Genomic DNA, 55,457 nt, shown 5'->3' on the forward strand with positions numbered 1-55,457 from the left:
GCGGATGCGCCAAGGCCTTGGCAATCCGAGCCTCCGAGGTCTCCCCCGAAGGACGATGTCCATTAGTAGATGAGGTTGGTGAAATGGTGGGCATGGTCAGCACCCAGACTAATTCACAAACATAAGGAGTTGCATGGACGATCTGTTGAAGCTTTAGCCGCTGACGCCATTGATACTCGATCAATCGTTCAAATCGATCATCTCCGAGCTCGAGGCGGTGGAGATCTCTCTTGGCGCACGAGAGGGCACCGCGCCTGAGCGGGCGCGTCTGGCCGCCGTTCATCGACGCGCTCCTGCCACATGTCGTCCCCCCCGCTCTCCGCAGCGGGGCATTCCCACCGAACGGCCGAAGCTCGGCTGAAGTTCATGAGCGAACATGGCGCGTGGCCAGGCTCCGAAGTTGCCGATCGAGCCGGTTCGCACGCCATCAACCGCTCGGCTCTAGCCTCCTCGTGGCGCGCGGCCGGCCGCGTGCTCGCCGTCGAATGGAACGGGAGCACGGTCTTTCCGGCGTTCCAGTTCGACGCCGACGTACAGCCGCGACCCGCGATCGCGACCGTCCTGGCCCACCTTCGCGCGGCCGGCCTCAGCGAGTGGCAGCAGGCGCTCTGGTTCAACGCCGTGACCGGGTGGCTGGGCGATCGCCGCCCCGTCGACCTGCTCGACATCGAGCCCGCGGCGGTGATCGCGGCGGCGGCCGCGTTCCACGACCGGCCGACGTGATCTACGAACCGATCGCCGCGGGCACGGAGTTGGTCCGCGTGCACCATCGCCGCTTCGCCCCGGACGAGTTCAGCACGCCGCGCCGGCTCCCGTTCGGCCCGCCGGTCATCCCCACGCTCGACGCCGCCCGCGACGATGCCACGGCGATCGCCGAGGCCCAGTTCCACGACGTCCCGCCCGGCGGTGATGTGCCGCGCGCGGCGCTGGAGGGACGCGTCCTCACCCGCCTGCGCGCCACCCGCGCTCTCCAGCTCATCATGCTCAGCGACCCCTCACTCCTCGAGGCTCCTGCGTCCGACTACGCACACACCGCGGAGGTCGCCAAGCGTCTCCACGACGACGCGCCCGCGGCCGACGGCATCGCCTGGGCCTCGCGGCACTTCCCCGCTCAGCGGGCGCTCGTGCTCTTCGGCGACCGGATCGCCGACCTGATCGCGCTCTCCCGCCCGCTGCCCCTCGATCGCGGTGCCGGGCTGCTCCTCGCCGAGGAGGTCGCGATGCGTGCTGACGTCGGCCTCCTCCTATGAGAGGATCGTGATGGTGATCGGGCGAGAACGTGAACTGGCCCGGTTGCGCCAAGCGCTTGACGCGTTGCAGGCCGGCGCGCCCGGCGTGGTCGCCGTCGTGGGCGAGCCGGGGATCGGCAAGTCGCGGCTCCTGCGCGCCCTGCGCGAGGACGCGGACGCCCGCGGCCTCGTCGTGCTCAAGGGCAGAGCGGCGGAGTTCGAGCGCGATCTGCCCTACGGCGCGCTCGTCGACGCGCTCGACGAGCACCTGCGCACGCTCGACCCTCCCCGCCTGCGCGGCCTGGAGCTCCAGCAGCTCGCCGGGATCTTCCCCGCCCTGGAGGACGAGGCGCCCGCCGCCCCGACGCTCGCCGCCGAGCGCTACCGCACGCACCGCGCCGTGCTCGAGCTGGTCGGCCGGCTCGCCGCCACCCGTCCGCTGGTGCTCACGCTCGACGACATGCAGGACGCCGATCCGGCGCTGCTCGAGCTGCTGGTCACGCTGCTGCGCCGGACCCCGCAGGCGCGGGTGCTGGTGGCGATGGCGATGCGCAGCGCGCAGATCCCGCTGCTGCTCGCCGAAGCCCTCCACCACGCCCAGCGCGACGGAACGATCACGCGCCTGGACCTCGGCCCGCTCGACCCCGGCGACGCGCTCGCGCTGATCGGCTCCGGCGTGCCGCCCGCGCACCGCGACGCGGTCCTGCGCGAGAGCGGCGGCAACCCGTTCTACCTCCAGCAGCTCGTGCGCGCCCGTGCGGGAAGCGCCCAGCTCCCGACAACCGTGACGGAGGCGATCCGAGGCGAGCTGCGGGCCCTCGACGCGCCGGCGCGGCGCCTGCTGGAGGGCGCGACGGTCGCCGGCGACCCGTTCGAGCCCGACCTCGCGGCGGCGGCCGCCCAGATCGACCCCGACGAAGCGCTGGACCAGCTCGACGGGCTGCTGGCGGCGGGCCTCGTGCGCGAGACGAGCGTGCCGCGCCAGTTCACGTTCCGCCATCCGCTGGTGCGCCGCGCGGTGTATGAGAGCGCGGGTGGCGGCTGGCGGCTCGCCGCGCACGCCCGCGTGGCCGCGGCACTGGAGCGCCGCGGCGCCGCGCCCGTCCAGCTCGCCCACCACGTCCAGTTCTCCGCCGCACACGGGGACGAGGCCGCGATCGCCCTGCTGCGCGCCGCGGGCGACGCCGTCCGCCCGCAGACGCCCGCGAGCGCTGCCCGCTGGTACGAGGCCGCGCTCCGGCTGCTCCCCGGACCCAACGCCGAGCGCCGCCGCTGCCTGCTGGAGGACCTCGCGGGCGCGGAGTCGGCGGCCGGGCGCCTCGAGGAGAGCCGGCGCGCGCTGCTGGAGGCGCTCGCGCTCGCCCCGGACCGCGGCAGCCCCGAGCACACCCGCCTGGTCGCGGGCTGCGCGGCCACGGAGCACTGGCTCGGCCGCCACGACGAGGCCCGGCGCCGGCTGCTGGCGGCTTTGAGCGAGGTCGGGGACTCCCCCGTCCTGTGGCTCGAGCTGGCCTTCGACGCCCTCTACGGGCTCGATCTGGAGACGAGCGCGCGGCGCGCCGAGCAGGCGCTCGAGCACGCCGACCGGCTCACGACTGCCTCGGCGGCGGCGCTGCTGTCACTCGTCCGCGCCGCCGGCGGGCAGCGCGAACAGGCCGAGCAGGCGCTCGACGCGGCGCTGGCCGCGACCGCCCAGCTCGCCGACCACGAGCTGGCGGAGCGGCTGGAGACGCTCTGGTACCTCGCCTGGTCGGAGACGTTCCTGGACCGCTACGACGCCGCGCTGGAGCACGCCCGCCGCGGGTTGGAGCTGAGCCGCGCGACCGGGCAGGACCGCCTGATCGTCCCGCTCACGCTCTCGTTCGTCTTCCCGCTGGAGATGCAGGGCCGGATCGGCGAGGCGCGCGACGCCGGCACGGCGGCGGTGGACGCGGCGCGCCTGAGCGGCAACCACCACCACCTCTCGTGGGCGCTGTGGGAGTACGGGCTGACGTGCTGGTACAGCGGGGACACCGCGGGCGCGCGGGTCGCGCTGGAGGAGAGCCGCGAGCTGGCCGACGAGACCGGGCGCAACATCCTTTGGGAGTCCGAGCCGGGCTGGGCGCTGAGCACCGTGCTGGCCGAGGAGGGCGATTTCGCGGCGAGCCGCGCGACGACCCTTCGCTGGTGCGGCGGCGTCGAGTTGCCGCTGGTGGTCCCGGCCGAGCGCAGCATCGGCTGGGACATCCTCACCGACACCGCGATCGGCCTGCTCCAGCTCGACGAGGCCGAGTCCTACGTCGCGCGCATCGAGGCCAACCTCGTGCGCCCGCTGGCCGGCGTGCTGGCGAAGCGCTCGCGGGCGGCCTTGGAGCTCGCGCGCGGCGACGCGGGTGCGGCGGCGGCGACCGCGCGTGAGGCGCAGGCGCTCGGGCAGGCGGCGGGGCTGCGGTTCGAGTGCCGGCGCGCGCAGGTGCTGCTCGGCCGAGCGCTCGCGGCGGGCGGCGACCGCGCGGGTGCGATCCGCGAGCTCCGCGACGCCGAGCTCGCACTCGACGAAGGCGGCGCGCACGCCCACCGCGACGACGCCCGGCGCGAGCTGCGCAAGCTCGGCCACCGCGTCGATCAGGTCCGCCGTCGCGCTGCGCCGACCGACGCGCTCGGCGGCCTCGCGACGCTCTCCGCACGCGAGCGCGAGGTCGTCGCGCTGGTCGCCGCGGGCCGTACCAATCCGGCGATCGCGGAGGAGCTCTTCCTCTCGGTCAAGACCGTCGAGACCCACCTGCGCAACGTCTTCGGCAAGCTCGGCGTGGCCTCACGAGCCGAAGTGGCGGCGACGTTCGCGCGCGGCGCCGAACGCGTCTAACAGCGTCGCTGCGGCGTGTTCGAGCCGAGCGGGATGCACATCGAGCGGCTGCTCGGGTTGACCCCGCGCCGGATCACGTAGCGCGTCACCTTGCTGATCATGTTCGGCGAACTGATCACGACATCGATGGTGATGCCGTGCCGCAGCCGGTGCTTGAAGAGCTTCGTGAGCGAGGTCTCGCCGTTGGCGTCGAGGACCTTGCGCCGCTGCTTGAACGGGCACCCGCGGCCTTTGCACAGCACGTCGACCTGCGCGCCGGCCGGCGCGTCGCGCACCTGCATCAGCTTCACGCGCGGGTCCGTGCGGCGGGTGACCGTCCAATCGCTCTTGACGATCGCCAGCACCTTGCCTGGCTGGTCGCCGCCGGAGCAGTCGTCGTCGATGCCGTTGCCGGGGATCTCCCGCGCGCCGGGGTGGACCGTGTTGTTGACGTCGGAGCAGTCGACCGAGGACGGGTACCCGTCGCCGTCCTGATCGATCGCGGGCGACGGCGGCGCGGGCGTCGGCGTGGGCGTCGGCGAGACACCGGGCTGCGGGGTGGGCGCCGGCGACGCGGGCCGCGCGATCGTGTGCGTCGCGCACCGTCCGTCCGAACGGCACAGGTCGTAGCGCACCGACGCGATCGTGTTCGGGCTGGTGTCGATGCGCCGGTCGATGTTGCGGTAGACCGCGCTCCCGTCGCTGGTGTCGTAGCTGAACAGGCCCTGACCGCTCGTTCCGAGCGCCGTGACCGTCATCTTCACCGCGCAGCAGTCCGGCGTGCCCGCATCCTTGACCTGGCCGCGCGGGAACACCGCCGTCGCGGGCAACAACGCGCCGCTGTCGGGGTCATTGAACGGATTGTCGGCGACCACGCCGTACGCCCACGTGACATCGAACTTGAACGCCTGCGCCGGGGCCGCGAATGCCAATAACGCCCCAACGATCGCTGCCCCGACGACTGCCCGCATCGCGGGCGAGGATGCCAGGTCACCCTCGCCCTTGTCGAGTCCGTCAACTGACTTTCACTCACGGACGCACGCGGACCGTGAGAGAGCGGCTCGCCCCGCGCGCATACGGAAACGCGGAATCTTCGTCGGCGACGACTCGGAACCGGTACGTCGTCGCACTGAACGTGCGACGGAAGCGATAGCGCAGCGAGAACCGTCCGCTCCGCGACGTCCGCACGCGACGTCGAGTCGTCGCGACGGGAACCCAGCGCCCGGGCTCGCGAGCCTCGAGCGAAACGAGGAGCCCGCCTTGAGGGATGGGTCCGGCAACCCGGCCGTCGAAGACGACAGACTTCCCATTCCGTACGCGGGCGTGACGAGCGCGCGCGGTGATCTGAGCGGGAACCACGACATCAACGAGCGCCACCGCCGAGGCGCCTTCGCTCGAGGGCGCGGTGTAACTCACGCGCAACGTTCGAGATGGGCCGCGAGGGACTTGCAGCCGGTACGCACCGCGGGCATCCGTCACGGCCGTACCTACCGTCTCCCAACCGCCGAAGGGCGCATTGCTCTTCGGCAAGTAGCCGCGGCTCTCCACGACCACGAGAGCTCCACCGATCGCATTGGAGTCGGCATCGACGAGGCTGCCTCGCAGCTGAAAGGCCTTCGCAGACCGTTGCCGGCGAGTACCAGGAGCGGTGATCTTCAACTGGGCCGGCCGGGGGTTTGCCCGCGCGGTTCCTTCCGCGTTTGTACCGATCTCGTACGCGTCCGACTGCCAGACCAGAGTTCGATTTCCCGCCGCATCTTCCGCGACCACCCGAAAGTCGTGACTGCCGACCCCGAGGCGGGTGTTATCCATCGACAGCGATGCATCGCCCACCGCGGTGGGACATGGTTGCGGCGACGAGAATTCGTAGAGGTACCCAGTTTCGCCTAGCGGCCGGCATGAGCTACCCCCGAGAATCGACTCCGCGAATTGCAGCCAGGGTCCTTCGTGGTGCGGGCGAACCTCTCCGAGCAACCGAAACACACCGACCCCTTTATCCGTGACAGAGAACCGGATCGTCTCGACTCCTGTGTGGACCTGATCCGACACGACGGGACCGGTTGGCGCTACCGCCGTGGGTGGCGAAGCGTCCGATATGGAGGCAGCGAACGCCCCGAGCTCCATCGTCGCTGCGACCTTCGGCTCGACGTCGCAGATACCGCCGCAGCCAGCAGTCATCTCGAGCCAGGAACTTGCAAATTCGCTCGCCCGAACCAGGTTGGCGGAACTCGACCACCACGGACGGCTTCCTTGGCAGCCCATCGTGTCCGGTGCGCCGTCAGGGCTCTTGTAAACGATCATCGATTTCGGCTCACCCACTGGTGCTTGCCATCGGAAGCGCGCGAGCGCCCAGAACGAGAAAGCACGTCCGCACACCCAGGCCTTGAACTCCGAAATCGTGGTGGCGTCTGCAGATCGAAAGGTCCAGCTCAGCTCTTGCGAACCGTCAACGTGGGCGCCGTCTCGTTCAATTTCGAGTCGAAGTGCGCCGGTTGGCCCGTCGGCGCAGCTATCCCTGACGCCTGCACGAGGCACGGCATTGTCAGCGGACAGAGTCCAGCCGTCCGTGCCGACGGTCCGGCCCGACGGCGTGTGACACGAATACACAACCATCGTCCCGGCGTGCGCAGGCTGGACCGACAGCCCAACGGCGACGACCAGAGTGGCGATGACCTGAATGCAGAGGCGTTTGATGAGCACTCGGAGCTCCTACATGTGGGTCGGGAAATCTATACGCAACCGACCTCTGTAGGCGGGAGCGACAAGAACTCGCCCCCTTCCAGACCTGCCGCGTCACCGCCGCCCTGTCGAGCGGCGGCGACGCGATTTCAGTTAGCGGCCGACGACGCCCGCGTCCGTGACTGCGCGGACGGTGACGCGCTTGGCGCGCGCGGTGGTGCGCAGGATCAGCGAGCGGGTCGTGACCTGCTTGACGATGCGGCGGCCGTCGGAGAGCGCGATCGTGACGACGTAGCGCTCGGCGCCGATCGTGGCCTTCCAACTGACGGCCAGGCGGGTGCCGCGCTTGGCGGCCTTGACGCCCTTCACGAGGCCCGGCCGGAAGACCTTCGGCGCCTGGTAGTGGCCGACGACGAATTGGTCGGAGACCATCCCGTCCTGCTCGACGATCGCGACGATCTCGCGCTTCTCGCCCGCGCCGCCGGCGGGGTGGAAGTTCAGCGCGCCGGTGAGCTTGCTCACGGCGCCGATGGCGCCGGAAGTGCTGGGCCCGCGCTCGATGAACGAGACCGTCTGCCCGGGCTCCTTGGTGACGGAGTAGGTGAGCTTGCGCTGCGCGCCCTTGCCGGTGACCTGCACGTCGACCTTGGGCCGCTCCATCGCGTTGGCGACCTTCAGCGAGGTGACCGGCGCGGAGCCGTCCTCGACGATGACCTTCCACTCACCCGCGCTGGGGCGCATGACCGCGACCTGCGTGAGGTTGGCCTGCGGGTTCTTCATCAGGAAGAACGGCTTGGCCTCGACCGGCATCAGGTCCTCAGGGGTCGAGATGCGCTCGCCCTTGGGGCCGACAAGGGTGATCTTCGGCGGGGCGCCGGCGCCGGTGGCGGCGAAGACGGTCCCCGGCAGGCCCGCGGGGACGGTGATCGTCCGCTCCTCCACTGAGGCGGCCATGGCGCGGTTGAGGTTCTCGCGGTACGGGCCGAGCGAGCAGCCGGAGAAGTACGGCGTCGGCAGCGAGTCGCCCCACTTGTAGCCGAAGCCCGGGCGCCAGTCGTCGACCCAGTAGTCGATGACCATGCAGACCGCGATGCCCTTGGAGGAGACGAGCGCGTTGACGCCGCGGCAGAAGTCGACGAACTCCAGGCAGCCCTTCACTCCGCCCTCGGCGTTGAACTTCTTGCCGAGCACGCCGACGTCGAGGTGCCCTCTGATCGACGCGAACCCGTCCCAGCCGTAGTTGAACTTGCCCGACACCTTCAGGAAGCCGTCGGTGTGGGCTTCGAACGTCGCGTCGGCGAACGGGATCGGCCCGACCTTCATCTTGCCGAACGCGCGCATGACCGACGGGCGGTCGTCATAGGTGGCCAGGCCGAGGCCGGCGTCGAGCGAGACCAGGCTCGCGCCGAGGACGCTCGGACCGCCGGTCAGCCCGACCTCGCCGCAGAGCGCGAACGTCGGGACGCCGTAGTCGTACGTCGTCTTGTAGCCGAGGAACTCGTACGTCTCGACGCCCAGGTGCGGGACGCATTCGCTCTTCTTCGGGTCGACCTCGACGCGGAACTTGATGCGCTGCAGGAAGACCGGCCCGAACGGACCCGCGCCCGGCGAGCCGAACTGGAGCTCGGCGCCCGCGAAGTTGAAGTCGCCCTTGTAGATCCCCGCCTTGGCCTCCAGCGAGGCGTCGAGCACCGGCAACCGCAGGTTGGCCTCGATCTCCCACAGGCCGTCACCGTCGTAGCGAACGAGCAGCCCGTTGAGCGCGATCGGGCCGATCGACGCGCTCGGGACGGTGAACTCGAACGCGTCGTCGGCGGACGCGACCGTCCCCAGCGGCGTGCTCGAGCGCTGCGTGAGCACGATCGGCTTCTCCGACGTCGGCGCCCCGAACGCGTCCGGCAGCTTCACGTAGAAGCTCGTCCGGCTCACGCCGGCGGACGGCAGCTCGAAGAAACGCGGCGCGCCGGTGATCCGCAGCCCATTGACGGTCTGCCCGTCATAGGCCGCGACGTTCTGCAGCTTGCCGTCGCGCAGGACCCAGTGCAACGGCCCCGCCTGCACCTGCACGAAGCCCGCCTTGAACGGGAGCGTCGCGATGGCGTCGCCGCCGATGATCTCGAAGCGCTGCAGGAGGCCGGATCCGATCACGTTGAGCATCACGCGCTTGCCGTTGCGCGGGGCGATCGTGATGCCATTAACGGTGACGGGGAACTCCGAGCGGTACTGCCTGCCGTTGTCGAGCGTGTAGCGGCGCAGGCACGGGCCGGTCGCGACGATCTTGGACACCCGCATCCAGGACTGGCACTCCGGCTCGAGCTTCTTGAGCACCATGCCGGTCTCGTCGGTGGCGCCGTCGTCGTCGGTCACCTTGAGCTTGAGGACCGCGGGCGCCTCGTCCTTGTAGGTCGTCGTCAGCGTGGGGCTCGCTCCGGTGTCGACGTCGTAGACGCCGTTGCCGTCGAGGTCCCACTGGTAGCGGACGATCGTGCCGTTGCCGTCGGTGGACTCGCTCGCGTCGAAGGTCTTCGGCTTGTCGAGCGCCACGATCGGCCCGAGACAGACCTGGGTCGGCCCCATCGGCGCGCATTGACGGGCGATCCGGGCTTGAGGCGGGAGGTTGATCTTCGGGCCGTGGATGACCGTCGGCACCGGCTCGGGGGTGTTCGTCGCGGTCGGCGTGGGGGTCGGGGTCGGGGTCGCCGTGCCGCCCGCCTTGACCACGATCGTGCGCGTCGCGACGTCGGTGGCCGTGACGGTGCCGATCCGGCGCACCCGCAGAGCGACGCGGTGCGCACCGGGCGTGGTGAACGTGTGGGTCATCGCCATCGACGTGCCGTCGTCGAACTGGTCGTCGGCGTCGAGGTCCCACGCGAACTCGAGCTTGGCGTTGGTCGGGTTCTTCGTCGTGTCGGTCAGCGTCACGAGCTCGTTGACCGTGGGCTCGGCCGGCGTGACCTCAAACGACGCTTCCAGCGGTGTCTGTGCTCCGGCGGTGGCGGCGCCCAACAGGGCGAGGATGCACACCCAGAAGAGCAGGGTCGGTCTCAGCAGTTTCATGCCCGCAACCATCCGGGCCGGCGGGCGCGCGGGCATCGGGCGACACCCGGATCCGGGTGCTCAGGGTGCGGGCAACCGCCCCCCGGCGCACGCTCGAGGTGTGGTTACCTCGGGGTCGGGGACCGGATCCGGGCGCCCGGCGACCTTGCAGAGCGCGAAGCGACCGGTGGTGAAGTCGAGGCTCGCGCGGTAGAGGTGACCGATCTCACCGCCGGAGGAGGCGGCGCTGCGGCCGATCTCACTGGTGACGGCGACGCAGGAGTAACTGCCGGCGGCCTTCCGGGGGTCGAGCTCGGGCGGCGGCTCGCCGACGGTCTTCGGGAACGGCTCGCAGCGGGCGTGCAGGACCGGGCCGTCGAGCCGGCGTGCCCGGGCGTCGGCGACGATCGCGGACCCGAGGTCGCGCAGCATCGCCGGCCGCTGGGACGCCGTCGAGCGGCCGAAGCGCGGGCGCTGCTCGCGGATCAGCGCCGCGACGCTCGCCGCGTGGCGCGCGGCCTCAGCGTGCCGCTCCGCCGCGGCGTGTGCCCGTTGATCGCGGCGGATGGCCGGTACGAGGATGGCCGTGAACGCGAGCGCCGCCACCAACACCAGCGCGAGCCCGAAGCGCGCGCGGCGGCCGGTCCGGTGCCACAGCCATCCCGGCAGCTGATCGATGCTCGGCATCGGCTGATAGCGCTGTTCGTCCACGACGGCCAGTATCGGGGCGCATTGTCGTCAAGCACAAGCACCGGTTGGTGACGGTCGGCGTAAGCTGTGCTTACGAATGCTCGACTTGCGCCGGCTGCGACTGCTGAGTGAGCTGGCCCGGCGCGGCACGATCGCCGAGGTCGGGCGGGCGGTCGGCTACTCGGCGTCGGCGGTCTCGCAGTCGCTCGCGCAGCTCGAGCGCGAGGTGGGCATGCCGCTGCTGGAACGCGACGGGCGACACGTGCGCCTCACCCCGGCGGCGCGGCGCCTCGTCGCGCGCACCGACCTCGTGCTGGCGGAGCTCGATGCCGCCGAAGCCGAGCTCGCCGCCGAGCATGGCACCGTGCAGGGCGAAGTGATCATCGGCGCGTTCCCCAGCGCAGCGGCCGAACTCGTCGCTCCCGCGGTGCGGGCGCTCGCGGTCGAGCATCCCGCGCTCGCGTGCTCGATCCGGGAGCACGAGCCCGAGGACGGCATCGGGCTGCTGCGCTCCGGGGAGCTCGACATGCTGCTGTCGGAGCGCTACGACGACGTGCCGGGCGCCCCTGCCGGCGGCCTGGAGGAGCACGTGCTGCTCTCCGAGCCGCTGCTGCTGGCGCTGCCGGCGGCGGTGGCCGAGCCGGTCGCGCTCGCGGACATGGCCGGCCGGCCATGGATCAGCGGGATCGCCGGGACCCAGTACGTCGGCGCCGTCGAGCAGGCCTGCCAGGCGGCGGGCTTCACCCCACGGATCGCGCACCGCGCCGACGACGCCGGGCTGATCCTCGCGCTCGTGGCGGCCGGCCTCGGCGCCGCATTCGTGCCGGAGTTGGCCGCTACGCCCACCGCGGGCGTGCACTACGTCCGCGCACTGCCCGCGCCGCCGCGGCGTCACATCAGCGCGCTCGTGCGCCGCGGGGCGGTGCAGCGCCCGGCGCTCGCCGCGACGCTGGCATCCATCGCACGCGTTACCGGCGCATTACCGCGCCGTAGCCGCCACCCCCGAAGCTTCCTCCCATGAACAAGATCAAGCTTCTCGCGGTCAGCACCGCCATCACCGCTTCGCTGCTCCTGCCGACGCTGGCCGAGGCCCGCGCCACCTGGACCTAGCCGGCTCGCACGCCGCCGCGGAACACCGCGGCGACGAGCGGGACGCCTGGACGGTACGCCAGATGGATATGGCTTCCAGCATCGAGCAGGATCGCGTCGGCGCGGGCACCCGGCGCGAGATGACCAACGTCCGAGCGGCGCAGCGCTAGTGCTCCGCCCTTGGTTGCGGCCCAGACCGCTTCGTCGGTGGTCATGCCCATCTCTCGCACCGCGATCGCGATGCAGAACGGAAGGTTCGTCGTGTAGCTCGAGCCGGGGTTGCAGTCGGCGGCGAGCGCGACGGTGACGCCGGCGTCGATCAGGCGCCGCGCGTCGGGATAGCGGGCGCGGGTCGAGAACTCCGCGCCCGGCAGCAGGGTGGCGACGGTGTCGGAGTTCGCGAGGGCGTCGATGTCGTCGTCGGTGACGTGGGTGACGTGGTCCGCGGAGGCCGCGTGCAGTTCGACCGCGAGTTGCACGCCGGGCCCGTGGCCCAGCTGGTTGGCGTGGACTCGCGGCGTGAGGCCCTTCTTGATGCCCGCCTCGAGGATCGCGCGGGTCTGGTCGCCGTCGAAGGCGCCCTTCTCGCAGAAGACGTCGATCCAGCGGGCGTGCGGCGCGCAGGCGTCGAGCATCTCGCCCTTGACGAGGTCGACGTAGGCGTCGGCGTCGTACTCCGGCGGGACGACGTGGGCGCCGAGGAAGGTGGTCTCGGGTGTGCGCGGCGTCGCGATCTCGAGGCTTCGCCGCTCGTCGGGCACGGTCAGGCCGTAGCCGGACTTGGTCTCGACGGTCGTCGTGCCGGAGCGCAGGGCCTCGTTGATCAGCCGGTCGAGGTTGCCGCCGAGCTGCTCGTCGCTGGCTTCTCGTGTGGCCTTGACCGTGGTCTTGATGCCGCCGGCCGTGTACGGGCGGCCTTCCATGCGGGCGGCGAACTCCTCCGCGCGGTCGCCGGCGAAGACCAGGTGGCCGTGGGAGTCGACGAAGCCGGGGATGACGGCCCGTCCGGCAGCGTCGACGCGCTCCCCGTCGACGCCTTCAGGTACCGAGCCTTTAGGTCCCGCATAGGTTACGAACGCGCCGTCGAACACCAGCGCCGCGCCTTGCACTGTGCCGATTTCAGGGTCGTTCGTGACCAGCGTTCCGATGTTGTCGATCAGCATAAAGCGCCCCTAAGGGGTCTGGCCCTTTAGGTGGGGTTTAAGGATCAGCACGGGCGGCCGCCGATGAACGTGTGAGTGACATCGGCGGCGGTCGCGGCGAAGACGATCGATTCGAGCAGCGTGTCGCGTTCGGCCGTCTCCAGGCGCGGCGAGTCGAGGCCGACCGTGACGAGATCGGCGAGCGCGCCGGGCTCGATCCGGCCGGCGTCCTCCCACCCGAGGCTCGCGTGGTTGGTCGCGCCGCGCAGCAGCGCCTGCGCCGTGAAGTGGCCGCGGCGCTCGGTCTTCAGCCGCAGGTTCAGCTCGACCGCCCGGGCTTCCTCGAAGAGGTCGATGATCGCGTGGCTGTCGGATCCGAGGCTGAGGTTGGGGCCGGCGTCGCCGATGCCATCGGCGAGGTCGCGCTCGGTCGTCGGGCACATGCAGATCGTGGTCTCGGCGAGGAGTTGCTTGTCGGCTTCGGTGAGGTGGGTGGCATGGATGGCGGTGGAGTTCGGGCCGAGCGCACCGTGCTCGGCCAGCAGGCGCACCGGCGTGAAGCCGTGCGCGGCGAGGCAGGCTTCATTCTCCGCGCGCTGCTCGGAGACGTGGAAGTGCAGCGGCTTGCCCTCGGCCCACTCGACCACGATGTCCATCTGGCGGGCGGGCACGGCACGGACGGAGTGGATAGCGGCCCCGACCTTCGCGCCTTTGATCTCGTCGACGCGTTCGACCCAGCCGAGCGCGTCGCCGTCGCTGAAGCGCGCCTGAGCGCCGGCGGGCGGCTCGCCGAAGCCGCCTGCGATGTAACAGGCGTCGAGCAGCGTGAGCCGGATGCCGACCTCCTTCGCCGCCGCGATCAGCGCGTCGCTGTGGTGCACGTAGTCGAACTCGCCCACGCAGGTGATCCCGGCCTTGACCATCTCGGTGTAGGTGCCCTTGGCCAGCTCGAACGTGTCGTCAGGCGTGATCCTGCCCGCGAGCGCGTACATGTCCTCGCGCCAGGTCCAGAAGCTGCCGCCGCCCCGTTGCGTGCGCCCGCGCAGCGCTCGCTGGAACGCGTGCGAATGCGCGTTGGCGAGGCCGGGGAGCGTGACGCCGCGCAGTCGCACCTCGCGATCACGTCGGACGCCGGGGGTGACCGCGGCGATGCGCTCACCCTCGACCTCGATCAGGACGTCCGCCGCGACCGAGTCACCGCCCAGCCACGCGAAATCGGCGTGATAGCGCGTCATTCCGCCATCGGCACGCGGACGCCGCGCTCGGCGGCGACCTCGGAGGCGCGGTCGTAGCCCGCGTCGACGTGGCGGATGACGCCCGTGGCGGGATCGTTGGTCAGCACCCGCTGGAGCTTCTTCGCCGCCAACTCCGTGCCATCCGCGACGCTCACCTGACCGGCGTGGATCGAGCGGCCGATGCCCACGCCGCCGCCGTGGTGGATCGAGACCCAGCTGGCGCCGGAGGCGACGTTCACCATCGCGTTCAACAGCGGCCAGTCGGCGATCGCGTCGGAGCCGTCGAGCATCGCCTCGGTCTCGCGGTAGGGCGAGGCGACCGAGCCGGTGTCGAGGTGGTCGCGGCCGATGACGATCGGGGCGGCGACCGCGCCACTCGCCACGAGGTCGTTGAACGCCGCGCCCGCGAGGTTGCGCTCGCCCTGGCCGAGCCAGCAGATCCGCGCCGGCAGGCCCTGGAACTGGACCTTCTCGGCCGCCATCTTCAGCCAGCGCGCGAGCGACTCGTTCTCCGGGAAGAGATCCAGCACGGCCTTGTCGGTGACGGCGATGTCCTTGGGATCGCCGGACAGCGCGGCCCAGCGGAACGGGCCGCGGCCCTCGCAGAAGAGCGGGCGGATGTAAGCGGGAACGAAGCCCGGGTACTCGAAGGCGCGCTCGTAGCCGCCGAGCTTGGCCTCGGCGCGCAGCGAGTTGCCGTAGTCGAAGACCTCGGCGCCCTTGTCCTGGAAGCCGACCATCGCCTCGACGTGGCGGGCCATGGACTCGCGGGCGCGGTCGGTGGCCCCTGGCTTCTGACGCTCGTCGGCCCAGTCCTCGAACGCCACACCCCGCGGGACGTACGCCAGCGGGTCGTGCGCGGAGGTCTGGTCGGTGACGATGTCAATCGGCGCGCCGCGCTGGAGGAGGTCGGGGAAGACCTCGGCGCAGTTGCCGAGCAGGCCGATGCTCAACGGCGTCTTGGCGTCGCGCGCCTCGATCGCGAGCTCGAGCGCGTGGTCGATGTCACGCGCCTCGACGTCGAGGTAGCCGGACTGCAGGCGGCGCACGATGCGTGAGGCATCGACCTCGACCGTGATCGAGACGCCGCCGGCCATTGACACCGCCAGCGGCTGCGCGCCGCCCATGCCACCCAGGCCGCCGGTCAAGGTGATCGTCCCGGCGAGCGAGCCGTTGAAGCGCTTCTCCCCCACCGCGGCGAACGTCTCATACGTCCCCTGGAGGATGCCCTGAGAGCCGATGTAGATCCACGAGCCGGCCGTCATCTGGCCGTACATCGTCAGCCCGAGCGCCTCGAGGCGGCGGAACTCGTCCCACGTCGCCCAGTCACCCACGAGGTTCGAGTTGGCGATCAGCACGCGCGGCGCCCACTCGTGGGTCTGCATGACGCCGACGGGCTTGCCGGACTGGACGAGCAGCGTTTCGTCGTCCTTCAAAGTCTTCAGCGTGCGGACGATGGCATCGAACGACGCCCAGTTGCGCGCCGCCTTCCCGGTGCCACCGTAGACCACGAGCTCCTGCGGGTGCTCCGCCACCTCAGGATCAAGGTTGTTTTGCAGCATCCGCAGCGCGGCTTCCTGCTGCCACCCCAGACACGAGAGGTCGGTTCCGCGCGCCGCGCGGATGGAAGAGACGGTCATGGCACCTCCAGATGGCCGGTCACAGACTCGGCGGCGCGCACGGCGCCGCCGTCACGAACGAAGGCCACGGCGGCCTCGATCTCAGGGGCGAGGAAACGGTCGGCGCCGGCGCCGGCGCACGTCTCGCGCAGCGCGGCGAGCACCGCGCCGGTGGCGGCGGCGGGCGCGAGGGGCGCGCGCAGGTCGATGCCACGCGCGGCGGTCAGCAGCTCGATCGCCAGCACGCGGGTCAGGCCGTCCAGCGCTCGGCGCAGCTTGCGCCCGGCGCTCCAGCCCATCGAGACGTGGTCCTCCTGCATGGCGGAGGACGGGATCGAGTCGACGCTTGCGGGAACCGCGAGGCGCTTGAGCTCGGAGACGATGGCCGCCTGCGTGTACTGGGCGATCATGTAGCCGCTGTCGACGCCCGGATCCTCGGCGAGGAACGGCGGCAGGCCGTGGTTGCGTGAGACATCGAGGAAGCGGTCGGTGCGCCGCTCGGCCATCGATGCCACATCGGCGGCGGCGATGGCCAGGAAGTCGAGCACGTAGCCGACGGGCGCGCCGTGGAAGTTGCCGTTGGACTCGACGCGGCCGTCGATGGTCACGACGGGGTTGTCGATCGCCGACGCGAGTTCCCGCGCCGCCACCATGGCGGCGTGCGCGACGGTGTCGCGCGCCGCTCCCGCCACCTGCGGCGCGCAGCGTAGCGAGTAGGCGTCCTGCACCCGCGTGTCCTCCGGCCCGCGATGGGACGCGACGATCGGGCTGCCGTGGAGGACGGCGCGCATGTTCGCGGCGGCGGCCGACTGGCCGGCCTGCGGGCGCAGCGCGTGCAGGTCGGCGGCGAAGACCCGGTCGGTGCCGAGAAGGCCCTCGACGCTCATGGCGGCGGTGATGTCAGCGACGACGAGGAGATTGCGGAGGTCGGCGATCGCCAGCGCGAGCATCCCGAGCATCCCGTCGGTCCCGTTGATCAGCGCGAGGCCTTCCTTCTCGGCCAGCACGACCGGCTCGATGCCGGCCTCGCGCAGCGCGTCGGCGGCGTCGCGCCGTGCCCCGGTCGCGTCGCGGACCGGACCCTCCCCCATCAGCGCCAGCGCGCAGTGCGAGAGCGGCGCCAGGTCGCCGGAGCAGCCGAGTGAGCCGTACTCGTGCACGACCGGGGTGATCCCCGCGGTCAGCAGCGCGGCGTAGGAGGTGGCCGTCTGGACCCGCACGCCCGTCCGGCCGGTGGCGAGCGTCGAGAGCCGCAGGAGCATCAGCGCGCGCACGACCTCGCGCTCGACCTCGTCGCCCGAGCCCGCGGCATGGCTGCGGATCAGCCCGCGCTGCAGCTCGAGGCGCTTCTCGACGGGGATGTGCAGCGTCGCGAGCGCGCCGAACCCCGTCGACACCCCGTAATGCGGCACGACGTCGGCCGCGAGCGAGTCGATCACCGCGCGGCTGCGCGCGATCTCGGCCAGCGCATCCGCCGACAGCTCGACGGGCGAACCTTCGCGTGCGACGGCGACGACGTCCTCGAGTGACGGCGCACCCACACCGACCATGACCGGCGACATGAACATGGGCCGCATCAGACCATCGCGCCCGCCTGTGGGAAAGCAACTCGCGGCGGTACTGTCTCGGATCTGAGACAAAACGCCCCCGCCGCCGCCCAGGCGCTGCAGCTGCTCAAGCTCCTCGCCCGCCACGCCGCGCCGCTGCCGGCGTCGGCGATCGCGCGCGACCTCGACCTCCCGCGCAGCAGCACCTACCACCTGCTCAACGTGCTGATCGACGAGGGGTTCGTCGTGCACCTGCCGGAGGAGCGGCGGTACGGCCTCGGCGTCGGCGCGTACGAGCTCGGCAGCGCCTACGTGCGTCAGGACCCGCTGCGCTGGATCGCGCGCACCGTCCTCACCCGCCTCGTCACCGCCACCACCCACAACGCGCATCTTGCGCTGCTGCAGGGCCGCGAGGTCCTGTACGTGATCGAAGAGCGCGCGCCCGGGCGCCCGGGCCTGGTGACCGACGTCGGGGTGCGCCTCCCCGCCCACCTCACCGCCTCCGGCCTGGCGATGCTCGCCGCGTTGCCGGCGCAGCAGGTCGACGCGCTGTTCCCCAGCCGCCGGGTGCTCACGCGCCGCCACGACGCGGGTCCTGCCTCGCTGACACAGCTGCGTGCGCTCTTGAGCGCTGCGCGGAAGAGTGGCTATGCGGTCGAGGACGGCTTCGTGACCCCCGGCTTCGCGTCGGTCGCCTGCGCGGTGCGCGATCACACCGGTCATCCGATCGCCGCGGTGGCGGTGACCTACGAGGCGGGTGAGTCGGCCGAGGCGCTCGCCGTGCACGTCGCGCGCGCCGCGGACCAGGTCTCGCGGCGGATTCGTGGTAGCCGTACTTGACGTCGCATTCCGATATGGGAATATGTCTGTCAGATGGCCCGTGCAGCGACGACAGCGGACGCGTTCAACGCGGTGGCAGAGCCCCGGCGGCGTGAGATCCTCGATCTCCTGGCCGGCGGCGAGCGTCCTGTCAACGACCTCGTGCAGCTGCTGGGCATGAGCCAGCCACAGGTGTCCAAGCACCTGCGTGTCCTCCGCGAAGTGGGAGCGGTCGACGTGCGTGATCTAGGCCGTCAGCGGCTCTACCGGCTCAACGGCCACGCGCTCAAGCCCATTCACGACTGGGTGAAGACGTACGAGCGGACGTGGTCGGAGCGGTTCGAGGCGCTGGACGACGTTCTCGAAGACCTCAAACAGGAGCAAGACGATGCCCGCGACCACCGGTAGCGCAATCCTCACCCTTCCGTCCGACACCGAGATCCTCATGGTGCGCGAGTTCGACGCGCCACGCGAGCTGGTGTTCAAGGCGTACACGACCCCCGAGCTGGTCAAGCGCTGGTGGGCGGGCAAGCGCGGCAACGTCACGATCGCCGACATCGACCTGCGAGTCGGCGGCCGATGGCGCTACGTGATGGTCGCCGACGCCGGCTTCGAGGTCGCCTTCCACGGCGAATACCAGGAGATCGTCCCGAACGAGAAGCTGGTCAACACCGAGATCTTCGAAGGCGCGCCCGAGGCGGGCGCGGCCGTCGTCACCTGCACGTTCGAGGACCTCGACGGCGGCCGGACCAAGCTGTCGATGCTCACGAGCGTGGACACCAAGGAGATCCGCGACATGATCATCGGCACGGGCATGGAATCCGGCGCCCAGGAGGGCCTGGACATCCTCGAACAGATCGCGATCGAACTCGCCGCCTAGAAATTAAGCCCCACCTAAGGGGCCAGACCCCTTAGGTGGGATTTAAGTTCGGGCGAGGGGCGAAGGGACGGGCTGCCGAGCTACCAATGGCATGCCCAGACAGCCACGCCTCGAGCTCGCAGGCGGCATCCACCACGTGTGGTCACGAGGAGCCGCGAAGCAGACGATCTTCATCAACGACGACGATCGCAGGCGCTACCTGTGGAGGCTCGGGCGGGTCGTGCAACACATGTCCTGGCACTGCCTGGCCTACTGCTTGATGGGCAACCACATGCATCTCTTGATCGAGACTCCGAAGGCCAACCTCGGAAACGGGATGCAGCGGCTCCATGGGCCGTATGCGCAGGCCTTTAACCGCCGTCACAAGAAAGCAGGCCACGTCTACGGCGCACGATACGACTCGAAACTGATGAACAACGACGCCCACCTGTGGGTGACGACGAACTACATCGTCCACAACCCGGTCAAGGCCGGCCTGTGCCGTGCCCCTGACCAGTGGCCGTGGTCGAGTCACACCCACTTCGTCGCCGGCACGTCGCCCGCCTGGATGTCAACCGGACGGCTGATCTCGTTCTTCGAATCGATGGGCGGAGATCCCCGCGAGCGCTATCTGGACTACATCGCCGCGAGCACGTCGCTTCCCTAAACCCCACCTAAGGGGCCAGACCCCTTAGGTGGGGTTTAAGTCAGGGACCAGAAGCCATCGGCGCCGACGTGGCGCTCTGTCGCGACGCGGCCGAGCGCTTCGCGGGCGTCCGGGACCGACAGCCCGCACAGCTCCGCGACCTCCTTCGAGGCCAGCGGCTCACCCGCCCACGCGAGGGCCTCCACGACGCTCGCCGGGGCTTCGCGGCGGGCGACGTCCGGGAGCAGGTTCGCGAGCAGGACCTCGTAGGTCAGGAAGGGCTGGAAGCCGGGCGCGACCACCTGCAGGCCGTCGCTGACGCGGGTGATCTCGTAGCTCGGGCAGGTGTAGCGCCGCCCGCCCGCCCATCCCGCGAGCTTGGAGTCGAGCACCAGCGCCGCGGGCATCGGCGCGCGGGCCAGGGCCTTGTCCTCCGCGACCGCTGCGAGCACGTCGTCGCGGACCATCCACCCGGCGAGCGCCCGCGGGTCCAGCCCGGCATCCAGCGCCGCGCCCATGATCGTCTCGGGCGCGTCGAGCAGCTCACCCGAGAAGTTGCGCACCCGCAGCGCGCGCAGGAGCGGCCGGGTGTGCTCGGGCGCGTGCAGCCGGGCCGCCACCACGGCGGTGCAGGCCGGCAGCGACACCGCCATCCGCTCGGGCGCCGACGTGACCATCGGCATCCCGTGATCGTGCGCGATCCGCCGGTACGCGCCCGCCAGCTGCTTGACGCCGAACCCGGAGTTTGCGAGCTGCTCGGTGGACTCCGAGAGCACGACCATCCGCACGTGCCACTCGATCGCGTCGCCGTACAGCCAGTTCAGGTGCTGCCGGAACGGCTCGGCGGAATAGGCCCACGGGCACGCGGGATCGGTGAACTCAGTGATCAGGACGTCGGCCATGGCCGCCATCCTATGAACGCACATGAGTCAGCTTTCCAAGGCGATCGAGCTGGTGGGCACGGCGGTGGCGCTGGTCCTGCTCGCGGGGATCGTCCTCGTCCTGCTCAAGGCCAACCGGGCCAACGACATCGTCGAGGCCGTCCGCGACGCTGCCAACTGGCTTGCCGGACCGTTCAACGGGATGTTCGAGCTCAGCTCCGCTCGCCGCTCCCTCGCTGTGAACTGGGGTATCGCGGCGGTCGTGTACTACGGCGCGTCGCGCGTGCTCGCCGGCTTCGTCAGCCGGCGAGCGTGAGCGAGAGCGGCAGGAGCGCGATCGCGCACCCGATGCTGATCGCCAGCCCGGTCGCCGCCGTCCGCGGCGAGTAGCCGTAGACCTGCGAGAAGGAGACGACCGAGGTCGGCACCGGGCCGAACGCGAGCAGCCAGACCGCACCCGGAAGGTCGACCCCGGCCAGCGTCGCGAGGCCCAGCAGCGCCGGGACGAGCGTGAAGTGCAGCGCGAGCGCGCGGACGGTCATCGCCACTTGCGGCACGCCGGTCCAGCGGTTGCGCGGCCACGAGACGCCGAGCAGCATGAAGCCGAAGAACGCCATCACGATGCCGAGCACCGCGACGACGGAGTCGACGAAATCCGGCGCCGGGAAGACGAGGCCGAGCAGCAGCCCGCTCATGGCGGCGATGGTCGGCGCGTAGTCCGCCAGCGCGGTCTTTGCGGACTGGCTCTTCGGCGCGTGGGAGCGCATCGCGCGCACGCCGATCGCGATCCGCGCCTGCGTGAGCATGTCGTAGGCGATCACGAACACCGCCGCTTCGGCCCCGAGCGCGGCCGCGGCCACGGGCGCCGTCCAGAACGTCGGGTTGCCGAACATCCAGAACGAGAACAGCGCGCCGTCCGTGCGCTTGCGGAACACGCGGGAGGCGACGGCGACCGACGTCAGCTGGGCGACGAGCAGGACCCCGATCGCGGCAACATTGCGGACGCTGACGTTGAAGCTCCAGCCGGCGAGGACGGACAGCAGCCCGATCCCGCCCGCGAGCTGGAGCCGGAAGAGGATCGTGACGTGCTGCTGCAGCCACCGGCGCGTGCCGAGACCCGCGAGAAATGCACCGAAAAGCGGGAGGGCAGCGACCACGCCTAATTCGATAGCAGACGAACCACCCCCCGATCGGGGGTTGGCTGTCATCTGGGCACGCTAGCGTGGGTGGAGCACGTGCCGACCGTTCACGGCCTCGAGTTCGCTTACAGCCTGTATCCGCTCCCTCCAGGGCGGATGCCGTTCCGGCGCTGGCGCTGGGAGCTCTGGCACGGATCGCAGCTGATCGCCGCGGGTTGGCGCCTCGGGCGGCCGGATGCGGGTCGAGCGCTGCGCGTGTACGCCGCCGAGCACGGCCACAAGCTCTTCGGGCTGCCGGTCCCGCCGCGCGACCCGCGCACCGGGCGCGGCGACCTTCCCCCGGGCACTACGGAGCGGCTCGCGATCGGGCCGATCACCGCGCTGCTGGTCCCGCGGGCGCTCGAGCGCCCCGCGGTCTCAGCTCCCGTGCCGTAGGTGCTTCTGGGCCTTGCGCTCGGCGCGTGTGAGCTTGCGCCCGCGCTTGACGTCGATGCCGCCCATGATCGAGATCAGACTCAGGCGAATCGTCGGGCCGCCGGGATCGGGGTGATCCTCCCCGATGTCGGTGCTGTTGCCGCCCATGAAGGCGAAGTCACTCAGCTCCACGTTGACGCCGTCGGGCACGCGAATCTCCGCCCCGCCCATGAGCGCGACGACGGTGAGTCGGACGACGTCGTCGGCGAGCTCTGCGTCGCAGAGGTCCAGATCCGAGCCGCCCATGAAGTTGATGACCTTCAGGTGCGGGCCGACGCGCCAGCGCCCCTTGCGCTCGCGGCCGCTCATGATCGAGACGAGCCAGTTCGCCCCGTCCTCCCCGCGCTTGACCGGCATGCGCTTGCCGCGGGTCGCCGGGTGCGCCTGGTCGCCGGGGGCGACGACGTCGGCGATCAGCCGCTGCAGCTCGCTGTGGGTCCGCGACTCATAGACGGTGGTCAGCCGCTCGTCGAGCTCATCCATCGTCAAACGGCCCTCGCCGGCGGCGCGTCTGAGCACCTCGGCGTGGTGTTCGCGGTCTGCGTCGGAGGCCCGGAGCTCGGGGAGCGAGTCGTCGGTCACCGTTCTCAGCGTACATTCCGGGCCATGTTTGGGGCTGTGACTTGAACGGGGCGGAAAGCGTCCTGCGGACGCTGGCGAACTCCGGGGTGTCCGTCTGCTTCGCGAATCCCGGGACCTCGGAGATGCATCTGGTGGCCGCGCTTGACCGCGTGCCGTCGGTGCGCGGTGTACTGACGTTGTTCGAGGGAGTGGCCTCGGGCGCGGCGGACGGCTACGCGCGGATGGCGGGCGATCCCGCCGCGACGCTCCTGCACCTCGGGCCGGGGTTCGGGAACGCGTTCGCCAACGTCCACAACGCGTACAAGGCGCGAACGCCGATGGTCAACGTGGTGGGCGATCATGCGGTCGCGCACAAGCCGCTGGGAGCGCCGCTGGCGAGCGACATCGAGTCCGTCGTCCGGCCCGCTTCCCAGTGGGTGCGGACGGTGCGGGACGCGCGGTCGGCGGCGCTGGACACGGCCGAGGCGGTCGCGGCGGCGCGTGCCTCCGGGGTCGCGACGCTGATCGTTCCCGCCGACGCTGGGTGGGAGCAGAGCCTCGGGGCCGTGCCGGCGCTGGCGGTGCCGGTTCTGTCGCCGGTGCCGGACGAGGCGGTCTCGGCCGCTGCTGTGGCGCTGCGGCGACCGGGCGCGGCGCTGCTGATCGGCGGGGCGGCGACGTCGGCGCGCGGGGTGGACCTCGCGGCGCGGATCGCCGCCGTGACGGGCGCCGCGTTGCTGCGGGACACGTTCGCGCCGCGGCTCGCGCGCGGCGGCGGGCGGCCGCGGCCGGTGGGTGTGCCGTATCTGACCGAGATGGCGGTCGATGCCTTGTCCGGCTTGTCATCGCTGGTGCTCGTGGACACGCGCCGGCCGGTCGGGTTCTTCGCGTACCCGGGGCAGCCGAGCCTGCTGGCGGACCCGTCGACGGATCTCGTCGCTTTGGCTTCGCCGGGTGAGGATGCGCTCGGCGCGTTGGAGGCGCTGGCAGCGGAGGTGGGTGCGCCGGCGTCGGTGGTGGTTCCGGCTTTGGAGCGGGTGGCGTTGCCGACGGGCGGCGCGTTGAACGTCGACAACCTCAGCGCGATCGTGGGTGCGCTCCTGCCCGACGACGCGGTCGTCGTGGACGAGGCGGTGACCGCGTCGGTGCTGTTCGTCGAGCGCACCGCGGGCGCGGGCGAGCACGACTATCTGTTCCTGACCGGCGGGTCGATCGGGTGGGGCATGCCTGCCGCGACCGGTGCTGCGGTGGGGGCTCCGGGCCGGCCTGTGATCTCTTTGGAGGCCGACGGCTCGGCCATGTACACGATCCAATCGCTGTGGACCCAGGCTCGGGAGGGCCTCGACGTGACCACGATCATCATCGCCAATCGCTCCTACGCGATCCTCGAGTTCGAGTTCTCGCGCGTCGGTGCCGAAGGGGACGGACGGGCAGCGCACGAGTTGATGGACATCGGGCGGCCTGAGCTGTCGTTTGCGGGGCTCGCGCAGTCGATGGGGGTGCCGGGGCGGCGGGTCGACGACGTTTCCGGGATGGTGTCGGCGCTGCGCGAGGCGCTGAATGAGCCCGGGCCGCACCTGATCGAGGCGATGGTCTGATGCGGGCGATCGTCACGGGCGGCGCGTCGGGCATCGGCGCCGCCGCGGTCGCTGAGCTGCGCGCGCGGGGAGCGCGGGTGATCGTGTTCGACCGCGATGTGGTCGAGGGCGACGACGCGATCCGCGTGGACGTCACCGACGCCGCGGGTGTGGACGCGGCGGTCGCGGAGGCGATTTCGCGGCTGGGCGGCCTCGACGTGCTCGTCAACAACGCGGGGATCGGCGCGGCGGGGACGATCGCCGACAACTCCGACGAGGAGTGGCACCGGGTCTACGACGTCAACGTCGTCGGCATGGTGCGCGTGTCGCGGGCGGCGCTGGGCGCCTTGCGCGAGTCGTCATCCGCCGCGATCGTCAACACGTGCTCGGTCGCGGCGACCGCGGGAATCCCCCAGCGCGCGCTCTACAGCGCGACGAAGGGCGCCGTGCTCGCGCTGACGATGGCGATGGCCGCCGACCACGTCGGCGAGGGCATCCGCGTCAACTGCGTCTGCCCCGGCACGGCCGACACGCCGTGGGTCGGCCGCCTCCTCGACGCTGCCGACGACCCGGACGCGGAGCGGGTGGCATTGAATGCCCGGCAGCCGATGGGCCGCCTCGTCAGCGCCCAGGAAGTCGCCGACGCGATCGCCTACTTGGCCACCGCCACCGGCGCCACCGGCACGGCCCTGTTCGTCGACGGAGGCATGCAGAACCTCCGCCTCCGAAAATAAACCGAACCTAAGGGGTCAGACCCCTTAGGTTTCCTTTAGGTCACGGTTCACCGCGCAACGCGGCTTCGGGCCTGCGATACAACCTAAACGCGAGATAAGGGGCCAGACCCCTTAGGTGGGGTTTAGAAAGCGTTACGCCGCTTGAGCTCCGCCATGACCTTGCGGCGGCGGAAGAGGCCGGCGCTGGCGAGCTTGGAGAGGGCTTCGCGGCGCTCGTGGGACTCGGCGCGGGCGCGGACGAGCTCGAGGCGCAGCTCCTTCGCGTCCTCGCGCGCGGCCTCGAGGGAGGCGCGGAGCTCGATCGCGTCGGCGCGGGCGGAGTCGATCAGGCGGCGGCTGGCCTCGAGCTCGGTGCGGAGGCCGTCGGCCGTCTCGAGCGCGGCCTTGAGCTGCTTGAGCTCGCCGTCGTCGTGCTCGGTCACGAGTACCGGGTTCCGGCGGGTCTCCCCCTTGGGGGCCAGTGCGGCTCGCAGCTCCTCCCCGGAGACGTGCGGCGGCTCGGTGCTGTGATCCGTCTCGCTCATGGGGTCGTGTTCGCGGCGCGCGAGCCGCTTCCTTCAGGCGACCGCGAGGACGAGCGCGCCGGTCAGCGCAAGCAGCGAGAACGCCGCGCCGGGATGGTTCTGCGTCGTCTGCACGAGGACGGCCACGACGATCCCGCCGGCGTTACCCGCGAGCCAGATCACCGCGGTCGCCGCGCTGCTTCGCGAGCGGCGCTCGGTCAGCTCGAGGATCACCGGCAGGCTCCCGAGCAACACGACGCCGAGCGGGATGACCGCGACCACGGCCGCACCGGGCGCGAGGGCGAGGAACACGCAGCCCGACGCGGTCACCACCGCGGCGACGCGCAGGAACCGCCGCTCCGCGCCGCTCCGGACGAGGAGCTCGGGCAGAAACGCCGAGCCGACGACGCCCGCGAGGACCATCGCGCCGAGCAGCCAGCCGGCGGTCGCGTCGCTGACCCCCGCGGGCTCGAGCAGCGCCTGCAGCCAGGTCGTCAGCGCGACGAACACGCCGAACCCGAGGAACGCGACGCCGGCGAGGCGCCGGATCGCGCGGTCGCCCCACACGGCGCGCAGCTCGGCCCGCCCAGCAAAGGCGGGCGCGGAGAGGTCGGCGTGGGCGGGCGCGGAGAGGTCGCCGTGGGCCGGCGCGCCGAGGCCGGGCCGGGCCGAGGCGGAGAGGTCGGCGTGGGCGGGCGCGGCGCGGTCGGGCCGGGCCGACGCGGAGAGGTCGCGGTGGGCGGGCTCGCCGAGGTCGGGCCGGGCCGCGGCGGAGAGGTCGGCGTGGGCGGAGGCGGTGAGGTCGGCGTGGGTGGGCGCGGCGAGGTCGGGCCGGGCCGAGGCGGAGAGGTCGGCGCGGGCGGGCGCGACTCCCCGCATCGCGAGCGTCAGCCACGTCGCCGCGGCCACGGCCACGATCAGGTCGACGACCAGCAGCGGCGTGAGCGAACCCGCGTCGCCCAGCGCCGGGCCGAGTGGCAGCGCGAGCGCGGTGCCCGCGAAGATGCCGGCGGAGCCGAGCGAGATGCCCTTCGCCAGCGCGTCCGGCACCGACACGAGCGCGATCTTCGTGACCGCGTTGAGGATCAGCGGTTGGGCGACCGCGATCAGGATCTGGCCCGCCAGGGCGGCCGCGAAGGTGTCCGAGCTGAGCCGCACCGCCCCGCCCACCGCAGTCAGCCACGCGCCGAACAGCAGCGCGCTCCGGAACCGCCGGTCCAGCGCCAGCCCGGCCGGCAGCGCCAGCACCACGTAGAGCAGCGGGAAGACCTGGGAGAGCCAGCCGACGGCGCTTTCGGAGACGTCGAAGTGCTGCGCGACGTCGGTGGTGATCGGCGCGTAGGTCAGCCACAGCAACTGGTTGGCCGCCGCGACCGCGGCGTAGGCGGCGACGGTTCCCCAGCGCGCGGGCACGCGGCGGGACGATATCGGTGGTTAGACCTCTGCGCGCGCGCCGCGGGTGGCGCCCGCCGATGCGGCCACGACGCACAGGACGGCGATCCACTGCGACCACTGCAGCGACTCCTGGAGCACGATGAGGCCGATGAGGGCCGCCATCGCCGGCTCGAGACTCATCAGGATGCCGAACACGCGCGGTGGGATCTTGCGGAGGGCTTCCAGATCCAGGGAATACGGGATCACCGACGACAGCAGCGCCACGCCCAGCCCGGCAAGCAGGATCCACGGCGCAAGCAGCGCCGTGCCGGCGTCGACCGCCCCGAAGGGCACCGCCACCACCGCCGCGACGGCCATTCCCAGAGCCAGACCGTTGCCTTCCGTGGTGTGGCGGCCCAGCGCCGCGCCGACCAGGATGTACAGGCCCCAGCACGCGCCGGCGGCGAGGGCGAACAGCACACCGACGAGGTCGAGGTCGCCGTTTCCGTCCATCAGCAGGACGACCCCGCCTGACGCGAGCACCGCCCACAGGGCATCCAGCCAGCGCCGCGACCCGGCCAGGGCCACCGCGAGCGGCCCGAGGAACTCGATGGTCACCGCGATCCCCAGCGGCAGCCGGGCCAGCGCCAGGTAGAAGCAGAGGTTCATCACGCCGAGAACCACGCCGTAAGCGAGCACGACCGTCCACGCGCCACGGCTCATGCGCAGCGACGGCCGCCACAACAGCGTCAGCACGACCGCCGCGAAGAACAGCCGCAACGCGACCGTCCCGAAGCTGCCCACTTCGCCGAACAGGTGCTTGGCCAGCGCCGAGCCCACCTGAACGCTGACGATGCCGAGGAGTACGAGTGCCGGTGCCGGGACCGCGCCGAAGCTACGTCCGGCCAGCGCGGTCAGGGAAGACCACGTCGGCGTGCGCCGCGTAAAGTCCTGTCGACGTTCAGGGTGGCCATGCGTGGATTATCCACGATCGATGACTTTCCCCGTTTGAGCGGGTCACAACCCACATGCTGCTCAAAGGCAAGAACGCGGTGGTCTATGGCGGCGCGGGCTCGATCGGCGGCGCGGCGGCACGTGCCTTCGCCCGCGAGGGCGCGCACGTCTTCCTCGCCGGACGCACACCCGCGCCACTCCAAGCCCTCGCGAAGGAGATCGGGGCCGAGTGGGCGGTCGTGGACGCCCTGGACGCCGCCGCAGTCGACGCCCACGCCGACACGATCGGCCGGATCGACATCTCGTTCAACGTCATCAACCACAACGACGTGCAGGGCACGCCGATGGCCGAGATGGACGTCGAGGACTACCTGGCGCCCGTCCTGACCGCGGTGCGCACCAACCTGATCACCTGGCAGGCCGCGGCGCGCCACGGCGCGGGTGTGATCCTCGTCTTCGGCGGTGAGGGCGACCCGCCGCGCGGCTACCACCTCGGCGGCCTGCAGACCGCCTTCCACGCGCTGGAGGCGATGCGCCGTCAGTTCTCCACCGAGAACCGGGGCGTCCGAGTCATCACGCTGCGCACGGGCGGCGTGCCGGAGTCGATCCCCAAGAACTTCCAAGGCCGCGACGCGATCACCAAGAGCCTCGACGAGTCCACGCTGCTCGGCCGCAGCGCCACGCTCGAGGACGTCGGCAACGTGGCCGCGTTCGTCGCCTCCGATCAGGCCCGCACGATGACGGCCGCCACGGTGAACGTCAGCGCCGGCGCGCTGATTGACTAGGCCGCAACCCCAAGGTCGACGTCTCCCCCAGGTGCCCGAGCTTCTCCGGGTTGAGCATCGAGTAGATCGAGGCGATGCGTCCGTCGACGACGTCGAGCCCCATGACGTTGACGATCCGGCCGTCGGAATCGACCGTCCTGAACCCCGGGTGGCCGTTGACCCAGACGGGTTCGAGCGTGACGCCGAGCGTGTCGACCTGCCCGTAGAAGGCGAGCAGCGCGCGAGCGATGGCGGGCGCGCCGTGCATCGCGTGCGGGATCGAGCGGGCGATGCCGCCGCCGTCGCCGATCAGCACCGCGTCCGGGGCGAGCACGGCGACCAAGCCCTCGAGATCGCCCTCGCGCGCGGCGGCGAGGAACCGCGCCGCGAGCGTGCGTCGCTCCCCGGGGTCCGCGTCGAAGCGCGGGCGCTCGTCGGCCACCCGCTTGCGCGCCCGCGAGAGGATCTGGCGGCAGTTGTCCTCGCTGCGATCGACGGTCCCCGCGATCTGGTCGAACCCCAGGTCGAACGAGTCGCGCAGGACGAACACGGCCCGCTCGACCGGGTTCAGCCGCTCCAGCAACACGAGCATCGCCAGCGACACCGACTCCTCGGTCTCGGCCGCGGCGGGCGCCTCGGGCTCGATCAGCGGCTCGGGCAGCCAGTCGCCCACGTAGGTCTCGCGCCGCACCCGCGCGGAGCGCAACACGTCGATCGCCAGCCGTGACGTGACCGTGGTCATGAACGCGCGCTCGTTCTCGACGACCACATCGCTCGAGGACGCACGCCGCAGGTACGCCTCCTGCACGACGTCCTCGGCCTCGGCGACCGAGCCGAGCATCCGGTAGGCGATCGAGAACAGCAGCGGGCGAAGATCGTCGGTCACGGCTGTCACAGCTTTTCACGCCGTCTCGTCGAAGGGGGCATGCACATCCTCATCGCAGGCGCCACGGGCGCCGCCGGCCGTGCGCTCATCCCACGACTCATCGCGACCGGCTACGCCGTCACCGGCACCACCCGCACCGAAGCCAAGACGGGCGAACTGCGCGCGCTCGGCGCGAACGCCCAGGTCATGGACGGCCTCGACGCCGCCTCCGTGAAGGCCGCCATCGACGCCACCCAGCCCGACGTGATCGTCCACCAGATGACCGCGCTGACCGGCATCGACATGAAGAACATCGACAAGGCGTTCCACCTCACCAACCGGCTGCGCACCGAAGGCACCGAGCATCTCCTCGCCGCCGCCGACGGCCGGCTCCTGATCGCCCAGTCCTTCGCCGGCTGGCCGTACGAACGCCGCGGCGGCCCGGTCAAGACCGAGAACGACCCGCTCGATCCCGCCCCGCCGAAGGGCATCCGCGAGACCCACGCCGCGATCCGCCGGCTGGAGCGGCTGACGACCGAGGCCGGTGGCATCGTGCTGCGCTACGGCGGCTTCTACGGCCCGGGCAGCGGGATGGCGCCCGGGGGCGAGCAGACCGAGATGATCCACAAGCGCCAGTTCCCGCTCGTCGGCAACGGCGAGGGCGTCTGGTCCTTCCTGCACACCGACGACATCGCCACCGCCACCCTCGCGGCGATCGAGCGCGGCCGCCCCGGCGAGATCTACAACATCGTCGACGACGAACCCGCCCCCGCCAAGGAGTGGCTCCCGTACATCGCCGAGCACCTCGGCGCCAAGCCCCCGCGCAAGGTGCCGGCGTGGATCGCCAAGGTCGTCGCGAGCCCCGCGGCGGTGATGATGATGACCTCCTCCCGAGGTGCGTCCAACGCCAAGGCGAAGGCCGAACTGGGCTGGCGCCCGACGCACCCGAGCTGGCGCGACAGCTTCGCCGCCGGCGCCTGAGTGTCGGTCACCTGAACATTCGTCCAGCGGACTCCGCGGTCCGGAAGAATCCGGCCGCCCCGTCGGTTGGTCCAGTGTGATGGTGACGGAGCTGGGCAGATGGGCGGTACGGGTAGGAGTCGTGACGGCGGCGGCCGCGGCGGTGGGTACGTCGCCCGCCGCCGCGAGCGAGCAAGGCCTGGTGGCGCAGTGGAACTTCGACGAGGGCACCGGCCAGGTCGTCCACGACTCCGGCCCGTTCGGGCTGGACGCGACCCTCGGCCTCACCGCCCAGGCGGATGCCGCCGACCCGGTCCGGATCGCGGGCGCGTCCGGCGGCGCGCTGCACTTCGACGGCACGACGTTCGTGCGCCTGCCCGACACACCCAAGCTCGCCGTGCAGCATCTGACCATCGAGGCGACCGCCCGGGCGAATGGGAGCCCGGGCTCGTACCGCTACCTCGTCGCCCGTGGTGGCTCGAAGTGCGTGTCCGCCTCCTATGGGCTCTACACCGCGCCGAACGGCGGCCTTGCGTTCTACGTGTTCGACGGCAGCCGGTACGTGCTGTCGGCGACCGCACGCCGCAAGGACGTCTGGGACGGCAAGTGGCACAACCTCACTGGCTCCTTCGACGGCGCCGCGCTGCGGCTGTTCGTCGACGGCCGCGAGGTCGGGGAGCCGATGGCGGCGCCGCTGCGGATCAGCTACGCGATCCCGTCGAGCAACGCGCTGATCGGCCAGTACGGCGGCGAGTGCGACCTCGGCTTCACCGGGGACATCGACTCCGTCAGCATCCGCTCGGACGCCGGCACCCCGGGCCCGACGCCGGAGTCACCCACGCCGCCCTCGTTGCCCGCCGCCGCTCCCGGCACGACGCTTCCCGCCGCGGAGCCCCCGCCGGTTCCGACCCGGCCGACCGACCCGAAACCGACTGCCTCCACCTGCGCTGTGCGTCTCTCGCGGGCGACGATCGTGGCCGGCCGTCGGACCATCATCCGGGCCCGGCTCGTGCACGCCCCCAAGCACCGCAAGCTGCGCGTCTCCGCCCGCCGCGGCTCGTCCCGCAAGGCCGTCGCCACGGCCCGCTTGAACCGGGCCGGAAGCGCTCGCCTGGTGCTCAGGGCACAGCGCGTCGGGCACCTCACGGTGCACGTCACCGGATGCGCCTCGGCGCAGCTGCGGATCCGCAAGTAAGGCGCAGCGCTAGAGCGGCGAGCAACTAAGGCCCAGAGCCGAAAATGAGGCTCCGTACTCCCCATGTAAGGGGCCTCCCTCAGCTCCAAAATCCCTTACATGCTCGATCAATCAAAGGCCCAGCAACGCAAGTGGTGGGCGCTCGCGCTGCTCGCCACCGCGCAGTTCGTCGTCGTGCTCGACGCGTCCGTGGTCAACGTCGCGCTCCCCTCGATCGGGAAGGATCTGCAGCTCTCCCGCGAGGGCCTGGCGTGGCTGGTGAACGCGTACGTGCTCGCCTTCGGCGGGTTCCTGCTGCTCGGCGGGCGGATGGCGGACCTGCTCGGCCGCCGGCGGGTCTTCATGGCGGGCTTCACGCTGTTCGCGGTCGCGTCCTTCGCGGGCGGGCTGGCGACGAGCGGCGGGACGCTGATCGCCGCTCGCGCGCTGCAGGGCCTCGGCGCCGCGATTCTCTCCCCCGCCGCGCTCAGCCTGGTCACGACGACGTTCGCGGAAGGCGCCGAGCGCAACACGGCGCTGGGCGTGTGGGGCGCCGTGGCCGCCGGCGGCGGCGCGGCCGGCAGCCTCCTGGGCGGCGTGATCACGCAGACGCTCGGGTGGGAGTGGGTGCTGTGGATCAACACGCCGATCGGGATCGCGGCGGCCGCGCTCGCACCCACGGTCCTGCGCGAGTCCAAGGTCGACGCCGCGACTCGCTCCTTCGACGCGCTCGGCGCGTTCACCGTCACCGGCGGGCTCGTCGCCCTCGTCTACGGCGTGATCGACGGCGTCAAGCCGGAGTTCGTGCTGATCGCCGCCGCGTTCCTGGCCGCGTTCGCCCTCGTCGAGACCCGCACCGCCAACCCGCTGGTCCCGTTCCGGATCTTCCGCAGCCGCGGCCTGACCGGCGCGACCGTGACCGGCGTCCTGATGGGCGGCGCGCTGATCGGCCTGTTCTTCTTCGCCACGCTCTACCTGCAGCAGGTCCTCGCCTACGGCCCGCTCGAGGCCGGCCTCGCCTTCCTGCCGCTCGCGCTGACGATCGGCGCCTCCGCCGGCGTCGCGTCGCAGCTCTCGACCACGCTCGGCCCCAAGCCGGTGCTCGTCGCGGGCCTCGCCACGCAGGCCGCCGGCCTCTACTGGTTCAGCCACGTCTCGGCGAACGGCAGCTTCCTCGGCGACGTCCTCTTCCCCAGCCTCGTCGTCGCCCTCGGCATGGGCCTCGCCTTCGTGCCGCTGACGATCGTGGCCATGAGCGGCGTGAGCGAGCACGAGTCCGGCCTGGCGAGCGGCCTGATGGCGACCGCGCAGCAGATCGGCCAGGCGATCGGCCTCGCGCTCCTGACCGGCGTCGCCACCACCACCGCGACCACGCCGCAAGCCCTGACGAACGGGTTCGAGAACGCCTTCCTCCTCGCCGCGGCCTTCGCGCTGATCGCCGCCCTCGCGGCCTTCCTGATCATCCGCCGCACCCGCCTCCCGCAGCCGGGCACCGCCGTCCCGGTGCCGGCCTGAACATAAAGGGGGTCTGACCCCCTTTATCTAAATGGGGTCAGACCCTCTTTAGGTAAGAGCGATGGGGCGGACCGGGGAACCGGTGCCGCCCCGGAGCTTCAGGGGGAGGCAGACGAAGGCGAACTCGCGCACGCCGTCGGCCGCGAGGTCTTCGAGGAAGAGCGATTCGATGATGTGGATGCCCGATTGCACGATCAGGATCGTGTGGCCCGGGAGGGAGCCGAGCTCTGGGTCGCGGTCGTCCGGGACGTCCCAGGCGACGTTGTCCGCACCCACGGCACAAGGCCCGCGAGCGGCGAGCCAGCGGGACGCTTCGGCGGTGATCCCACCCGCCCGCAGGTAGGCGGGGCGGTCTGCCCACAAGGCGCCCGAGCCGAGCCGGACGAGCACGACGTCCCCGGGTCGCAGCGAGAGCCCCGCCGCCGCTGTCTCGAGGTCGGAGGCGCTAACGCGGTAGCCGTCGTCACAGCGCCCGCCCGGCGCCACGTCGAGCAGCACGCCGCGGGTGACGATCGGGGCCACGGTGTCGATCCCCAGCGCCGTGAACCCCACCGGCGTCTGCACCCGCCCGTCGACCTCGACGCCCCCGTGCAGGCGACCCTCGTAGGCCTGATGGCAGAGCGCGTCGATGTGGGTGCCGGAGTGCTCGGTCATCACCAGCAGCGCCGAGGCGCTCGTCCGCGCCTCCGCCGCATCGCGCTCGTGGCGGCGGTGCAGGTTGAGGATCACGCCCGGCTCGTGCGCCGGCCACACCGGCGCACCCGCGAAGCGCGGCTGCTCGAGGTCGTACGCCCGCGCGCCACCCAGCGCGTCGAGGAGGCTCATGTCACACGACGTACCCACCGATCAAGGCGCGCACGCGCCCGCCGATCTACCCGGACAATGCGCCGCCTCCTGCTCCTGCCCATCCTGGCCGCGTGCGCGGCCGTCGGACTGACCGGCTGCGGGAAGGAAGCGAACGCGCTCGATCCGCAGCTGCGCGCGAGGACCTTCACCTTCGACGCGTCGGTCGCGCCCAAGGACCGCGAGTGGATCCTCGCCGCGATCGACAAGGTCCGCCCGGAAGCGCGGCAGCTGATCGACGACGTCGACGGCATGGTCACGATCAGCACCTTCAACCAGCCCAACGGCGCCGCGGTCGGCACCACGCTGCAGGTCGGCGAGCGGCAGTTCGCGGTGCGCTTCAACCTCGGCTACCTCGACGGGGAGCGCAAGTCCGACCGTGACGTCACGGTCGCCCACGAGCTGGGCCACGTCGTCGATTTCGCCCTCATGCCGTCCGACCTGCGCAACCAGCTCGCGGCCCAGCTGCCGACGAGCGGTGCCTGCTTCACCGCCGACTCGGGCGACTGCACCGCGCCGGAGGAACGCTTCGCCGACACGTTCGCCAAGTGGGCGCTGCGCGGCGCCGTCTCGGCCTACGGCGCCGGCTACGGCACGCTCGCCCCAGCATCGCTGGAGAGCTGGGGCGCGCCGCTGGCGTCGCTGGCGATCGCCGTCGAAGTCGCCTCGCGCTAATCCGCGCTCAGCGGACCGTGATCTTCTTCGTCAGCGTGGTCTTCTGCTTGTTCTGCGTGAGCGTGACGGTGGCCGTGTACTTCCCGGCCTTCAGGCTGCTCGCCGTCGCGAGCGCGAGCGAGACGCTCTTGCCGGGCAGGATCCGGGTCGCCTTCAGCGTCCCGTTCTTGGTGCCCAGCGCGCTCTTGAGCGTCACCTTGCCGGTCACCGGAGCGATCGTGTTGCCCGTGTTCTTCACGCTCAGCACGAGCGCGCGGCTCGTGCCGGTCCCGGAGAGCTTCGCCGCGCCCGCCTTGAGCCCGTAGGTCGCGGTCGCCGCGTTGTAGCGCAAGGTGTCGAGCAGCCGGTACCCGGTCACGATCCCCTTGGTCTTGGCGATGTCCGCCGGCACGCCGATGACCTCCAGCGCGCCGTACAGATAGCCGGCGGCCGGCACGCTGCCGAGCGTGACCGTGACGTCCTTGGACGCCCCAGGCGCGAGCGCGAACGACGGCTCGCTGACGCTGACGCCGCCGAGCGTCGCGCGGCGGTTGGGCGAGACGACCCCGCTCGCGGACTGCGTCCACGGGCGCGCCGCGACCGTCACGGTCAGCGCCTTCTTGGAGTTGTTGGCCACCTTGAGCGTGTCGGTCGCTCCGGCCTGCGCCACGCGGTCGACCTTCAGCGTCGAGCCGGTCGAGCCGGTCGAGGTCGAGAGCGCCAGCCCGCCTTCCGCCTGCGCGGCACGCCCACTCGAGTCGTCCGCACGCGCGATCACCGCGCCACCTACGGCCGCCGCCAGCACCCCTGCCGCCGCAACCGTCTTCAGACCCGCACCAGACACCATCAATTGCACTCCAAGACCCTCGCTCTTCGCGTCACGTTGCTCAACAGACCTACCACGTGAGAACCCTCAGACGACGCGATCGGAGCGGCGAGTTTCTCCGTAGCCTGTCGGGCGTGACCCGACTCGAGATCCGCTCGTGGCTGATGGACATGGATGGCGTGCTCGTCCACGAAGAGCAGGCGATCCCCGGCGCCGACCGGTTTCTCGGGAACCTGCGCAGGCGCGGGGCGCCGTTCCTGGTGCTCACCAACAACTCGATCTACACGCGCCGCGACCTCGCGGCGCGCCTGAAGACGAGTGGCTTGGACGTACCCGAGGAGGCGATCTGGACGTCGGCCCTGGCGACGGCGAAATTCCTCGAGGACCAGCGCCCGGGCGGGTCGGCGTTCGTGATCGGCGAGGCAGGGCTGACCACAGCGCTGCACGAGGCGGGCTACACGCTGACCGAGCGCGCGCCCGACTACGTGGTGCTGGGTGAGACGCGGACGTACAGCCTCGAGCGGATCACGCTCGCGATCCGGCTGATCGTCGACGGCTCGCGCTTCATCGCCACCAACCCGGACGCGACCGGGCCCTCACCCGACGGCCCGATGCCCGCGACCGGCTCCGTGGCGGCGCTCATCAGCCGCGCGACCGGCGTCGAGCCCTACTACGTCGGCAAGCCGAATCCGCTGATGATGCGCAGCGCGCTGAACGCCATCGACGCGCATTCCGAGACGACCGCGATGATCGGCGACCGGATGGACACCGACATCGTCGCCGGGCTGGAGGCGGGGCTGGACACGATCCTCGTCCTGACCGGCATCAGCACCCGCGAGTCGGCCGAGCGCTTCCCGTACCGGCCCGCGCGGATCGTCGAGTCCGTCGCGGACCTGGCCGCCGAGCTCGAGTAGGGCTTCCCGCACCCCCGCCGACGTGGTGCCGGGGGTGTGCGGCGCGCTCGGCGCGACCGAGAATCAGCCTCGATGAAGCGGATCGTCCTCCTCGTGGCCATCGCGATCACCGCCACCGCGCTCGTGGTGACCGACACGGTCCAGCTCCCCAACCTCGAGCATGCGTTGACGGACCTGTCGGAGACGCTCGGCACCTGGACCTACGCGCTCGTCGGCGGGCTCGCGTTCCTGGAGACCGGCGCCTTCGTCGGCCTGATCGCGCCGGGCGAGACCGCGATCGTGCTCGGCGGCGTGGTCGCCGCGCAGGGGCAGATCGACCTCGTCACGGTGCTGCTCGTCGCGTGGGTCGCCGCGGCTCTGGGCGACATCGCGTCCTTCATCCTCGGCGCCCGGCTCGGCCGCCGCTTCATCCACACCCACGGCCAGCGGGTCGGGATGACCGCCCCGCGCGTGGACCGCGTCGAGGCCTTCTACGCCCGCCACGGCGCGAAGGCGATCCTCGTCGGCCGCTTCATCGGGATCATCCGCGCGGTCTCGCCGTTCCTCGCCGGCGCGTCCGGGCTCAAACTCCGCGCGTTCCTGCCGTGGAGCATCATCGGCACGGCCGTCTGGGCCAGCGCCTTCACGCTCGTGGGCTACGCGTTCAGCGAGTCCTTCAGCAAGGCCGCAGGTGCACTCACGCACGGCGCGTTCGCGCTCGCCCTGCTCGCCGCGGTGGTCCTTGCGGTGCGCGCGCACCGCAAGGCCGCTCACACGTCCGCCGGTTAGCGCACGCCGATCAGGTCGACGACGAACACCAGGGTCTCGTTCGGGCCGATCACGCCGCCGGCGCCGCGCGGGCCGTAGGCCATGTCCGGCGGGATCGTGATCCGGCGCCGGCCTCCGACCTTCATCCCCGCGACGCCCTCGTCCCAGCCGCGGATGACCTGGCCCTTGCCGAGCCCGAACTTGAACGTGTCGCCACGATCCCACGACGCGTCGAACTGGTTCCCGGTCTTCCAGGACACGCCGACGTAGTGGACTTCGACGATGTGGCCGGCGCTCGCCTCGTCGCCCTCGCCCTCGACGAGGTCCTCGAGCTCGAGCTGGTACGACGGCGCCTGGTCTGGGATCTCGACCTCTGGTTTCTCCATGTCGTAGGACGCTAGCTCAGACCGAGCTCCTTGGACTTCGCCTCGACGTCGATCCCGTGCAGGCGGGCGAGGTTGCCGCCGAGGATCTTGCGCTTGGCCTGGTCGGTGAGCTGCGGATAGCCGCGCTCGGTGACGATGTCCTGCGGCAACTCGAAGTTCCAGAACGCCTCAAGCGCCCACTGCGGGTGCCAGATCGGCGCCTCGCCGCCGTAGAGGATCTTGTCCTCGCCGCACCACCACAGCATCTTCCCCAGCATCTCGGCGAAGACCCGCGGCTGGCGGGAGATGAAGTTGACCGTGGCGGCGATCGACGCGTACAGGTTCGGGAAGCGCACGATCTGCCAGAGCACCTCGTCAAGCCACGGCAGGCCGACGTGGAAGATGACGAAGTTGATGTCCGGGAACGCCGCGGCGGCGCCGTCCATGTCGAACGTGCGGGTGTGCTCGATCGGCTGAGGCCCGAGCGGGACGCCCTTGTGCACGCCGATCAGGTTCACGCCCAGCTCCTGCGCCTTCTCGAACACCGGGAAGGCCACGCGCGGGTCGTCCATGCGCCACGGGAACGGCTGGCCGTAGTCGTAGCGGACGTTGTAGAACTTGAACGCCTTCGCCCCGAACTCCTTGACCTGGATCTCCATCAGGTCCAGGGCCTTCTTGCCCTCGAGCGGGTTCACGGAGCCCCAGAAGACGGCCCGGTCGGGGTGCTTGGACGCCATCTCGGCGCACTTCTTCCAGTCGCTCAGCCCGTCGTGGAAGAGATCGGTCAGCGGCAGCGGCTGCGCGGCGATCATGTCGGTGTCGGAGCCGGCGATGACCATCTCGTAGATCTCGTCGACGCTCCACTCCTTCATGAACTCCTCGCGGCTGAGGATCGTCTCGCCCTCGGCCGTGAGCAGTTGGTGGAACGCGAAGAGGTGCTCGTCGAACATCAACCCCGGGCCGCCGAGCGCGTTCTTGGGGTCGAAGTTGAAGATGTGGCAGACGCAGTCGAAGACGAACGCGTCGACCTTGCGTTTGCGTTCGATGCCGGGCTGGGTGTCGGTGACGGCCATTACGCAGCGCTCCTCGCAAGGCGGTAAGGCTCGAGCTCCTCGAGCGGCATGGTCAGCTTCGCGCGGGCCGACTCCGAGAGCCGGTCCGGCGTCCAGGCGGGTTCCCACACGACCTTGACCTCGACGGTCTCGACGCCGTCCAGCGCGATCAGCGCCTCCGGTATCGCGGCCGACATGTTCGCCACGAACGGGCACCATCCCGTCGTCGGGATCAGGTCGACCTCGACGTGCGCACCCGACTGGCGGACGTCCTCCACCACGCCCATGTCGACGATGGACACCCCGCGGTCCTGGCAGCAGGGGTCATAGACGCCGCGCAGGGCGTCGATCAGGAGCTCCCGGTCCATCCACTCCTCCTTGCGTCGCGGTCGAACACGATGCGAAAGCCGGTGGTGCCGGTGGCGCGCTCCGGGTCGGCGGGCAGCACCCGTGCCGCGTGCAGGCCGTGCTGGGTGTCGAGGTAGGAGCCGCCGCGGACGACGCCCCAGCCGTCCTCGCCGGTGTCGCTCACCCACTCCCAGACGTTGCCGGCGAGCTGCTCGGCACCGCACGGCGATGCGCCCTCCGGGTGGGTGCGGACCGGCACGGTCCAGCCCCACGCCGCCTCCGCGCAGTTGCAGCGGTCGGCGTCGAAGGTGTGACCCCATGGCCACGGCCGTTCGTCGTCGCCGCGCGCGGCGGCCTCCCACTCGGTGCCGGTGGGCAGGCGGGCGCCGAGGCTCGCACAGAACGCGATCGCGTCGGCGCGCGTGACCAGGACGACCGGGTGGTCGGCGAGCTGCTCCTCGCCGACCCGCGGGTGGTCCGGCCGGAAGCGGGCGAACGCGGCATTGGTGACCGGGAAGCGGCCGATGAAGACGCCCGCGACCGGCACCACGTCGTCGACCGCGGGCGGCTCACGCGAGGGCGCGGGGCGGCGCCGTGGCGGCGCGGCGGGTGGCAGTGCGCGACCACCGGCCGAGAGGCCGAGCCAGGCCGCCACCTCGTCACGCGCGCCGAGCACCTCAACCGCACACGCTACATCCGCGCCGCCCAGGTCTGCGTCCCGCTGTCGCACGGGTAGTACCGGTGGCCCTTGCGGTGCGTCTGCATCCGCGCGCGCAGCGTCCCCACCGCGCCGTCGGCGAGGAAATGTCCCTCGAAGCGGATGCGATAGCGCTCGGAGGAGCCGTCGACGTAGCGGACCGTGTACGGCGTGTCGTCCAGGAACGTGCCGTCGGGCTTGACCTTGGTCGTCGTGATCGAGCTGCCCATCGGCACGACGGCCTTCGGGCCGCACTTCATCGTCGCGGTCCAGACGCCGTACACGCGGCCGTTGCGGGCGACGCGGATCGTCACCGGCAGCCGCACGGGTCCGGCGAACTGGGCGCTGAGTCCGTTGAACAGGCTGCTCGGCGGGGGCATCGCGGGTGCACCGGCGGGTGCGCTCGCCACGCGCAGCGAGAGCGGGCGGGTGAAGCCGGGGCATCCGCGGGCGCTGAAGCGCACCTTGCCCTCCACCGCGTCGGGCGTGATCGTGCCGGAGACGCTGAAGCGCAGCCGGTGGCCGTTGACGCGGGTGTGACCGGAGGCGCTGAAGGCGGAGCCGTCGGGCGTGCTGCCTGACAGCCGCGCGACGGTGTCGACCCGCGGCTCCTCGCCGCACGCGAAGACGATCAGCACGCGCATCTGGATCCGGCCGTCGTCCTTGCGCACCAGCGAGGTGTAGGGCGCGGCCCCGCGGCCTTTGAGGACCGCCGCGCCGCCGTAGTGGGTGTCGGCGTGCGCCGCCGGAGCGGCCGCGAGGAAGACCCCCGCGGCCGCGATCAGCGCGCGTCTCACGGCCGCGCCGTCCACGCGACCGTCCCGCTGTCGCACGGGTAGTAGCGATGCCCCTTCTTGTGCAACTGGGAGCGCGCGCGCAGGGTGCCGGCGGCGCCGTCGGCCATGAAGCGGCCCTTGAAGGTCACGCGATAGCGCTCGCGCACGCCGTCGTCCCAGCGGATCGTGTACGTCTCGCTGCGGCTGAAGCTGCCGTCCGGTTTGACGGTCGTCGTCGGCGAGTTGTTGATGAGGTGGCTGGTGGCCTTCGGCCCGCACTTCATCATCGCGGCCCACGTCGACCAGACCCGGCCCTGCTTGGTCACCCGCAGCGCGACGGCGAGCCGGATGCCGGCCGCGGCCTGGCCCGTCATGCCGGCGAACAGCGAAGCGGCGGGCGGAGCGGTGGGCGCGCCCGCGGGCGCGGACTCGGTGCGCAGGACGAGGTCGCGGGTGTACTTCGGGCAGCGCGCCATCCCCATCTTCAGCGTGCCCGCGGCGGAGTCGGGCGCGAGCGTGCCACTGATCGAGAAGCGCAGCGTCCCCCGCCCCGGCAGCCGCTGCTTGCCCGCGGCGGTGAAGTTCACGCCGTCCGGCGTCGACCCCTTCAGCTTGACCACGTAGTTGTAATACGACTGCTTGCGGCAGGTGTAGCCGAAGCCGAGCCGCACGGTGATGCGTCCGTCGTCATGCCGCACGAGCGTGGTCGACGGTCCTGCCGGCGAATTGCGAAGCGCTGCGACGCCGCCGTACTGCGTGTCCGCTTGCGCGGTCGGGGCGCTCAGGCCGAGCGCCGCCGTGGCGATGATCAACGACCCGGTGCGATGGAGCCTCACGGTCGGGCCTGATACCCATATTTCTCATGAGCAAGCCATCGGTGGAGGTTCGCGACGTGGCCGACGGTCTGTGGCTGTGGCGCCAGCCGCACCCGGACTGGAACGGGCAGTCAGATTGGGAACCGCTGGTCACAAGCGTGGCGGTCGCGAGCGGGGACGCGCGCGTGCTGCTCGACCCGCTCGCGCCGCCGCCTCGCGAGCGGGAGCTGTGGGCCCGGATCGACGCCTTCGCGCCGGACACGGCGGTCGTGCTCAAGCCCGATCACGTCCGCGACGTCGACCTCTTCGTGCGCTGGTACGGGGTCCGCGCGTTCGGGCCGGTGCTGTTCTGGCGCGACGACATCCCGAAGACCGAGCTCGAGTTCCTCCGGGCGGGTGACGAGTTGCCCGGCGGGCTGCGGGCGTTCGACGACGGCCGCGGGATGCTCGAGACGCCGGTCTATCTCCCCGAGCAGCGGGCGCTGGTGTTCGCCGACGGCCTCACGGCGCCGGGCGACGGGGAGCTGCGGGTGTGGGCGTCGGCGCGGCATCTCCAACGCGCGCTGCCCGCGTTGCGGGAGCTGCTCGAACTGCCGTTCGAGCACGTGATCGTCTCGCACGGTCAGCCCGTCCACACGCGGGAGGACTACGTCGCCGCGCTCGAGCGCGAACCGTATTCCGAGCCAGAGGGTGGCTGACGACCGATGAGTTCGCCGGCGGGCCTGCGTCCTACGAGCATGACCAAGACCTACACCGGCGCGAGCATGTCCCTCGACGGGTACATCTCCGGCCCCGACGAGAGCGGCTTCGACCTGCTCTTCGACTGGTACAACAACGGCGACGTGGTCATCGAGACCGCGCGCGAAGACCTCACGATGCGCTGCAGCCCCCAGAGCGCCGCGTACTTCCGCGAGGTGATGGACACGGCGGGAGCGTTCGTCGTCGGCCGCCATCTCTTCGACATCACCAACGGCTGGGAGGGCAGGCACCCGATCGACATCCCCGTGGTCGTCGTCACCCACGAGCCGCCCACGGACTGGCAGCCGAAGCACCGCGATCACCGGTTCGAGTTCGTGACCGAAGGCGTGGAGGCGGCGGTCGCGCGGGCGCGCGTGCTCGCGGGCGACAAGGCCGTGGTCGTCAACGGCGGCCAGATGGCCAGGCAGGCGCTGGAGGCCGGCCTGATCGACGAGCTCTGGGTCGACCTGGTCCCGGTGTTGCTCGGCGGCGGCCGGCCGCTCTTCGATCACGTCAAGGGCCCGGTCACGCTCGACGGGCCGCTGTCCGTCGTCGAGGGCGACCGCGTCACCCACCTCCGCTACACCGTCCGGCGTTAGAAGGTCTGCGTGCCGATCGCGCCGAGGAGGGCGAGCGCGCGGGCGTCAGGTGAGCCCGGCGGCGCGGTGTAGACGACCAGCCGCAGATCGCTCCCGGCGACGGTGAGGACGTCGCAATCGACCGTGATCGGGCCGACCTCGGGGTGATTGATCGTCTTGCGATCCGCGACGTGCTCGGCGACCGGCCGCTGCTCCCAGAGCGCGGCGAAGCGCGGGCTCATCGCCCGCAGGTCCGCGATCAATTCGTGCAGTGGGCCGTCATCCGGGTAGCGCCCCGCCGCGAGGTGCAGGTCGGCGACCCAGCCTTCCTCCATCTTCGCGACCTCCTCGGGGGTGCGGACGATCGGCGACGGCTCGCCGGAGAAGTGGCGGCGCAGGATGTTGGTGTCGTTGTCGCCGAGCAGTGCGCTCGCGAGCGCGTTCTTGGCGATCAGCTGCCAGGCGGCGTCGACGACCATCACGGGAACGTCGGCGAGCCGGTCGAGCACGCGCTGGATGCTCGGCGTGATGTGGCGATCGATCTGGCCCGCCCCCGGCGGCACCAGGCCGGCGACGCGGAAGAGGTGCGAGCGCTCGTCGTCGGACAGGCGCAGAGCGCGGGCCAAGGGCCCCAGGACGCTCGGTGAGGGTGCGCTCGCGCGGCCCTGCTCGAGCCGCGCGAGGTAGTCGACCGAGAGCCCGGCGAGCTGGGCGACCTCCTCACGCCGCAGCCCGGCCGCGCGGCGGCGGCTCGATGCCGGCAGCCCGACCTCGGCCGGACTGAGCCGGTCTCGCCAGGTGCGCAGGCAGACTGCGAGATCGTCGGCGTCCATCGCCTTCTTAGGGTGGCACTGAGAGTCCTCTGGTGTCAGCGCGGGTTCCGTCGCACCCTGGATGCCATGACCACGACCTTGATCACCGGAGCCAACAAGGGGCTCGGCTACGAGACCGCCCGGCGGCTGATCGCCGAGGGCCACGACGTGTGGGTGGGTGCGCGCGACGAGGCGCGCGGGCGCGCGGCAGCGGAGGAACTGGGCGCGCGTTACGTCGCGCTCGACGTCACCGACGACGCGAGCGTCGCCGCGGCGGTGGAGACCGTCGGCTCCCTCGACGTCCTCGTCAACAACGCCGGCATCTCTGGCGGGATGGTGCCGGTCCCGGAGGTGACGCCGGACCTGGTCGAGCGCGTCTTCGCCACCAACGTCGTCGGGATCGTGCGGGTCACGCAGGCCTTCACGCCGCTCCTGAAGCAGTCGGCCAACCCGGTGATCGTCAACGTCTCGTCCGGGATGGGCTCGATCACGATCACCAGTGACCCGGAGCGGCTGGAATCGAGCATCGTCGGCCTGCAGTACCCGGCCTCCAAGGCCGCGGTGAACATGCTCACGACGCAGTACGCGAAGGCGCTGCCCGAGATGCGCGTCAACTGCGTCGACCCCGGCTACACGGCGACCGACTTCAACCGTCACCGCGGCGTCAAGACCGTCGAACAAGGCGCCGACGCGATCGTGCAGATGGCGCTGCTGGACGCCTCCGGCCCGACCGGAACCTACGTCGACGACCAGGGCGCCGTGCCCTGGTAGGGCGATAGGTTGGGCTGAATGGACGAGCAGCCCGAGCCGCGCCCATACCTCGCCGAGTGGTGGCCCCGCGTCGGCGCCACGCTGCTGGACGGCGTGATCATCACGGTGGCCGCGCTCGTGGCCGATGCCGTGGCCACGGCGAGCGGTGGCTCCGACGACACCGTCGGCGCCGTCTTCTTCCTCGCCTGGCTCGTGCTCGGCAGCGCCTATGTCGCCGGGACGATGGCCCGCAAGGGCAAGCACAACGGCCAGACGATCGGCAAGCAGGCGGCCGGCATCCGCGTCGTGCGCGACGACGGGCGGCCGATCCGGCTCGGCTTCGCGGTGGTGCGGGAGGTGCTGCTCAAGTACATCGTCGCCAACCTCGTCTTCGGCATCGGCTGGATCGTCGACTCGGTGTGGCCGCTGGGCGACAAGGAGAACCGGGCGATCCACGACATGATCGTCAAGTCCCACGTCGTCTCCACGCAGCCGCGCCAACCGCAGATCGTGCGCCCGCAGCCCGCACGCCCGCCGGTCGCGCGCCCCGCGCTGGCCCCGCCGATCGCCCGCCACGTCGACGCCGCGCAGCGGACCCAGGCGGGCATCGCGGCCGCCGTGGAGCGCGCGGAGCTGCCCTACACGGCCGTCTCGCAGGAGATCGGCTCGCTCGTCGCCGAGCTCCAGCGCTCAGCGATGCGCGCGCAGCTGCTCTACGAGGCGCTCGCGGACACGCCGGTGGCCGCCGTCGAGCAGCGGCTCGCGAGCGTCGGTGAGCTCGAGCAGCCGGAGCTCTCCCTCGCCCTGCGCGAACAACTCATCGCCCAACGGCGGATGCAGGAGCAGTTGCGGCGCTACGACGGTGAGATGGAGCGGATGGTGGTCGAGCTCGACACGATCCGCGCCAACCTCGTCAGCACCGCGGCCTCCGGCGACGCCCAGAACCAGGAACGCCTCGCCGAGCGCGTCCGCTCCCTCCGCGACGAGATGAGCGCCGTCTCCGAAGGCATGGACGCGGGCTACGGAGCCGACTGAGTTCGGCGGAAGACGAGGACGCAGACGTCGTCCTCGGTCTCGCCGTCCTCGAGCAGCGCGGTGACGAGCTCCTCGGGGCGCACGTCCGGGTGCACCGTCTCGAGCAGGCGCTGGAGGCCGGCATCGATCGACTCGCTGCGCCGCTCGATCAGGCCGTCGGTGTAGAGCACGAAGCCCGCGCCCGGGGCGAGCCGGAAGGTCTCGTGGGTGCGTGGGAGCTCGGGGATCGGGACGCCGACCGGGGTCGAGCGGCCGCCGAGGAAGAGCTGTGGCGCGCCGTCGCCGAACAGCACCGGGGGTAGGTGGCCGGCGGTCGCGAACGCGACATCGCCGGTTGCGGGGTCGACCTCGGCGTACGCGATCGTCGCGTACTGGCTGTCGGGCGATTGCTCGACGAACGTGTCGAGATGGCGCAGGACCGCCTGCGGGCCGAGCCCCGCGCCCGCCAGCGCGCGTACGGCGCTGCGCAGCTGCCCCATGGCGCTGGCGGCGGGCAGGCCGCGGCCGACGACGTCGCCGATCACGATCCCGACCTTGCCGCCGGGCAACTCGAACGCGTCGTGCCAGTCGCCGCCGACCTCGAGGTAGGCGACGGCGGGCCGGTAGAGGGTGGCGACGGAATAGCGCGGGTCCTGCGGCGCCGCACCCGCGAGCATGCTCTGCTGGAGCGTGTGGGCGACGTCGCGCGCTTCCTCGAGCAGCCGCGCCCGCTCGATCGCGAGCGCGGCCTGGTGGGCGACGGCGGTGAGAAATTCGTCCTCGGTCGCGGGCTCGCCCCGGGCCGCCTGCGCGGCGCGCTCAGCACCGAACGGCGCCTCCAGTTCAGCGATCACCGCAGCCGCGATGGCAGCGTGATCCGGCGCCGCCGCCAGCGCCGCGGTGATGCGCTGCAGGCGCTCCACCCGCTCGCGTGCCTCTCGCTCGCGGTCGCGGGCGGCGAGCAGCTCCTTCTCGTACGACTTGCGTTCGGTCGCGTCGAAGAGCGTCGTGCGCACGATCCGCGGCTCGCCCGCCGCATCGGTGAGCAGCGTCGAGTTGATCAGCACCGGCAGGCGGCGGCCGTCGGCGCAGACGATGTCGGCGGCGATCTCGCGCACGCTGCCCTGCATCCGCAGCAGCGGCGCGTAGTGGGTCTCGTGGTAGATCCGCCCGCCGGCGGTCAGCAGGTCCTGGAAGCGCTTGACGCCGACCAGCTGCTCGCGGGTGTAGCCCGTCCAGCGCTCGAAGGTCGCGTTGACCCGCACGATCCGCCCGCCCGGCTCCGCCGAGAGATACCCGCAAGGGGCATGCTCGTAGAGGTCCTCGGCGCTCTGCTCGGCGAGGTCGGTCAGACGAATGCCCGGATCGCCTCGGTCGTCTCGCTCGGCGCGCTGAGGTTCGGGCAGTGCCCGGTCGCCGCGAGCTGCACGAACACCGAGCCGCGGATCGACTCGTGCACGTAGTGACCCACCGCCTCGGGCGCGATCACGTCGTCGGAGCACTGCAGGACGAGCGTCGGGAGGCTCACCGCGCTCAGGTCGGCGCGGTTGTCGGAAAGGAACGTCGCGCGGGCGAAGCGGGCGGCGATCTCCGGATCGGTGCGGCAGAAGCTCTCGGTCAGCTCCTCCCCCAGCTCCGGGCGGTCCGCGTTGCCCATGATCGCGGGCGCCATCGCGCTCGACCAGCCGAGGAAGTTCGCGCCCATCGACTCCAGCAGTTCGTCGATGTCCGCGCGGGTGAAGCCGCCGGTGTACCCCTCGTCGTCGATGTAGCGCGGCGACGGGCCGACCATCACGAGCTTGGCGAAGCGCCCGGGCGCGCGCTTGGCGGCCAGGACGCCGATCATCGAGCTGACGGAGTGGCCGACGAAGATTGCGTCCTTCAGCTCCAGCGCCTCGGCGATCTCGACCACGTCGCTCGCGTAGCCGTCGAGGGAGGCGTAGCGGTCGGCGTCGTAGGCGCCGAGGTCCGATCCGCCGCCGCCGACGTAGTCGAACAGGATCACGCGGTGATCGGCCTCGAACGCGGGCGCGACGAAACGCCACATGTTCTGATCGCACCCGAAACCGTGCGCGAACAGGATCGGCGGCCCGTCAGGCCGGCCGGCCACGCGGACGTTGTTGCGCGCGAGCACGTTCACGCGCGATGAGTCTACGCCCGCCCCTGACGGGTACCGTTGGAGACCGTGGGGGTCGAACAGAACGTGGTGGCCTGGCGGCGTCACCTACATCGCCATCCCGAGGTCAGCTTTCACGAGCATGAGACCTCCGGCTGGATCGCGGACAAGCTCGAGGGCTTTTCGCTGGCGGTCGAGCGACCGACCGAGACGAGCGTGCTCGCCCGGCTGCGGACAGGGAGACCGGGACCGACGATCGCGCTGCGGGCCGACATCGACGCGCTGCCGATCCACGAGGAGAGCGGCGTCGCGTTCGCCTCCGAGCGGCCGGGCGCGATGCACGCGTGCGGGCACGACGGGCACACCGCGATGCTGCTCGGCGCGGCGTCGCAGCTGGTCGCGCGCGACCTCCCCGGCGGTGAGGTGCGGTTCATCTTCCAGCACGGCGAGGAGCTCGCCCCCGGCGGCGCGCGCGACATGGTCGCGGCGGGCGTGATGGAGGGCGTCGACTTCATCTACGGCTGCCATCTGTGGACGCCGCTCGAATACGGCAAGGTCGCCGCGATGCCGGGGCCGTTCATGGCCGCGGCGGACTTCTTCAAGCTCACGGTCACCGGCCGCGGCGGCCACGCGGGCCTCCCCCACACCGCGGTCGACACGATCGCGTGCGCGGCGGAGCTCGTGGGCAGCCTGCAACACATCGTCTCGCGCCGGCTCGACCCGCTGCACCCCGCCGTCGTCACGGTGGGAAGCCTCCATGCCGGCGACGCGCCGAACGTGATCCCCGGCGAGGCCGTGCTGACAGGCACGACCCGCTCGTTCGATCCGGAGGTGCGCGGACGGATCCCGATGCTGATCGAGGAGATCGCCCGCGGCGTCTGCGCCGCCCACGGCGCCAACTTCGAGCTCGACTTCCAGTTCGGCTACAAGCCCGTCGTCAACGAGGCGCGCGCCACGGAGCTCGTGCGCGAGGTCATCGACCCCGCCCAGCTGGTCGAGATCGAGCCGATCATGGGCGGCGACGACTTCTCCGCCTTCCAGGCCGAGGCTCCCGGGTGCTACGCGTTCGTCGGCGCCGGCGGCGCGTACCCACACCACCACCCGCGGTTCGTCATCGACGAGCGAGCGCTCGCGACGGGCACGCAACTGCACGTCGACGTCGCCCTCCGAGCGCTCGAGGTGTTCGCATGACGTCGTTCTCGGTCCGCATCGGCGACGACGTGCTCGAGGACCTTCGTCGCCGGCTGGACGCCACGCGCTGGCCCGACGAGCCGCCCGAGGCCGGGCCCGAGCACGGGTTCGGGCTCTCCGCGGCGCGCTCGCTGGCCGCGTACTGGCGCGATCAGTACGACTGGCGCGCGGCCGAAGCCGTCTTGAACTCCTTCGCGGAGCAGGCGGTCGTGGACGGCGTGCACTACTTCGCCGACGGGGATGGCCCGCCGCTGGTGCTGCTGCACGGCTGGCCGTCGAGCGTGTGGGAGTTCGTGCGGCTCGTCCCGCTGCTGCGCTCGCATGCGCGGGTGATCGTGCCGTCGCTGCCGGGCTACACGTTCTCGTTCACGCCCGGCGGCGCGCGGTCGTCGATCGTCGACTGCGCCGACAAGGTCCACGGCCTGATGCGCTCGCTCGGGCACGAGCGCTACCTCGTGGCGGGCGGCGACTGGGGCTCGAGCACCGCGGTGCGGATGGCTTACGCCTATCCGGACGCCGTGCAGGCGCTGCACCTCTACATGATGCCGCTGCGGCGACCGGAGACCTGGCCGGAGTACGAGCGGAACTCGCGAGCGGCGTTGCTTGCCTGGAGCGAGGAGGAAGGCGGCTACGTGCACATCCAGGGCACGCGGCCGCAGACGCTCGCCTACGGCCTGGCCGACTCCCCCGTCGGCCTGATGAGCTGGATCGCGGAGAAGTTCGACCGCTGGACGGACTCGCGCGGCCTCCCGCCCGACGACGTCCTGACCACGACGATGATCTATTGGGCCACCGGCTGCATCGGCTCGTCCTTCTGGCCGTACTGGGCGCGGCGGCACGGCGACTGGGTGCTCGATGACGTCGCCGACGCTGGTGACCGGCTCGCCGCCCCGCTCACGTTCCTGGACTTCCCGAAGGAGCTCGTCCACGTGCCGCGCACGGTCGTCGAGCGCGTCTTCGACGTCGAGCGCTGGGAAGCGCCCTCGTACGGCGGGCACTTCCCAGCCCTGGAGACGCCTGACATGCTCGCCGATAGCCTCGTGCGGTTCGTCAGCGTTTCACGGTGACCGTCCGCTCCGGCGCCGAGCGGGCGAGGAGCGTTCCGGCCGTGAGGAAGCGGGAATTGACGGTCACCTTCCGGCCGCCCGCGGTGCGCGGCAGGGTCGCCGTGACCGTGTAGGCGCAGCCCACACCGAGCTTGGCCTTCGCCGTCTTGATGACCTTCCTGCCGAGCGTGATCGAGACGCTCACGGTGCCGGCCGCCGGGCAGCTGACGCCCGCCGGGAGGGTGAGCGCGCCGGACACGGTGAGCTTGCGGCCCGTGGCGGCCTTGACGGCCAGCGTGACCTTCTTCGGCGCCTGCGGCTTGGCCTCGGCGGCGATGGAGGGCGTCGGCGCGGGTGCGGCGATCGCGACCGGGGTGGGCGTGGGCTCGACTGTCGCGCTCACCGTTGCCGTCGCGGTGGCGGTGGGCGTCGCCGTGGCGGTGGGCGTCGGCGTCGCGGTGGCCGTGGCCGTCGGCGTGACCGTCGGCGCGAGGACGGTCAGCGCGAGCGAAAGCGGGGTCGCCGTCGTCTGCCCGGCCGAGTCCGTGATCGTCACCGTCAGCGGCAGCGTCTGGCCAGCGAGCGCGGCGCTCGGCGTCCAGTCGATCGCGTACGGCGCGACGGCGTCCGAGCCGATCGTCGTCCCGCCCACCGCGAAGCTGACCGAGCGCACGCCGAAGTCGTCGCCGGCGGAGGCGCGCAGCGTGTACGTCGTGCCGGGCACGACGATCTTGCTCGCGGTCGGCGGGTCGATCTCCCCGGTCGGCGGCGCGTCGGTGATCGCGGCCGGCGTGGCCGGCGCGGTGATCGCCGTCGTGCGGAAGCCGCTGAAGGTGACCGCGGCGCCGTTGACCGGGTCCCCGAGTGTCTTCGGCAGGCCGATCGACGGGCCGGCGGCGTTGCCCCACCAGTTGCCGGTCGCGGTGAACGGCAGTGCGGCATCGGCGCCCGCGCCGGTCTCATTGACGACGCCGTAGCCGTTGCCGACGAGGTTGTTGCCGGTCGCGGTCAGCTTCGTCGTGGTCGTGCCCGCGGCGGGCACGAGGTCGAGGTCGACGAGCCGGACTCCGGCCGAGACGCGGTCACCCGCTCCCAGGTTGTTCGTGATCGCGTTGCCGGTGATCGAGCCGGTGGCGAGGCCGGTGGCCAGGACGCCCTGCTGCGGCGTCTGCACCTGCGCGCCCGCGCCGGTGATCGTGTTGCCGGTGATCGTCGCCGCGAGGATGCCGAGCGCGGGCGCGAGCTGGGTCGAATCGAGCACGACGCCCGCCTTGGCGTAGCCGGAGATCGACGTGCCCGCGACGCGCACGGGCAGGCGGTCGGCGACGAGGTTGGACGCGATCACGACGCCGTAGCCGTACGGCCCGTTGAGCGGCGCGACGTTGCGGATCACGCTGCCGGTGAGGCTGCCTTCGGCGTTGTAGAACTTGACCGCCGAGCCGACCGTGGTGGTGCCGCCCTCGACGGTCACGCCGGAGATGTCGACCAGGGTGCGGACACCCGCGCGGTAGACGCCGATCACGGAGCCGACGGTGTTCCGATAATTCGTGGTCGTGCCCAACAAACTCGTGATCGCGGGCTTCGGCCGAATGGTGACCTTGCTCGCACCGGCGCCACGGATCGTGAGCATCTTCGCGATGCTGACCGCGTTGGCGCCACCGGCCGGGATCGTTGCGGGCCCCTCCTCGTAGGTCCCGGGGCAGATCGCGATGACGTCGCCCGGCGAGGCCGCGTCGACCGCCGCCTGCACGCTCGCGAACGGCGCGCTCGGGCAGTCGAGCTTGTCGTCATCGACCGCAAGGGTCGCTGCCGAGGCATCCGCTGAGATGCCCAGCGCCAATGCAAGCGCACCCGCGCCGACCCACCTGAGCGTCGTCCTAGCTGACATGGCGCGGACGCTAATCGAGCGCAACCACAGCAAACATGACCGGTGGTCGAAAACTGGAGGGTCGGTGTTCGACCACCGGTCGAGGTTCGGCCCTCCAGCCCACAAATAACGTCCCGGCTGTGGCTACACGGACGGAGGTAACGGTGCTCAAGGCTGGTGTTCGCACGCTCGCGGGGGTGCTCGTCGCGCTGGCGCTCGGTGCGGGGCCGGCCCATGCGCAGGGCGCTGATCCGCTGGCGCCCGGGCCGTACGGCTACAAGAAGATCGAGTACAGCGCCGGGAACCTGATGATCACGATCCCGCCCGCCAACGGCACGGCGAGCCAGACGTTCCCGCAGCCGCTGGAGGGCTCGATCATCTACCCGGACACGCCCGGGCCGTGGAAGGTCCTCGTCTTCATGCACGGTCGCCACTCGACCTGCATCACGGGCACGGGCGGGGAGTCGTCGCCGCCGATCACGTCACCCGACGTGACCTGCGACGACACCGACAACCCGGACGGCACGGAGAACACGACCAAGATCCAGTCCTGGCAGGGCTACGACTACCTGTCGACCAACCTGGCGTCGCACGGGTACGTGGTCATGAGCGTCTCGGCGAACACGATCGTCAGCTTCGACAACACGTTCTCCTACGACGCGGGAGCGAACGCGCGCTCGCAGGTCTTGGCCGCGTCGCTCGACCTCCTGTACCGGTGGAACAACGGCGAGGGCCCGGTGGTGGCGGGCGACGACTACCACACCGTCGGGACCAAGCTGACCGGCAAGATGGAGATGCAGCGCGTCGGCCTGATGGGCCACTCGCGCGGCGGCGAGGGCGTGACGGACTTCATCCGCTTCAACCGCCTGCGGCCGTCAGGGCGCATCTACAACCTGCAGGCCGTGATGGCGCTGGCGCCGATCGATTCGCAGAAGCAGGTGCCGCTGGGCACGAACTTCGGCGTGATCCTCCCCGCCTGCGACGGCGACGTCTCGACCCTGTCGGGCGCCAACGCGTACGAGCGTTCCAAGTACCCGAACGGCGCCGACGCGTTCGCCAAGGTGCAGTTCTACGTCCAGGGCGCGGACCACAACTACTTCAACACGATCTGGACCAACGACGACGGGGCGTCCTACTCGGGGACCGGATCGGGAGCGGACGTCGCCTGCGGTGAGGACAAGCCGAACTCGATCCGGCTCTTCCCGGCCGATCAGCGCAAGGTCGGGCTCGGGCTCATGGCCGCCTTCCTGCGCGACTACCTCGGCATGGAGAAGCAGTTCGAGCCGATGATGACCGGCGCCGCCGGCCTACCCGCCAGCGCGTGCCCGACGCTGCGCGGCGTGGCCTGCAGCGAGGAGGTCAAGACCAGCTACATCGCCCCGGCGGCGCAGCGGCAGGACATCATCAAGCCCGAGGCGTCGATGTACGGGACCGTTCCGACCCCGCTGGTCAGCGCCGACTCCGCGGGTGGGGAGCTGACCGCGACCGGCTTCGCCACGTTCGACGCGTGCAACGAGGACCGCGACCAGATCACCGGCGTGCAGATCAAGCCGTGCCCGACGAATCCGTCGCCGAACTCGACGACGTCGACGAACCGCTCCTACGGACGCCAGCTGACGCTGGCCTGGGACGGCCCGGCGGCGCTGCGGGCCGAGCTGGCCGGTAGCGCACGCAACGCCGCGCGCTTCGGCGCCCTCTCGCTGCGCGCGGCCGTGAACTTCGGGGACCTCCGCAACCCGATCTCCAACGGCACGAACCCCGCCAGCGCGATGCAGGACTTCGACGTCGTGCTGATCGACCGCGCGGGCAAGGAGTCCTCGGTGCGCGCGGCGCGCTACGGCACGGCGCTGGAGCCGTCGCTGGGCTCGTTCCGGCGCCACGTGGTGCTCAATGGCCTCCGGATCCCGCTGACCGCGTTCTCCGGCGTCGACCTCACCGACCTGCGGGCGGTCGAGCTGCGCTTCGGCGCGGCCACCGCGCGTGGCTCGATCCAGCTCGCCGACGTCGCGTTCCAGGAGCCGCCCGCGGCCACGGCGCCCGCACCGGACGCGGCCTCCGTCGCGCCGCTCGCGTCTGCGCCGGACGCGGCCTCCGTCGCGCCCCTTCCCGGGCCCAAGCGCGTCGACGGGATCGCGGTCTCGGGCGTCACGACCGTGCCGTCGAAGACCGCATGCGCGGACAGCACCGCGCCGCGTTCCTCGGTCGCCGCGCTGCGGCTCACGGGCGGCCGGCTCGTCGCCTCCGGCACCGCGTCGGACACCGGCTGCCACGCCGCGGGCCGGTTGGCCGCGCGCGCGGGCAAGCTCGGGCGCGTCCAGATCAGCGTGACCCGCTCGGTCGCCGGCCGCTGCCAGTTCCTGCGCGCGAGCGGCCGCCTGACGGCGGCGACCTCCTGCTCCGCCCCGCTCGCGCTGATCGCGAAGGGCGCCAAGCGCTGGTCGCTGAAGTCCGCGGCCAAGCTCCCGGCCGGCACCTACACCGTCCGGATCCAGGCGATCGACGCGCGCGGCAACCTCGAGCCGGCGAAGACCCGCACCCTCCGCGCCGGCTGATCACGCCACGGGTCGCCGGCCGGTGTCGGCCGGTCGGCGACTCAGGTGGTGATCTTGAGGACCTTCAGCTCGCGGGGGCCGCGAGGGGTGTCGAACTTCGCGACGCCGCCGACCTTGGACCCGACGAGCGCCTTACCCATCGGTGAGTCGATCGACAGGCTGCCCTGGGTCGGGTCAGCCTCGTGGGCGGAGACGATCGTGTAGGTCACGTGCTTGCCGGACTTTGAGTCCTCGACCTCGACGCAGCTGCCGAAGCCGACCACGTCGCTCTGGGTCTCGACCTCACGCACCTCCGCCGCGAGCAGCTGCTCGCGCAGGCGGAGAATCTTCGTCTCCAGGTGCGCCTGGTCGTTCTTGGCGTCGTGGTACTCCGAGTTCTCCTTCAGATCGCCCCACTCGCGCGCGGTCTTGATCCGGTCCGCGATCTCTCGGCGGGCGACGGTCTCAAGCTGCTCGAGCTCGGCCTGGAGGGCCTTCATGCCCTCGGCGGTCATGACAACGGAATCGCTCAAGCCCGACATTTTAGTCCTCCGGAGTGAAACTGCGACGCCACTCGCCGTGATCGCACACCGTCATCAGCGCGTCGGCTACCCGCGCGCGCAGCATGAAGTCGCCCGTGTCGCAGGTGAAGGTGATCGTCGAGGCCGAGCGGGTCATCGAGATCGGCGGGCTCCCACCGTCGGCGAGGACGGTCTCCAGACGCTGCCAGACGGTCGGCGGTTGCGGGGCGATGATCGTTATGCGGTGGACGGCGGGCTCCATGTCGCTCACCCTACACGAACGTACGTTCGGTCGCGAACGACTTCACGGACGCTCGCCGACGCGCCCCACCGCCCCCTCCTCGAGCGCGAAGGTCTGCTGCCAGCGCACGCGTCCGCCCGCGTCCGTGCCGACCGCGAGCAGTCGTGACGAGACCGGGTCATAGGCCAGCACGCGGGTGTCGCCCGCGTTGCCGTAGCGGAGCGCAGGGACCGCACGGCCCGCCCCGTCTGCGAGCGCGGCGATTCGCTCCGTGCCCGGGAGCGTCGCGACGACCTCCAGCAGCGCGGCGCGCAGATCGGCCGGCGTGCGCGGATAGGTGAGCAACGCCAGCACCTCGGCCGTGATCGGGTCGGGCAGCGGGTCCTGCGACACCCGTCCGGCGGCCGCGAAGAGGAACGCGCGCAATCCGCGCGGGCTGCGCGGGACCACCGACAAGGGGTCGTGCTCGGGCAGCACCGCCTCGAGGTTCGAGTTCGCGAACAGCTGGGCGTCGAGTCCTCCCGGGCCGAAGGTCCGGCGCTTCGGCGCCGGGTCGCCGAGCATCGGCATCAGGGCCTCGAGATCGGGCGAGCCGGCCGCCCGCCACGCGCGCTCGTCCTTCGCGCTGGGCAGGAACGGAGCGCTCGTTCGCCCGTAGCGGATACGGCCGGAGCCGTCGGGTGCGAACCAGCGTTCCTCGGGCACGCTGCGGGCGATCGCGTACGTCGCGTCCAGCGGTCGCGCCGCGCGCCGGCCATCCGCGCCGATGAACTTCATGCTGAAGATGGCCGTGCTGCGCTGGTAGAGGACATGGCCGTCGGCGAGCACCCGCGCCGGGTCGATCGCCGCGACCAACGCAGGTTGGGCCGGGACCTCGTCGTGCCGCGGGACGAGCGCGAACGCGGCCAGCGCGGCGAGCGCGAGTGCGGCGACGGGAAGGACGAATCCTGGCCGCCGCCGGCGAGGACGGCCGGCGAGGCGCGCGCGGGAGCCCGCCCCGTCGCCGCGGCCGGCGAGCTGCGGATTGGCGTCGTCGCCGCGGCGGGCGAGGCGCGGATCGGCGCCCTTGCCGTGGCCGGCAAGCCGCGGGTCGGCGTGCCCCGACCGGGCGCGCTCGGAGCGGCGG

General features: G+C 71.4%; 56 protein-coding genes and 1 pseudogene. 26 read left to right on the top strand and 31 right to left on the bottom strand.

The features are described 5' to 3' along the window. On the bottom strand, window positions 1-283 hold a 283-nt coding region (locus tag OM076_RS37605), incomplete at its 3' end, for a hypothetical protein (RefSeq protein WP_270045326.1). Between the two features lie 83 nt (window positions 284-366). Here OM076_RS37605 and OM076_RS37610 point away from each other — a divergent pair. Genes OM076_RS37610 through OM076_RS37620 form a run of 3 tightly spaced genes read left to right on the top strand, consistent with a single transcriptional unit; the run spans window position 367 to window position 4,074 of the window. Then, window positions 367-723 carry a hypothetical protein gene (locus OM076_RS37610; RefSeq protein WP_270045327.1) on the top strand — a complete coding sequence of 119 codons (357 nt, stop codon included), beginning with the start codon at window positions 367-369 and terminating at the stop codon, window positions 721-723. Next, complete coding sequence (locus tag OM076_RS37615; RefSeq protein WP_270045328.1) at window positions 720-1,250, top strand: RES family NAD+ phosphorylase; 531 nt, start codon at window positions 720-722, stop codon at window positions 1,248-1,250. Before OM076_RS37610 ends, OM076_RS37615 begins: the two co-directional genes overlap by 4 nt. Beyond that, the gene (locus OM076_RS37620) at window positions 1,225-4,074 is read left to right on the top strand and encodes a helix-turn-helix transcriptional regulator (protein ID WP_270045329.1); all 2,850 of its coding nucleotides are present in this window, start codon (window positions 1,225-1,227) and stop codon (window positions 4,072-4,074) included. Before OM076_RS37615 ends, OM076_RS37620 begins: the two co-directional genes overlap by 26 nt. Here the strand turns inward: OM076_RS37620 and OM076_RS37625 are convergent. The 4 genes from OM076_RS37625 to OM076_RS37640 all read right to left on the bottom strand — a co-directional run bounded on the left by OM076_RS37625 (window position 4,071) and on the right by OM076_RS37640 (window position 10,479). Then, window positions 4,071-5,024, bottom strand: a complete 954-nt coding sequence (locus OM076_RS37625; protein ID WP_270045330.1) for a putative metal-binding motif-containing protein — start codon at window positions 5,022-5,024, stop codon at window positions 4,071-4,073. The genes OM076_RS37620 and OM076_RS37625 overlap by 4 nt on opposite strands. Before the next feature lie 58 nt (window positions 5,025-5,082). Then, complete coding sequence (locus OM076_RS37630; RefSeq protein ID WP_270045331.1) at window positions 5,083-6,753, bottom strand: carboxypeptidase-like regulatory domain-containing protein; 1,671 nt, start codon at window positions 6,751-6,753, stop codon at window positions 5,083-5,085. A 132-nt stretch (window positions 6,754-6,885) separates the two neighbouring features. Further along, window positions 6,886-9,789 (bottom strand): PKD domain-containing protein, encoded by a 2,904-nt coding sequence (locus OM076_RS37635; RefSeq protein ID WP_270045332.1) that lies wholly within the window; start codon window positions 9,787-9,789, stop codon window positions 6,886-6,888. A gap of 60 nt (window positions 9,790-9,849) precedes the next feature. Next, complete coding sequence (locus tag OM076_RS37640; protein WP_270045333.1) at window positions 9,850-10,479, bottom strand: hypothetical protein; 630 nt, start codon at window positions 10,477-10,479, stop codon at window positions 9,850-9,852. A 76-nt stretch (window positions 10,480-10,555) separates the two neighbouring features. Here OM076_RS37640 and OM076_RS37645 point away from each other — a divergent pair, with 76 nt between their 5' ends. Then, complete coding sequence (locus OM076_RS37645; protein ID WP_270045334.1) at window positions 10,556-11,479, top strand: LysR family transcriptional regulator; 924 nt, start codon at window positions 10,556-10,558, stop codon at window positions 11,477-11,479. Window positions 11,480-11,564: 85 nt separating this feature from the next. Here OM076_RS37645 and hutI read toward each other — a convergent pair whose 3' ends face one another. Genes hutI through hutH form a run of 4 tightly spaced genes read right to left on the bottom strand, consistent with a single transcriptional unit; the run spans window position 11,565 to window position 17,111 of the window. Then, window positions 11,565-12,710, bottom strand: coding sequence for an imidazolonepropionase (hutI, locus tag OM076_RS37650; protein WP_270045335.1), 1,146 nt, complete (start codon window positions 12,708-12,710; stop codon window positions 11,565-11,567). A gap of 44 nt (window positions 12,711-12,754) precedes the next feature. Beyond that, a complete protein-coding gene (locus OM076_RS37655) occupies window positions 12,755-13,924 on the bottom strand; it encodes a formimidoylglutamate deiminase (protein WP_270045336.1) in 1,170 nt (389 codons plus the stop codon). Then, window positions 13,921-15,564: a urocanate hydratase gene (gene hutU, locus OM076_RS37660; protein WP_270045337.1), complete on the bottom strand. Its 1,644-nt coding sequence runs from the start codon at window positions 15,562-15,564 to the stop codon at window positions 13,921-13,923. The genes OM076_RS37655 and hutU overlap by 4 nt, the downstream gene beginning before the upstream one ends. Further along, window positions 15,561-17,111 carry a histidine ammonia-lyase gene (gene hutH / locus OM076_RS37665; RefSeq protein WP_270045338.1) on the bottom strand — a complete coding sequence of 517 codons (1,551 nt, stop codon included), beginning with the start codon at window positions 17,109-17,111 and terminating at the stop codon, window positions 15,561-15,563. Before hutH ends, hutU begins: the two co-directional genes overlap by 4 nt. 102 nt (window positions 17,112-17,213) lie before the next feature. Here hutH and OM076_RS37670 point away from each other — a divergent pair, with 102 nt between their 5' ends. From OM076_RS37670 to OM076_RS37685, 4 genes are all read left to right on the top strand, one after another. Then, a complete protein-coding gene (locus OM076_RS37670) occupies window positions 17,214-17,930 on the top strand; it encodes an IclR family transcriptional regulator (protein ID WP_372518131.1) in 717 nt (238 codons plus the stop codon). 33 nt (window positions 17,931-17,963) lie between these two features. Beyond that, window positions 17,964-18,317: an ArsR/SmtB family transcription factor gene (locus OM076_RS37675; RefSeq protein WP_270045339.1), complete on the top strand. Its 354-nt coding sequence runs from the start codon at window positions 17,964-17,966 to the stop codon at window positions 18,315-18,317. Further along, complete coding sequence (locus tag OM076_RS37680) at window positions 18,298-18,789, top strand: SRPBCC family protein (protein ID WP_270045340.1); 492 nt, start codon at window positions 18,298-18,300, stop codon at window positions 18,787-18,789. The genes OM076_RS37675 and OM076_RS37680 overlap by 20 nt, the downstream gene beginning before the upstream one ends. 91 nt (window positions 18,790-18,880) lie before the next feature. Further along, window positions 18,881-19,435 carry a transposase gene (locus tag OM076_RS37685; RefSeq protein WP_270045341.1) on the top strand — a complete coding sequence of 185 codons (555 nt, stop codon included), beginning with the start codon at window positions 18,881-18,883 and terminating at the stop codon, window positions 19,433-19,435. 35 nt (window positions 19,436-19,470) lie between these two features. On the opposite strand, the gene OM076_RS37690 is transcribed toward OM076_RS37685, so the two are convergent. Continuing rightward, a complete protein-coding gene (locus OM076_RS37690; protein WP_270045342.1) occupies window positions 19,471-20,316 on the bottom strand; it encodes a DsbA family oxidoreductase in 846 nt (281 codons plus the stop codon). A 22-nt stretch (window positions 20,317-20,338) separates the two neighbouring features. On the opposite strand from OM076_RS37690, the gene OM076_RS37695 reads away from it, so the two are divergent. Further along, window positions 20,339-20,611 (top strand): hypothetical protein, encoded by a 273-nt coding sequence (locus OM076_RS37695; protein ID WP_270045343.1) that lies wholly within the window; start codon window positions 20,339-20,341, stop codon window positions 20,609-20,611. Here OM076_RS37695 and OM076_RS37700 read toward each other — a convergent pair. Beyond that, a complete protein-coding gene (locus OM076_RS37700; RefSeq protein ID WP_270045344.1) occupies window positions 20,595-21,452 on the bottom strand; it encodes an AEC family transporter in 858 nt (285 codons plus the stop codon). The genes OM076_RS37695 and OM076_RS37700 overlap by 17 nt on opposite strands. 78 nt (window positions 21,453-21,530) lie before the next feature. On the opposite strand from OM076_RS37700, the gene OM076_RS37705 reads away from it, so the two are divergent. Beyond that, on the top strand, window positions 21,531-21,869 hold the full coding sequence (locus OM076_RS37705; protein ID WP_270045345.1) for a hypothetical protein: 339 nt from the start codon (window positions 21,531-21,533) through the stop codon (window positions 21,867-21,869). Here OM076_RS37705 and OM076_RS37710 read toward each other — a convergent pair. Further along, window positions 21,852-22,490 carry a DUF1707 SHOCT-like domain-containing protein gene (locus tag OM076_RS37710; protein WP_270045346.1) on the bottom strand — a complete coding sequence of 213 codons (639 nt, stop codon included), beginning with the start codon at window positions 22,488-22,490 and terminating at the stop codon, window positions 21,852-21,854. The genes OM076_RS37705 and OM076_RS37710 overlap by 18 nt on opposite strands. A gap of 41 nt (window positions 22,491-22,531) precedes the next feature. Here OM076_RS37710 and OM076_RS37715 point away from each other — a divergent pair, with 41 nt between their 5' ends. Continuing rightward, window positions 22,532-24,067: an acetolactate synthase large subunit gene (locus OM076_RS37715; protein ID WP_270045347.1), complete on the top strand. Its 1,536-nt coding sequence runs from the start codon at window positions 22,532-22,534 to the stop codon at window positions 24,065-24,067. Continuing rightward, complete coding sequence (locus OM076_RS37720) at window positions 24,067-24,780, top strand: SDR family NAD(P)-dependent oxidoreductase (protein ID WP_270045348.1); 714 nt, start codon at window positions 24,067-24,069, stop codon at window positions 24,778-24,780. Before OM076_RS37715 ends, OM076_RS37720 begins: the two co-directional genes overlap by 1 nt. Before the next feature lie 122 nt (window positions 24,781-24,902). On the opposite strand, the gene OM076_RS37725 is transcribed toward OM076_RS37720, so the two are convergent. The 3 genes from OM076_RS37725 to OM076_RS37735 are packed head-to-tail and all read right to left on the bottom strand — an operon-like array spanning window position 24,903 to window position 27,575. Continuing rightward, entirely contained in the window at window positions 24,903-25,304 is a 402-nt protein-coding gene (locus tag OM076_RS37725; RefSeq protein ID WP_270045349.1) for a coiled-coil domain-containing protein, read from the bottom strand. Between the two features lie 33 nt (window positions 25,305-25,337). Further along, complete coding sequence (locus OM076_RS37730) at window positions 25,338-26,696, bottom strand: MFS transporter (protein WP_270045350.1); 1,359 nt, start codon at window positions 26,694-26,696, stop codon at window positions 25,338-25,340. 21 nt (window positions 26,697-26,717) lie between these two features. After that, on the bottom strand, window positions 26,718-27,575 hold the full coding sequence (locus tag OM076_RS37735) for an EamA family transporter (protein ID WP_372518132.1): 858 nt from the start codon (window positions 27,573-27,575) through the stop codon (window positions 26,718-26,720). 110 nt (window positions 27,576-27,685) lie between these two features. Between OM076_RS37735 and OM076_RS37740 the strand changes: the two genes are divergently transcribed. Beyond that, the gene (locus tag OM076_RS37740) at window positions 27,686-28,396 is read left to right on the top strand and encodes an SDR family oxidoreductase (protein WP_270045352.1); all 711 of its coding nucleotides are present in this window, start codon (window positions 27,686-27,688) and stop codon (window positions 28,394-28,396) included. On the opposite strand, the gene OM076_RS37745 is transcribed toward OM076_RS37740, so the two are convergent. Further along, a complete protein-coding gene (locus tag OM076_RS37745; RefSeq protein WP_270045353.1) occupies window positions 28,371-29,261 on the bottom strand; it encodes an RNA polymerase sigma-70 factor in 891 nt (296 codons plus the stop codon). The genes OM076_RS37740 and OM076_RS37745 overlap by 26 nt on opposite strands. Window positions 29,262-29,300: 39 nt before the next feature. Between OM076_RS37745 and OM076_RS37750 the strand changes: the two genes are divergently transcribed. The 3 genes from OM076_RS37750 (at window position 29,301) to OM076_RS37760 (ending at window position 32,889) form a co-directional block, all read left to right on the top strand. Next, entirely contained in the window at window positions 29,301-30,221 is a 921-nt protein-coding gene (locus tag OM076_RS37750; protein WP_270045354.1) for an NAD-dependent epimerase/dehydratase family protein, read from the top strand. A gap of 121 nt (window positions 30,222-30,342) precedes the next feature. Beyond that, a complete protein-coding gene (locus OM076_RS37755) occupies window positions 30,343-31,395 on the top strand; it encodes a LamG domain-containing protein (RefSeq protein WP_270045355.1) in 1,053 nt (350 codons plus the stop codon). A 99-nt stretch (window positions 31,396-31,494) separates the two neighbouring features. Next, window positions 31,495-32,889: an MFS transporter gene (locus OM076_RS37760; RefSeq protein WP_270045356.1), complete on the top strand. Its 1,395-nt coding sequence runs from the start codon at window positions 31,495-31,497 to the stop codon at window positions 32,887-32,889. 48 nt (window positions 32,890-32,937) lie between these two features. Here OM076_RS37760 and OM076_RS37765 read toward each other — a convergent pair whose 3' ends face one another. Further along, the gene (locus tag OM076_RS37765; RefSeq protein ID WP_270045357.1) at window positions 32,938-33,714 is read right to left on the bottom strand and encodes a cyclase family protein; all 777 of its coding nucleotides are present in this window, start codon (window positions 33,712-33,714) and stop codon (window positions 32,938-32,940) included. 57 nt (window positions 33,715-33,771) lie between these two features. On the opposite strand from OM076_RS37765, the gene OM076_RS37770 reads away from it, so the two are divergent. Continuing rightward, window positions 33,772-34,407, top strand: a complete 636-nt coding sequence (locus OM076_RS37770) for a hypothetical protein (protein ID WP_270045358.1) — start codon at window positions 33,772-33,774, stop codon at window positions 34,405-34,407. A gap of 7 nt (window positions 34,408-34,414) precedes the next feature. Here the strand turns inward: OM076_RS37770 and OM076_RS37775 are convergent, their stop codons facing one another. Next, window positions 34,415-35,242, bottom strand: coding sequence for a hypothetical protein (locus OM076_RS37775; protein WP_270045359.1), 828 nt, complete (start codon window positions 35,240-35,242; stop codon window positions 34,415-34,417). A gap of 134 nt (window positions 35,243-35,376) precedes the next feature. Between OM076_RS37775 and OM076_RS37780 the strand changes: the two genes are divergently transcribed. Continuing rightward, the gene (locus tag OM076_RS37780; protein WP_372518133.1) at window positions 35,377-36,126 is read left to right on the top strand and encodes an HAD-IIA family hydrolase; all 750 of its coding nucleotides are present in this window, start codon (window positions 35,377-35,379) and stop codon (window positions 36,124-36,126) included. A gap of 72 nt (window positions 36,127-36,198) precedes the next feature. Continuing rightward, window positions 36,199-36,894, top strand: coding sequence for a DedA family protein (locus tag OM076_RS37785; protein ID WP_270045361.1), 696 nt, complete (start codon window positions 36,199-36,201; stop codon window positions 36,892-36,894). On the opposite strand, the gene OM076_RS37790 is transcribed toward OM076_RS37785, so the two are convergent. From OM076_RS37790 to OM076_RS37815, 6 genes are read right to left on the bottom strand one after another with little or no spacing between them, the layout of a single operon-like run. Beyond that, window positions 36,891-37,259 carry an FKBP-type peptidyl-prolyl cis-trans isomerase gene (locus OM076_RS37790; protein WP_270045362.1) on the bottom strand — a complete coding sequence of 123 codons (369 nt, stop codon included), beginning with the start codon at window positions 37,257-37,259 and terminating at the stop codon, window positions 36,891-36,893. The two genes, OM076_RS37785 and OM076_RS37790, sit on opposite strands and share 4 nt — an antisense overlap. 11 nt (window positions 37,260-37,270) lie before the next feature. Then, window positions 37,271-38,311 carry an amidohydrolase family protein gene (locus OM076_RS37795; RefSeq protein WP_270045363.1) on the bottom strand — a complete coding sequence of 347 codons (1,041 nt, stop codon included), beginning with the start codon at window positions 38,309-38,311 and terminating at the stop codon, window positions 37,271-37,273. Further along, window positions 38,311-38,658 carry a metal-sulfur cluster assembly factor gene (locus OM076_RS37800; protein ID WP_270045364.1) on the bottom strand — a complete coding sequence of 116 codons (348 nt, stop codon included), beginning with the start codon at window positions 38,656-38,658 and terminating at the stop codon, window positions 38,311-38,313. The genes OM076_RS37795 and OM076_RS37800 overlap by 1 nt, the downstream gene beginning before the upstream one ends. Further along, entirely contained in the window at window positions 38,640-39,314 is a 675-nt protein-coding gene (locus OM076_RS46540; RefSeq protein WP_270045365.1) for a formylglycine-generating enzyme family protein, read from the bottom strand. The genes OM076_RS37800 and OM076_RS46540 overlap by 19 nt, the downstream gene beginning before the upstream one ends. Window positions 39,315-39,328: 14 nt before the next feature. Next, on the bottom strand, window positions 39,329-40,132 hold the full coding sequence (locus tag OM076_RS46545) for a hypothetical protein (RefSeq protein ID WP_270045366.1): 804 nt from the start codon (window positions 40,130-40,132) through the stop codon (window positions 39,329-39,331). Continuing rightward, window positions 40,129-40,947 carry a hypothetical protein gene (locus OM076_RS37815; protein WP_270045367.1) on the bottom strand — a complete coding sequence of 273 codons (819 nt, stop codon included), beginning with the start codon at window positions 40,945-40,947 and terminating at the stop codon, window positions 40,129-40,131. The genes OM076_RS46545 and OM076_RS37815 overlap by 4 nt, the downstream gene beginning before the upstream one ends. 26 nt (window positions 40,948-40,973) lie before the next feature. Here OM076_RS37815 and OM076_RS37820 point away from each other — a divergent pair, with 26 nt between their 5' ends. Both OM076_RS37820 and OM076_RS37825 read left to right on the top strand, forming a co-directional pair. Further along, window positions 40,974-41,624, top strand: coding sequence for an MBL fold metallo-hydrolase (locus tag OM076_RS37820; RefSeq protein ID WP_270045368.1), 651 nt, complete (start codon window positions 40,974-40,976; stop codon window positions 41,622-41,624). A 6-nt stretch (window positions 41,625-41,630) separates the two neighbouring features. Further along, the gene (locus tag OM076_RS37825; RefSeq protein WP_270045369.1) at window positions 41,631-42,263 is read left to right on the top strand and encodes a dihydrofolate reductase family protein; all 633 of its coding nucleotides are present in this window, start codon (window positions 41,631-41,633) and stop codon (window positions 42,261-42,263) included. Here the strand turns inward: OM076_RS37825 and OM076_RS37830 are convergent. Further along, on the bottom strand, window positions 42,260-43,075 hold the full coding sequence (locus OM076_RS37830) for a helix-turn-helix transcriptional regulator (RefSeq protein ID WP_270045370.1): 816 nt from the start codon (window positions 43,073-43,075) through the stop codon (window positions 42,260-42,262). The genes OM076_RS37825 and OM076_RS37830 overlap by 4 nt on opposite strands. Window positions 43,076-43,141: 66 nt before the next feature. On the opposite strand from OM076_RS37830, the gene OM076_RS37835 reads away from it, so the two are divergent. Both OM076_RS37835 and OM076_RS37840 read left to right on the top strand, forming a co-directional pair. Continuing rightward, on the top strand, window positions 43,142-43,825 hold the full coding sequence (locus OM076_RS37835; RefSeq protein WP_270045371.1) for an SDR family NAD(P)-dependent oxidoreductase: 684 nt from the start codon (window positions 43,142-43,144) through the stop codon (window positions 43,823-43,825). An 18-nt stretch (window positions 43,826-43,843) separates the two neighbouring features. Next, window positions 43,844-44,839: an RDD family protein gene (locus OM076_RS37840; RefSeq protein WP_270045372.1), complete on the top strand. Its 996-nt coding sequence runs from the start codon at window positions 43,844-43,846 to the stop codon at window positions 44,837-44,839. Here OM076_RS37840 and OM076_RS37845 read toward each other — a convergent pair. Together OM076_RS37845 and OM076_RS37850 are read right to left on the bottom strand one after the other, a co-directional pair. Beyond that, window positions 44,824-46,224, bottom strand: coding sequence for a SpoIIE family protein phosphatase (locus tag OM076_RS37845; protein WP_270045382.1), 1,401 nt, complete (start codon window positions 46,222-46,224; stop codon window positions 44,824-44,826). The two genes, OM076_RS37840 and OM076_RS37845, sit on opposite strands and share 16 nt — an antisense overlap. Continuing rightward, the gene (locus OM076_RS37850) at window positions 46,167-46,958 is read right to left on the bottom strand and encodes an alpha/beta fold hydrolase (RefSeq protein WP_270045373.1); all 792 of its coding nucleotides are present in this window, start codon (window positions 46,956-46,958) and stop codon (window positions 46,167-46,169) included. The genes OM076_RS37845 and OM076_RS37850 overlap by 58 nt, the downstream gene beginning before the upstream one ends. Window positions 46,959-47,003: 45 nt before the next feature. On the opposite strand from OM076_RS37850, the gene OM076_RS37855 reads away from it, so the two are divergent. Together OM076_RS37855 and OM076_RS37860 are read left to right on the top strand one after the other, a co-directional pair. Continuing rightward, on the top strand, window positions 47,004-48,125 hold the full coding sequence (locus OM076_RS37855; protein ID WP_270045374.1) for an amidohydrolase: 1,122 nt from the start codon (window positions 47,004-47,006) through the stop codon (window positions 48,123-48,125). Then, complete coding sequence (locus OM076_RS37860) at window positions 48,122-49,192, top strand: epoxide hydrolase family protein (protein ID WP_270045375.1); 1,071 nt, start codon at window positions 48,122-48,124, stop codon at window positions 49,190-49,192. Before OM076_RS37855 ends, OM076_RS37860 begins: the two co-directional genes overlap by 4 nt. On the opposite strand, the gene OM076_RS37865 is transcribed toward OM076_RS37860, so the two are convergent. After that, complete coding sequence (locus OM076_RS37865) at window positions 49,176-51,059, bottom strand: Ig-like domain-containing protein (RefSeq protein WP_270045376.1); 1,884 nt, start codon at window positions 51,057-51,059, stop codon at window positions 49,176-49,178. The genes OM076_RS37860 and OM076_RS37865 overlap by 17 nt on opposite strands. 119 nt (window positions 51,060-51,178) lie before the next feature. Between OM076_RS37865 and OM076_RS37870 the strand changes: the two genes are divergently transcribed. Next, window positions 51,179-53,590: an alpha/beta hydrolase gene (locus OM076_RS37870; RefSeq protein ID WP_270045377.1), complete on the top strand. Its 2,412-nt coding sequence runs from the start codon at window positions 51,179-51,181 to the stop codon at window positions 53,588-53,590. 41 nt (window positions 53,591-53,631) lie between these two features. On the opposite strand, the gene greA is transcribed toward OM076_RS37870, so the two are convergent. The 3 genes and pseudogenes from greA to OM076_RS37885 form a co-directional block, all read right to left on the bottom strand. Next, window positions 53,632-54,102, bottom strand: a complete 471-nt coding sequence (gene greA, locus OM076_RS37875; RefSeq protein ID WP_372518130.1) for a transcription elongation factor GreA — start codon at window positions 54,100-54,102, stop codon at window positions 53,632-53,634. Between the two features lie 10 nt (window positions 54,103-54,112). Beyond that, the gene (locus tag OM076_RS37880) at window positions 54,113-54,352 is read right to left on the bottom strand and encodes a hypothetical protein (RefSeq protein WP_270045379.1); all 240 of its coding nucleotides are present in this window, start codon (window positions 54,350-54,352) and stop codon (window positions 54,113-54,115) included. 42 nt (window positions 54,353-54,394) lie between these two features. Further along, a pseudogene (locus OM076_RS37885) lies at window positions 54,395-55,457 on the bottom strand (hypothetical protein); the annotation flags it as partial.

It is taken from the genome of Solirubrobacter ginsenosidimutans (assembly GCF_027587205.1).

Coding starts and splice junctions, on each gene's coding strand:
- OM076_RS37610 (WP_270045327.1), top strand. CDS start 367: ATGAGCGAACATGGCGCGTGGCCAGGCTCCGAAGTTGCCGATCGAGCC.
- OM076_RS37625 (WP_270045330.1), bottom strand. CDS start 5,024: ATGCGGGCAGTCGTCGGGGCAGCGATCGTTGGGGCGTTATTGGCATTC.
- OM076_RS37635 (WP_270045332.1), bottom strand. CDS start 9,789: ATGAAACTGCTGAGACCGACCCTGCTCTTCTGGGTGTGCATCCTCGCC.
- OM076_RS37645 (WP_270045334.1), top strand. CDS start 10,556: ATGCTCGACTTGCGCCGGCTGCGACTGCTGAGTGAGCTGGCCCGGCGC.
- hutI (WP_270045335.1), bottom strand. CDS start 12,710: ATGCTGATCGACAACATCGGAACGCTGGTCACGAACGACCCTGAAATC.
- OM076_RS37655 (WP_270045336.1), bottom strand. CDS start 13,924: ATGACGCGCTATCACGCCGATTTCGCGTGGCTGGGCGGTGACTCGGTC.
- hutU (WP_270045337.1), bottom strand. CDS start 15,564: ATGACCGTCTCTTCCATCCGCGCGGCGCGCGGAACCGACCTCTCGTGT.
- hutH (WP_270045338.1), bottom strand. CDS start 17,111: ATGTTCATGTCGCCGGTCATGGTCGGTGTGGGTGCGCCGTCACTCGAG.
- OM076_RS37675 (WP_270045339.1), top strand. CDS start 17,964: ATGGCCCGTGCAGCGACGACAGCGGACGCGTTCAACGCGGTGGCAGAG.
- OM076_RS37680 (WP_270045340.1), top strand. CDS start 18,298: ATGCCCGCGACCACCGGTAGCGCAATCCTCACCCTTCCGTCCGACACC.
- OM076_RS37685 (WP_270045341.1), top strand. CDS start 18,881: ATGCCCAGACAGCCACGCCTCGAGCTCGCAGGCGGCATCCACCACGTG.
- OM076_RS37690 (WP_270045342.1), bottom strand. CDS start 20,316: ATGGCCGACGTCCTGATCACTGAGTTCACCGATCCCGCGTGCCCGTGG.
- OM076_RS37695 (WP_270045343.1), top strand. CDS start 20,339: ATGAGTCAGCTTTCCAAGGCGATCGAGCTGGTGGGCACGGCGGTGGCG.
- OM076_RS37720 (WP_270045348.1), top strand. CDS start 24,067: ATGCGGGCGATCGTCACGGGCGGCGCGTCGGGCATCGGCGCCGCCGCG.
- OM076_RS37725 (WP_270045349.1), bottom strand. CDS start 25,304: ATGAGCGAGACGGATCACAGCACCGAGCCGCCGCACGTCTCCGGGGAG.
- OM076_RS37740 (WP_270045352.1), top strand. CDS start 27,686: ATGCTGCTCAAAGGCAAGAACGCGGTGGTCTATGGCGGCGCGGGCTCG.
- OM076_RS37750 (WP_270045354.1), top strand. CDS start 29,301: ATGCACATCCTCATCGCAGGCGCCACGGGCGCCGCCGGCCGTGCGCTC.
- OM076_RS37760 (WP_270045356.1), top strand. CDS start 31,495: ATGCTCGATCAATCAAAGGCCCAGCAACGCAAGTGGTGGGCGCTCGCG.
- OM076_RS37765 (WP_270045357.1), bottom strand. CDS start 33,714: ATGAGCCTCCTCGACGCGCTGGGTGGCGCGCGGGCGTACGACCTCGAG.
- OM076_RS37770 (WP_270045358.1), top strand. CDS start 33,772: ATGCGCCGCCTCCTGCTCCTGCCCATCCTGGCCGCGTGCGCGGCCGTC.
- OM076_RS37780 (WP_372518133.1), top strand. CDS start 35,377: ATGGACATGGATGGCGTGCTCGTCCACGAAGAGCAGGCGATCCCCGGC.
- OM076_RS37785 (WP_270045361.1), top strand. CDS start 36,199: ATGAAGCGGATCGTCCTCCTCGTGGCCATCGCGATCACCGCCACCGCG.
- OM076_RS37790 (WP_270045362.1), bottom strand. CDS start 37,259: ATGGAGAAACCAGAGGTCGAGATCCCAGACCAGGCGCCGTCGTACCAG.
- OM076_RS37795 (WP_270045363.1), bottom strand. CDS start 38,311: ATGGCCGTCACCGACACCCAGCCCGGCATCGAACGCAAACGCAAGGTC.
- OM076_RS37800 (WP_270045364.1), bottom strand. CDS start 38,658: ATGGACCGGGAGCTCCTGATCGACGCCCTGCGCGGCGTCTATGACCCC.
- OM076_RS37820 (WP_270045368.1), top strand. CDS start 40,974: ATGAGCAAGCCATCGGTGGAGGTTCGCGACGTGGCCGACGGTCTGTGG.
- OM076_RS37825 (WP_270045369.1), top strand. CDS start 41,631: ATGAGTTCGCCGGCGGGCCTGCGTCCTACGAGCATGACCAAGACCTAC.
- OM076_RS37830 (WP_270045370.1), bottom strand. CDS start 43,075: ATGGACGCCGACGATCTCGCAGTCTGCCTGCGCACCTGGCGAGACCGG.
- OM076_RS37835 (WP_270045371.1), top strand. CDS start 43,142: ATGACCACGACCTTGATCACCGGAGCCAACAAGGGGCTCGGCTACGAG.
- OM076_RS37840 (WP_270045372.1), top strand. CDS start 43,844: ATGGACGAGCAGCCCGAGCCGCGCCCATACCTCGCCGAGTGGTGGCCC.
- OM076_RS37860 (WP_270045375.1), top strand. CDS start 48,122: ATGACGTCGTTCTCGGTCCGCATCGGCGACGACGTGCTCGAGGACCTT.
- OM076_RS37865 (WP_270045376.1), bottom strand. CDS start 51,059: ATGTCAGCTAGGACGACGCTCAGGTGGGTCGGCGCGGGTGCGCTTGCA.
- OM076_RS37880 (WP_270045379.1), bottom strand. CDS start 54,352: ATGGAGCCCGCCGTCCACCGCATAACGATCATCGCCCCGCAACCGCCG.